Origin of the sequence: Methylobacterium gnaphalii, from assembly GCF_007992215.1 — a bacterium.
In the GTDB taxonomy this organism is placed as follows: Bacteria; Pseudomonadota; Alphaproteobacteria; order Rhizobiales; family Beijerinckiaceae; genus Methylobacterium; species Methylobacterium gnaphalii.
The window spans coordinates 1-54,569 of record NZ_BJZV01000015.1; the positions used below are offsets into that span (position 1 = coordinate 1).

The 54,569-nt window shown below is 67.0% G+C and carries 61 protein-coding genes and 1 tRNA gene (1 of these 62 running past the window's edge); 31 read left to right on the forward strand and 31 right to left on the reverse strand.

Translation table 11 applies throughout. From position 1 onward, the window contains the following. Positions 1–302: 302 nt before the first annotated feature. Positions 303–938, reverse strand: coding sequence for a pyroglutamyl-peptidase I family protein (locus MGN01_RS13930; RefSeq protein ID WP_147047301.1), 636 nt, complete (start codon positions 936–938; stop codon positions 303–305). Then, complete coding sequence (meaB, locus tag MGN01_RS13935; protein WP_147047561.1) at positions 935–1,924, reverse strand: methylmalonyl Co-A mutase-associated GTPase MeaB; 990 nt, start codon at positions 1,922–1,924, stop codon at positions 935–937. Before meaB ends, MGN01_RS13930 begins: the two co-directional genes overlap by 4 nt. A 191-nt stretch (positions 1,925–2,115) precedes the next feature. On the opposite strand from meaB, the gene MGN01_RS13940 reads away from it, so the two are divergent. Beyond that, the gene (locus MGN01_RS13940) at positions 2,116–3,177 is read left to right on the forward strand and encodes an alpha/beta hydrolase (protein ID WP_147047563.1); all 1,062 of its coding nucleotides are present in this window, start codon (positions 2,116–2,118) and stop codon (positions 3,175–3,177) included. Positions 3,178–3,300: 123 nt separating this feature from the next. After that, positions 3,301–3,669, forward strand: coding sequence for a hypothetical protein (locus MGN01_RS13945; protein WP_147047302.1), 369 nt, complete (start codon positions 3,301–3,303; stop codon positions 3,667–3,669). Between the two features lie 64 nt (positions 3,670–3,733). Here MGN01_RS13945 and MGN01_RS13950 read toward each other — a convergent pair whose 3' ends face one another. After that, complete coding sequence (locus MGN01_RS13950) at positions 3,734–4,699, reverse strand: L,D-transpeptidase (RefSeq protein ID WP_238258126.1); 966 nt, start codon at positions 4,697–4,699, stop codon at positions 3,734–3,736. 307 nt (positions 4,700–5,006) lie between these two features. Here MGN01_RS13950 and MGN01_RS13955 point away from each other — a divergent pair, with 307 nt between their 5' ends. After that, the gene (locus tag MGN01_RS13955) at positions 5,007–5,351 is read left to right on the forward strand and encodes a hypothetical protein (RefSeq protein ID WP_147047306.1); all 345 of its coding nucleotides are present in this window, start codon (positions 5,007–5,009) and stop codon (positions 5,349–5,351) included. Positions 5,352–5,384: 33 nt separating this feature from the next. On the opposite strand, the gene MGN01_RS13960 is transcribed toward MGN01_RS13955, so the two are convergent. Both MGN01_RS13960 and MGN01_RS13965 read right to left on the reverse strand, forming a co-directional pair. Beyond that, the gene (locus tag MGN01_RS13960) at positions 5,385–6,149 is read right to left on the reverse strand and encodes a ComF family protein (protein ID WP_147047308.1); all 765 of its coding nucleotides are present in this window, start codon (positions 6,147–6,149) and stop codon (positions 5,385–5,387) included. Then, a complete protein-coding gene (locus tag MGN01_RS13965; protein ID WP_147047310.1) occupies positions 6,150–6,374 on the reverse strand; it encodes a hypothetical protein in 225 nt (74 codons plus the stop codon). A 136-nt stretch (positions 6,375–6,510) separates the two neighbouring features. Here MGN01_RS13965 and MGN01_RS13970 point away from each other — a divergent pair, with 136 nt between their 5' ends. Further along, complete coding sequence (locus tag MGN01_RS13970; protein WP_147047312.1) at positions 6,511–7,413, forward strand: methyltransferase domain-containing protein; 903 nt, start codon at positions 6,511–6,513, stop codon at positions 7,411–7,413. Beyond that, positions 7,410–7,769 (forward strand): DUF427 domain-containing protein, encoded by a 360-nt coding sequence (locus tag MGN01_RS13975; RefSeq protein WP_147047313.1) that lies wholly within the window; start codon positions 7,410–7,412, stop codon positions 7,767–7,769. The genes MGN01_RS13970 and MGN01_RS13975 overlap by 4 nt, the downstream gene beginning before the upstream one ends. 86 nt (positions 7,770–7,855) lie before the next feature. On the opposite strand, the gene MGN01_RS13980 is transcribed toward MGN01_RS13975, so the two are convergent. The 3 genes from MGN01_RS13980 to argJ are packed head-to-tail and all read right to left on the reverse strand — an operon-like array spanning position 7,856 to position 10,250. Next, positions 7,856–8,278, reverse strand: a complete 423-nt coding sequence (locus tag MGN01_RS13980; RefSeq protein WP_147047315.1) for a (deoxy)nucleoside triphosphate pyrophosphohydrolase — start codon at positions 8,276–8,278, stop codon at positions 7,856–7,858. Then, a complete protein-coding gene (locus MGN01_RS13985; protein ID WP_147047317.1) occupies positions 8,275–8,997 on the reverse strand; it encodes an SIMPL domain-containing protein in 723 nt (240 codons plus the stop codon). The genes MGN01_RS13980 and MGN01_RS13985 overlap by 4 nt, the downstream gene beginning before the upstream one ends. Next, positions 8,994–10,250, reverse strand: coding sequence for a bifunctional glutamate N-acetyltransferase/amino-acid acetyltransferase ArgJ (gene argJ, locus MGN01_RS13990; RefSeq protein ID WP_147047319.1), 1,257 nt, complete (start codon positions 10,248–10,250; stop codon positions 8,994–8,996). The genes MGN01_RS13985 and argJ overlap by 4 nt, the downstream gene beginning before the upstream one ends. A gap of 227 nt (positions 10,251–10,477) precedes the next feature. Here argJ and MGN01_RS13995 point away from each other — a divergent pair, with 227 nt between their 5' ends. From MGN01_RS13995 to rpsU, 5 genes are all read left to right on the forward strand, one after another. Next, positions 10,478–10,885: a response regulator gene (locus MGN01_RS13995; RefSeq protein ID WP_147047321.1), complete on the forward strand. Its 408-nt coding sequence runs from the start codon at positions 10,478–10,480 to the stop codon at positions 10,883–10,885. Positions 10,886–10,961: 76 nt separating this feature from the next. Continuing rightward, the gene (locus tag MGN01_RS14000; RefSeq protein ID WP_147047323.1) at positions 10,962–11,522 is read left to right on the forward strand and encodes a glutathione peroxidase; all 561 of its coding nucleotides are present in this window, start codon (positions 10,962–10,964) and stop codon (positions 11,520–11,522) included. A gap of 454 nt (positions 11,523–11,976) precedes the next feature. After that, positions 11,977–12,204: a hypothetical protein gene (locus tag MGN01_RS14005; protein ID WP_147047325.1), complete on the forward strand. Its 228-nt coding sequence runs from the start codon at positions 11,977–11,979 to the stop codon at positions 12,202–12,204. 64 nt (positions 12,205–12,268) lie between these two features. After that, positions 12,269–12,508, forward strand: a complete 240-nt coding sequence (locus MGN01_RS14010; protein ID WP_147047326.1) for a DUF2188 domain-containing protein — start codon at positions 12,269–12,271, stop codon at positions 12,506–12,508. A gap of 254 nt (positions 12,509–12,762) precedes the next feature. Further along, positions 12,763–13,074: a 30S ribosomal protein S21 gene (gene rpsU, locus MGN01_RS14015; protein ID WP_147047328.1), complete on the forward strand. Its 312-nt coding sequence runs from the start codon at positions 12,763–12,765 to the stop codon at positions 13,072–13,074. An 88-nt stretch (positions 13,075–13,162) separates the two neighbouring features. Here the strand turns inward: rpsU and MGN01_RS14020 are convergent, their stop codons facing one another. Beyond that, complete coding sequence (locus MGN01_RS14020; RefSeq protein ID WP_147047330.1) at positions 13,163–13,558, reverse strand: response regulator; 396 nt, start codon at positions 13,556–13,558, stop codon at positions 13,163–13,165. A 383-nt stretch (positions 13,559–13,941) separates the two neighbouring features. On the opposite strand from MGN01_RS14020, the gene MGN01_RS14025 reads away from it, so the two are divergent. From MGN01_RS14025 to MGN01_RS14035, 3 genes are all read left to right on the forward strand, one after another. Continuing rightward, positions 13,942–14,730 carry a class II glutamine amidotransferase gene (locus MGN01_RS14025; protein WP_147047332.1) on the forward strand — a complete coding sequence of 263 codons (789 nt, stop codon included), beginning with the start codon at positions 13,942–13,944 and terminating at the stop codon, positions 14,728–14,730. Between the two features lie 72 nt (positions 14,731–14,802). Beyond that, positions 14,803–16,236, forward strand: a complete 1,434-nt coding sequence (locus tag MGN01_RS14030) for an NAD-dependent succinate-semialdehyde dehydrogenase (RefSeq protein ID WP_147047334.1) — start codon at positions 14,803–14,805, stop codon at positions 16,234–16,236. 397 nt (positions 16,237–16,633) lie between these two features. After that, positions 16,634–18,025 carry a polyhydroxyalkanoate depolymerase gene (locus tag MGN01_RS14035; protein ID WP_147047336.1) on the forward strand — a complete coding sequence of 464 codons (1,392 nt, stop codon included), beginning with the start codon at positions 16,634–16,636 and terminating at the stop codon, positions 18,023–18,025. A gap of 5 nt (positions 18,026–18,030) precedes the next feature. Here MGN01_RS14035 and MGN01_RS14040 read toward each other — a convergent pair whose 3' ends face one another. From MGN01_RS14040 to MGN01_RS14050, 3 genes are all read right to left on the reverse strand, one after another. Then, positions 18,031–18,591: a methylated-DNA--[protein]-cysteine S-methyltransferase gene (locus MGN01_RS14040; protein ID WP_238258666.1), complete on the reverse strand. Its 561-nt coding sequence runs from the start codon at positions 18,589–18,591 to the stop codon at positions 18,031–18,033. Positions 18,592–18,673: 82 nt separating this feature from the next. Next, positions 18,674–18,749 (reverse strand) — tRNA-Thr (locus tag MGN01_RS14045). A gap of 115 nt (positions 18,750–18,864) precedes the next feature. Then, positions 18,865–19,344 carry a PAS domain-containing protein gene (locus tag MGN01_RS14050; protein ID WP_147047338.1) on the reverse strand — a complete coding sequence of 160 codons (480 nt, stop codon included), beginning with the start codon at positions 19,342–19,344 and terminating at the stop codon, positions 18,865–18,867. A 449-nt stretch (positions 19,345–19,793) separates the two neighbouring features. Between MGN01_RS14050 and MGN01_RS14055 the strand changes: the two genes are divergently transcribed. Continuing rightward, positions 19,794–20,717, forward strand: coding sequence for a 3'-5' exonuclease (locus MGN01_RS14055; protein ID WP_147047340.1), 924 nt, complete (start codon positions 19,794–19,796; stop codon positions 20,715–20,717). A gap of 6 nt (positions 20,718–20,723) precedes the next feature. Here the strand turns inward: MGN01_RS14055 and MGN01_RS14060 are convergent, their stop codons facing one another. From MGN01_RS14060 to MGN01_RS14070, 3 genes are all read right to left on the reverse strand, one after another. Beyond that, entirely contained in the window at positions 20,724–20,975 is a 252-nt protein-coding gene (locus MGN01_RS14060) for a hypothetical protein (protein WP_174804592.1), read from the reverse strand. Positions 20,976–21,041: 66 nt separating this feature from the next. Beyond that, complete coding sequence (locus MGN01_RS14065; protein ID WP_147047342.1) at positions 21,042–21,644, reverse strand: ActR/PrrA/RegA family redox response regulator transcription factor; 603 nt, start codon at positions 21,642–21,644, stop codon at positions 21,042–21,044. A 36-nt stretch (positions 21,645–21,680) separates the two neighbouring features. Next, positions 21,681–23,054, reverse strand: coding sequence for an ActS/PrrB/RegB family redox-sensitive histidine kinase (locus MGN01_RS14070; RefSeq protein ID WP_147047568.1), 1,374 nt, complete (start codon positions 23,052–23,054; stop codon positions 21,681–21,683). 186 nt (positions 23,055–23,240) lie between these two features. Between MGN01_RS14070 and MGN01_RS14075 the strand changes: the two genes are divergently transcribed. Both MGN01_RS14075 and MGN01_RS14080 read left to right on the forward strand, forming a co-directional pair. Beyond that, positions 23,241–24,515, forward strand: coding sequence for a polyhydroxyalkanoate depolymerase (locus MGN01_RS14075; RefSeq protein ID WP_147047344.1), 1,275 nt, complete (start codon positions 23,241–23,243; stop codon positions 24,513–24,515). Between the two features lie 183 nt (positions 24,516–24,698). Then, the gene (locus tag MGN01_RS14080; protein WP_147047570.1) at positions 24,699–25,430 is read left to right on the forward strand and encodes a M48 family metallopeptidase; all 732 of its coding nucleotides are present in this window, start codon (positions 24,699–24,701) and stop codon (positions 25,428–25,430) included. Between the two features lie 7 nt (positions 25,431–25,437). Here the strand turns inward: MGN01_RS14080 and MGN01_RS14085 are convergent, their stop codons facing one another. Further along, positions 25,438–25,848 (reverse strand): hypothetical protein, encoded by a 411-nt coding sequence (locus MGN01_RS14085; protein WP_147047346.1) that lies wholly within the window; start codon positions 25,846–25,848, stop codon positions 25,438–25,440. Positions 25,849–26,091: 243 nt separating this feature from the next. Between MGN01_RS14085 and MGN01_RS14090 the strand changes: the two genes are divergently transcribed. After that, positions 26,092–26,868, forward strand: coding sequence for a creatininase family protein (locus MGN01_RS14090; RefSeq protein ID WP_147047347.1), 777 nt, complete (start codon positions 26,092–26,094; stop codon positions 26,866–26,868). A 9-nt stretch (positions 26,869–26,877) separates the two neighbouring features. Here MGN01_RS14090 and MGN01_RS14095 read toward each other — a convergent pair whose 3' ends face one another. The 7 genes from MGN01_RS14095 to MGN01_RS14125 form a co-directional block, all read right to left on the reverse strand. Further along, on the reverse strand, positions 26,878–27,615 hold the full coding sequence (locus MGN01_RS14095; RefSeq protein WP_147047349.1) for a pseudouridine synthase: 738 nt from the start codon (positions 27,613–27,615) through the stop codon (positions 26,878–26,880). Beyond that, on the reverse strand, positions 27,612–28,568 hold the full coding sequence (locus MGN01_RS14100) for a class I SAM-dependent methyltransferase (RefSeq protein WP_147047351.1): 957 nt from the start codon (positions 28,566–28,568) through the stop codon (positions 27,612–27,614). Before MGN01_RS14100 ends, MGN01_RS14095 begins: the two co-directional genes overlap by 4 nt. A gap of 312 nt (positions 28,569–28,880) precedes the next feature. Then, positions 28,881–29,825, reverse strand: coding sequence for a GTPase Era (gene era / locus MGN01_RS14105; RefSeq protein ID WP_147047353.1), 945 nt, complete (start codon positions 29,823–29,825; stop codon positions 28,881–28,883). Further along, positions 29,822–30,604, reverse strand: a complete 783-nt coding sequence (rnc, locus tag MGN01_RS14110; protein WP_147047355.1) for a ribonuclease III — start codon at positions 30,602–30,604, stop codon at positions 29,822–29,824. Before rnc ends, era begins: the two co-directional genes overlap by 4 nt. A gap of 1 nt (position 30,605) precedes the next feature. Further along, positions 30,606–31,412 carry a signal peptidase I gene (gene lepB / locus MGN01_RS14115; RefSeq protein ID WP_147047357.1) on the reverse strand — a complete coding sequence of 269 codons (807 nt, stop codon included), beginning with the start codon at positions 31,410–31,412 and terminating at the stop codon, positions 30,606–30,608. A gap of 122 nt (positions 31,413–31,534) precedes the next feature. Continuing rightward, entirely contained in the window at positions 31,535–31,948 is a 414-nt protein-coding gene (gene acpS / locus MGN01_RS14120) for a holo-ACP synthase (RefSeq protein ID WP_147047572.1), read from the reverse strand. 463 nt (positions 31,949–32,411) lie between these two features. Further along, positions 32,412–33,176 (reverse strand): pyridoxine 5'-phosphate synthase, encoded by a 765-nt coding sequence (locus MGN01_RS14125; RefSeq protein ID WP_174804593.1) that lies wholly within the window; start codon positions 33,174–33,176, stop codon positions 32,412–32,414. Positions 33,177–33,383: 207 nt separating this feature from the next. On the opposite strand from MGN01_RS14125, the gene nthA reads away from it, so the two are divergent. From nthA to MGN01_RS14165, 8 genes are all read left to right on the forward strand, one after another. Beyond that, a complete protein-coding gene (nthA, locus tag MGN01_RS14130; RefSeq protein WP_147047574.1) occupies positions 33,384–34,049 on the forward strand; it encodes a nitrile hydratase subunit alpha in 666 nt (221 codons plus the stop codon). Beyond that, positions 34,046–34,708, forward strand: coding sequence for a nitrile hydratase subunit beta (nthB, locus tag MGN01_RS14135; protein ID WP_147047359.1), 663 nt, complete (start codon positions 34,046–34,048; stop codon positions 34,706–34,708). The genes nthA and nthB overlap by 4 nt, the downstream gene beginning before the upstream one ends. Further along, positions 34,705–35,043 carry a nitrile hydratase accessory protein gene (locus MGN01_RS14140; RefSeq protein WP_147047360.1) on the forward strand — a complete coding sequence of 113 codons (339 nt, stop codon included), beginning with the start codon at positions 34,705–34,707 and terminating at the stop codon, positions 35,041–35,043. Before nthB ends, MGN01_RS14140 begins: the two co-directional genes overlap by 4 nt. 930 nt (positions 35,044–35,973) lie before the next feature. Further along, positions 35,974–36,408, forward strand: coding sequence for a 30S ribosomal protein S6 (gene rpsF / locus MGN01_RS14145; RefSeq protein ID WP_147047362.1), 435 nt, complete (start codon positions 35,974–35,976; stop codon positions 36,406–36,408). Between the two features lie 2 nt (positions 36,409–36,410). Then, entirely contained in the window at positions 36,411–36,674 is a 264-nt protein-coding gene (rpsR, locus tag MGN01_RS14150) for a 30S ribosomal protein S18 (RefSeq protein WP_147047364.1), read from the forward strand. Between the two features lie 144 nt (positions 36,675–36,818). Continuing rightward, on the forward strand, positions 36,819–37,847 hold the full coding sequence (locus MGN01_RS14155) for a DUF2232 domain-containing protein (RefSeq protein WP_147047366.1): 1,029 nt from the start codon (positions 36,819–36,821) through the stop codon (positions 37,845–37,847). Between the two features lie 29 nt (positions 37,848–37,876). Continuing rightward, the gene (gene rplI, locus MGN01_RS14160; protein ID WP_147047368.1) at positions 37,877–38,449 is read left to right on the forward strand and encodes a 50S ribosomal protein L9; all 573 of its coding nucleotides are present in this window, start codon (positions 37,877–37,879) and stop codon (positions 38,447–38,449) included. Between the two features lie 233 nt (positions 38,450–38,682). After that, on the forward strand, positions 38,683–40,170 hold the full coding sequence (locus MGN01_RS14165; RefSeq protein ID WP_147047370.1) for a replicative DNA helicase: 1,488 nt from the start codon (positions 38,683–38,685) through the stop codon (positions 40,168–40,170). A 75-nt stretch (positions 40,171–40,245) separates the two neighbouring features. On the opposite strand, the gene MGN01_RS14170 is transcribed toward MGN01_RS14165, so the two are convergent. Further along, positions 40,246–41,364, reverse strand: a complete 1,119-nt coding sequence (locus MGN01_RS14170) for a metallophosphoesterase (RefSeq protein ID WP_210246078.1) — start codon at positions 41,362–41,364, stop codon at positions 40,246–40,248. A gap of 245 nt (positions 41,365–41,609) precedes the next feature. Here MGN01_RS14170 and MGN01_RS14175 point away from each other — a divergent pair, with 245 nt between their 5' ends. Then, positions 41,610–42,509, forward strand: coding sequence for an MBL fold metallo-hydrolase (locus MGN01_RS14175; RefSeq protein ID WP_147047373.1), 900 nt, complete (start codon positions 41,610–41,612; stop codon positions 42,507–42,509). Positions 42,510–42,540: 31 nt separating this feature from the next. Further along, the gene (locus MGN01_RS14180; RefSeq protein WP_147047375.1) at positions 42,541–43,065 is read left to right on the forward strand and encodes a DUF2243 domain-containing protein; all 525 of its coding nucleotides are present in this window, start codon (positions 42,541–42,543) and stop codon (positions 43,063–43,065) included. 628 nt (positions 43,066–43,693) lie between these two features. On the opposite strand, the gene MGN01_RS14185 is transcribed toward MGN01_RS14180, so the two are convergent. After that, positions 43,694–44,647 (reverse strand): LysR family transcriptional regulator, encoded by a 954-nt coding sequence (locus tag MGN01_RS14185; RefSeq protein ID WP_147047377.1) that lies wholly within the window; start codon positions 44,645–44,647, stop codon positions 43,694–43,696. Between the two features lie 93 nt (positions 44,648–44,740). Between MGN01_RS14185 and MGN01_RS24145 the strand changes: the two genes are divergently transcribed. The 3 genes from MGN01_RS24145 to radA all read left to right on the forward strand — a co-directional run bounded on the left by MGN01_RS24145 (position 44,741) and on the right by radA (position 48,023). Beyond that, positions 44,741–45,103 carry a hypothetical protein gene (locus MGN01_RS24145; RefSeq protein ID WP_238258092.1) on the forward strand — a complete coding sequence of 121 codons (363 nt, stop codon included), beginning with the start codon at positions 44,741–44,743 and terminating at the stop codon, positions 45,101–45,103. 136 nt (positions 45,104–45,239) lie between these two features. Beyond that, positions 45,240–46,397, forward strand: a complete 1,158-nt coding sequence (alr, locus tag MGN01_RS14195) for an alanine racemase (protein WP_147047379.1) — start codon at positions 45,240–45,242, stop codon at positions 46,395–46,397. A 186-nt stretch (positions 46,398–46,583) separates the two neighbouring features. Beyond that, positions 46,584–48,023: a DNA repair protein RadA gene (radA, locus tag MGN01_RS14200; protein WP_147047381.1), complete on the forward strand. Its 1,440-nt coding sequence runs from the start codon at positions 46,584–46,586 to the stop codon at positions 48,021–48,023. A 78-nt stretch (positions 48,024–48,101) separates the two neighbouring features. Here the strand turns inward: radA and MGN01_RS14205 are convergent, their stop codons facing one another. The 6 genes from MGN01_RS14205 to MGN01_RS14230 all read right to left on the reverse strand — a co-directional run bounded on the left by MGN01_RS14205 (position 48,102) and on the right by MGN01_RS14230 (position 53,904). Continuing rightward, positions 48,102–49,022 carry an SGNH/GDSL hydrolase family protein gene (locus MGN01_RS14205; RefSeq protein WP_147047383.1) on the reverse strand — a complete coding sequence of 307 codons (921 nt, stop codon included), beginning with the start codon at positions 49,020–49,022 and terminating at the stop codon, positions 48,102–48,104. Then, positions 48,971–50,080, reverse strand: a complete 1,110-nt coding sequence (locus MGN01_RS14210; protein WP_147047385.1) for an OpgC family protein — start codon at positions 50,078–50,080, stop codon at positions 48,971–48,973. The genes MGN01_RS14205 and MGN01_RS14210 overlap by 52 nt, the downstream gene beginning before the upstream one ends. 307 nt (positions 50,081–50,387) lie before the next feature. After that, positions 50,388–51,152, reverse strand: a complete 765-nt coding sequence (locus MGN01_RS14215; RefSeq protein WP_147047386.1) for an HAD-IA family hydrolase — start codon at positions 51,150–51,152, stop codon at positions 50,388–50,390. Continuing rightward, complete coding sequence (gene rpe / locus MGN01_RS14220; protein WP_147047388.1) at positions 51,146–51,829, reverse strand: ribulose-phosphate 3-epimerase; 684 nt, start codon at positions 51,827–51,829, stop codon at positions 51,146–51,148. The genes MGN01_RS14215 and rpe overlap by 7 nt, the downstream gene beginning before the upstream one ends. 131 nt (positions 51,830–51,960) lie before the next feature. Beyond that, positions 51,961–52,821, reverse strand: a complete 861-nt coding sequence (locus MGN01_RS14225; protein WP_147047390.1) for a phosphoribulokinase — start codon at positions 52,819–52,821, stop codon at positions 51,961–51,963. A gap of 33 nt (positions 52,822–52,854) precedes the next feature. Next, complete coding sequence (locus MGN01_RS14230) at positions 52,855–53,904, reverse strand: class 1 fructose-bisphosphatase (protein ID WP_147047392.1); 1,050 nt, start codon at positions 53,902–53,904, stop codon at positions 52,855–52,857. A gap of 165 nt (positions 53,905–54,069) precedes the next feature. Between MGN01_RS14230 and MGN01_RS14235 the strand changes: the two genes are divergently transcribed. Beyond that, positions 54,070–54,569, forward strand: the 5' portion of a protein-coding gene (locus tag MGN01_RS14235; RefSeq protein WP_147047393.1) for a LysR family transcriptional regulator. Its footprint extends 454 nt past the window's final position; the window shows 500 of its 954 coding nt (coding positions 1–500); its start codon is at positions 54,070–54,072; its stop codon lies off the right edge, out of view.

Consider the following 54,569-nt stretch of genomic DNA (forward strand, 5'->3'; position numbering starts at 1 on the left):
TCCGCACCGCTGAAGAAAACAACAGAAGGCCGACCGGTTAGAACCGGATCGAACCATCCGCGACAGTCTCAGAAGACGCGTCGGCGCCCGTTCCGCTCTCGCGGCCGGCGCCGATGAACAGCCGTATAAGGATCGCCCCGTTCGAGGTCAACAAGAAAAATGCAGGCGAAGCGAAGAATGGCGTTTTGGGGCGACCGGGAGCGGTCTCAGAGGCCTTCCGAGAGCGGGGTGTACCCTCTCTGACGGTACCGCATCCGCCGGGACTTTCGTCTGCGTGACTCCCCTCCCCCTACCGAACAATTTTATTGATGGTGCTGTGTTCGTGCCTGGACGAGCAGCATCAGGGCAACGTCGGTGAAAGCCTGGGCCCAAACATCAAGCGGCCGGTTGCGACGGGACATCCGATGCTTGGTCGGCCGGCCGGCGTCGCGCAACCCGGGAATGTGCAGGAAGAGCGTCGGTCGACTCTCGGCCAGCGCACGATAGTAGGAAGCGTTGCAGAGGTAGGCGCCTGCATCGTGGGACAGGCCGGCGTCGAGTCCGCGCCGTCGCAAGGCAGCAAGCGCAGCCCGTGCGTGTCGGCTGGTTCGCTGCGTGGGACCCGTGCGGTGGAGAAAGAGGTGCGGAGGAAGCCGTCCGTCGGCGTCGGGAAAGAGCAGATGGGCTCGGTTGCGGGCTCTCGACTCGACGCGGATCCTCCGGGCGCGCATGGCAACACCGATCATCAGCACCGCATCCGGCGCCCCGGCGAGCGCCGGCTCAAGTTCCGTACCGACGGCTGCATAGGTCGTTCGCAGAACCCGACAATCCGGCCTCGCGCCGAGGAGCAGCTTCAGGCGCGCCGCGTTCGCGATGCGGCGGGCGAGCAGCCCGCTCGGGTTGATCGGCACCTTTGGAAAGGCGCCGAAGCCGACGATCAGGAGCTTTTGCGTGTTCAAAGACCGATCAGCTCGGAGATCGCCTGGGCGCCGGCTGCCGGCGAATGCTCGCCGGTCGCCACCGATTTCTCCGCCTCTGCCGTCGCCTTCCGCACCTCGGCGCTGCCGGTCAGTTTCTGGTGCAGTCGCTCATGGACCAGCGCCCACATCCACTTCACGTCCTGGCGCCTGCGCCGCTCGGCGATCTCGCCAGTCGCGGTGAGCCTGCGGCGATGGTCCTCGATCTTTGCCCAGAGGTCGTCGAGCCCTTTGCCGTGAAGGCCTGAGATCGTGATGACAGGCGGCGTCCAGGTGGCGGAAGCCGGCGTCAGGATGTGGAGAGCGGCGCGATAGTCGGACGCGGCGGCCCGCGCGCGCTTCTCGCCTTCCCCGTCATCGGCCTTGTTGACCGCTATCATGTCGGCGAGTTCGAGAATGCCCTTTTTAATGCCCTGCAACTCGTCGCCCGCGCCGGGCAGCATCAGGACGAGAAAGAAATCCGTGAGATCGGCCACCGCGGTCTCGGATTGGCCGACACCCACCGTCTCGACCAGAATGACGTCGAACCCGGCCGCCTCGCAGAGCAGCATGGTCTCGCGGGTCTTGGCAGCGACGCCACCCAGCGTGCCTGAAGATGGCGAGGGCCGGATGAAGGCGTTCCGGTCCTGTGCGAGCTGGGCCATTCGGGTCTTGTCGCCGAGGATCGACCCACCGGTGCGCGTCGATGACGGGTCGACCGCGAGGACGGCGACCTTGTGGCCGGCCCGGGTCAGCTGACTGCCGAGGGTATCGATCGTGGTCGACTTGCCGACGCCCGGCACTCCGGTGATGCCGACACGGATTGCTTTGCCTGTCTCGGGCAGGACCGCGTCGATCAGGTCACGCACCGCGGCACGATGATCGGCACGCCGTGACTCGGCCAGGGTGATCGCTCGGGCCAGGGCCGCACGGTCCCCGGCGAGGAGCCGCTCACGGAGCGCGTCGATGTCGGGAAGGGAAGGCACCATGGCAGGCTTCATGCCGGGCCGGCGCCCTTTCGTCGAGAGGGCATGCGCCGGCGATGCCACGGATCGATCCCGACACCTTCAGCCGAACGGGGAAAGCGGCGGATTGCCTCGCCATGGCCAAGATCATGCGTCAGACGCTGCGCGAGAAGCTGGGCGCAGTGGCGTCTACCCGGCAGAAGGGGCGTCGTACGATGAGGTGGCAAGACTTGCGCCCGAAGAACGCTGAGGCGGCCGAGCCGACTCGGCGCTCCATCGTCCAGATCGCCGCTTTGTTCGGTGCCGCAGCCGCTGCGCCCGGATTGTCCGGCTGCGTCGTCGATGGTCTCGCCACCGGCACGGTCGTGGGGGGCTCCAGCGAGCAATCCGCCCTCGACGTCAGCCCCGTCCTCCTCGTCGCAACCACCCGGAAGGCCGTGGGCGGCGGCTTGAAGTCACCGTATTTCGGCTCGGAGCGCGGACGTGGTCTGAGTTTCGCGGAGGTGCGGATGTCTGCACCGGACCGGTCGCTGATCGGCAAGGTCTCGTCGGTGGTCGGCGGCGACTGGGGAATCCGGTCGATCCAGCAGGTGGAGACGGGCGCCAATGCGGCCTCCGCCTTCTCGCAATCCGCCTTCGGTCGCGACGTGCTGATCTACGTCCACGGCTATCGCGAGAGCTTCGAATCGGCGGCGGTCAGCGCCGCGATGCTGTCAGACGGCATCCGATTCCGCGGCGCGTCGGGCCTGTTCACCTGGCCGTCCGCCGCCGCGACGCTCGACTACGGCTACGACCGTGAGAGTGCGTTGTGGTCGCGCGATGCCTTCGAGGATCTTTTGAAGGCGCTTGCGGCATCGCCCTCGGGCGGCCGCATCAACATCGTGGCGCACTCGATGGGCACGCTCCTCACCCTCGAGACCTTGCGGATGCTGCGCGCGGAGGCGGGCGAGGCCGCGATGGGACGGATCGGCGCGGTGGTGCTCGCCGCCCCCGACATCGACATCGACCTGTTCACCAACGGCGTCGAACGGTTAGGGCCGGACGTTCACAAGATCACTGTGATCTCGTCGACGAACGACCGTGCGCTGGAAATCTCCGGCGTGCTCGCCGGCGGGACACGGGCGGGCGCCGCCGACCGCGACCGTCTCGAAGCGCTCGGTGTGCGCGTCGCGGACGCCTCCGATTACGGCGGTGGCCTGATCAACCACGACCTGTTCCTCTCGAATCCCGAGGTGCAGGCCGTGGTGAAGCGGGCGATCTCGCGCGGCGGCGCCTAGAGCCGCGCGCTTTCTTTCGGGTAACCGGCGTCCTCTTCCTCGGAAAGCGCCCTGATCCGCCTCGACGTGGGATGGCCGAGCCTCTACAGGAGCGCTGCATTCCCTCGACAGGATCCGCGCGCGATGTTCACTCTTGAGATCGACGGCAAAGCCATTGCGGTCATCAACGCCGATGAGGAGACCGCCCGCGATCTCTTCACCTGCGATGGCTTCAAGGAAGACATCGGCACGATGACGAGTGAGGGCAAGCCGCTCTGGAATGGCACCTCCGAGTTGAAGATCCGCGCTTCGACCAAGGACGAGACCGACGAGTTCGAGCAGGCGCTGGCCGAGGACGACGGTGAGGGCGACTTCGAGGCCGATCCGCACCACGACAAGACGGCTGCGACATCCGGCGAGGCGGATCTCGACGAGGACGATGACGAGGAGGACGAGGCTGACATCGTCTTCCTGGTCGACCTCGACGACGAGCAGGAACACCTCGACGCCTGAAACGAAAACGGCCCCCGATCGGGGGCCGTTTTCTTTTCGACATCGTCGCAGCGAGCGTACTCGATTAGAGCACGACGACGCGGGTACCGACTTGAACACGGCTGAACAGGTCGATCGCATCCTGATTGATCATCCGGATGCAGCCGGATGACACGCTCTTGCCGATCGAGTGTGGCTCGGTCGTTCCATGGATGCGGAACAGCGTGTCCTTGTTGTTCTGCCAGAGATACATCGCGCGCGCGCCGAGCGGGTTGCGTGGGCCGCCGGGAACGCCAACGCCACTCTGCAGCTTTGAGACCTCCGCTTTCAGGTCCGGCCGGCGCTCGATCATCTCCTTCGGCGGATACCAATCGGGCCAAGCCTGCTTCGAGTTGATCGTCGCGGTGCCGTTCCATGAGAAGCCCTGCTTGCCCACGCCGACGCCGTAGCGGCGCGCCCGGCCATTCGGCAGAACGAGGTAGAGGTAATGGGCGCGCGGATCGACGACGATCGTGCCGACCGGCTCATTCGTGCGGTAGTCGACCTCGGCTCGTAGGAAAGCCTTGTTGAAGGTCTTGATATTGATCGCCGGCACGTTGAAGGGCTCGCCCTCAACCGGGCCGTAGGCGCGCGCGAAATCGATCGGACCGTTGTCGATCTCCCGCTGTGGCACGGGGTAACCGTCCTGCTTCGGCGCAGGTCTGGCGCCGGGCTGCCCCTCAGGCGGCAAATCGCCTGCATTCGCAGCGCCTTGAACGGCAGGCGTGTTGGCCGGAGGTTGTTCGCCGTAACGTGCAGCCCGGCGGCGAGCGTACCCGTCGGCGTCCATGGCGGCGTTCGGATCGTCGACCGGACGGCCGTTCACGACGGGGCCACTATAGGGAACGTATTCGCCACCCCGCTTCCGGTAGAGCTGCCCGTATTGATCCTTATACAGCCGGGCATCGTCGTAGCCGCCAGCACTCTGCGCGGAGACTGGGCCTGCGAGCCCGATCAGCGCGAGGCTCGATGCGGCGCCGGCCAGAAGCCGGCGCCGGTTCAGGGATGAGATCGCTTTGAACATCGGGTCGCTCGAAATTCACAGATGCGGTGCCGGCGGAACCTTCGCGAGTCCGTCAATGCTCGTGAGCGGAGCGGCCGGCACCTCGGCACGCCGATAGCAAGAAATCTTGTTTCCTGCCTGCAACATCATGGCTTTATCGACGCTCGACCGGCGAATGGCGGGATTGCGAAGACATCGACCGAAACCGGGATAGTGATGGTGCGGCGGCAGCACTCTTGTCGGTCTGCGGCGAAATTGTGGATCACTCTCCCGAATCGTCACGGAACATCATTGAAATTGATGCAGCTTCGACGACATGAAGCTCAGCCGTCTCGCCGACTGGAATCTCGCTGCCGTGGCCCATCGTGTCCGCCGTCTCCATGTGTTCGGCCTTGCGCTGGCCGTCGCCCTTTGCTGCGCAGCCGCGCCGGGAGATGCGGCGAGCCGCATTCCACAACCTCACGGCAAGCACCCTGCCAAGCCCAAGCCTGCCAAGGTGGTGAAGACCGAACCAACGACCCAGGACAAGGTGATGGAGCGCGTCGAACCGACCGGCGTATGGACATCCGGTGAGGGAGATCGCGCCTGCTACACGGGACGCCGCAAACTCTGGCAGGACGGTCAGGGCTGGTTGGTCAAACGGGTTGCCATCTGCCCCTGACGTCGGTGCTGCCGCCAGGGTGGCTGGGCGCTGTCAAGCCGTCTCGGCGGAGACCGTCGCGAAGGTCAGGAGATCGACCTGACGGGCACCGGCCCGCAGGAGCGCGCGGGCGGCCGCATTGCCGGTAGCACCTGTCGTTGTGACGTCGTCGATCAGCAATACGTGCCGTCCGGCAAGCCGCGGCTTGGCGGCTTCGGGCACGCGAAAGGCACCCTGCAGGTTGTCCGCCCGCTGGGCTCGCGTGAGGCCGACCTGGGGGCGTGTGCGCTTCACGCGGGCGAGCGCTCGGACATCGCAGGGAAGGTTCGAGGCTTTCGCCACGCTGCGCGCGAGTAGTGCCGCCTGGTTGAACCGCCGTCGCCATAGGCGAAGGGCGTGCAGCGGCACGGGCACCACGAGGTCGGCCTCGGCGATCAACTCGGCGCCGGCGGACGCCATCATCCGGGCCATGGCCCGGCCGAGATCGAGCCGGTCCCCGTACTTCAGGCGACGGACGAGATCCTGCGCCGTTCCGTCATACAGGGCGACGGCACGGGCCCTCTGAAACACCGGCGGCTCGGCAATGGCGCGCGGGCTGAGCAGTGTGCCGACCCCGAGGTCGAGCGCGAACGGCGTGCCTAACCGCTCGCAGTAAGGCCGTTCGATCAACCGTAGGCCCGACCAACAGGCCGGACAGAGCGCGTGCGGCTCCGCCGTCGCCTGCCCACAGGCGATGCAGGTCGGCGGATAGACCAGCCCGAGCACCGCGCCGAGCGCGGAGCGCAGGCCACCGGCGAATGCGCTCCGCAATGTAGCCAATCAGCGCGCGCCCTGCTGTTGTCCCTGCTGCTGAGCCCTGGCCTTCTTGTTCGCGTAGTGACGGCCGACCATACAGCCGCCGGCCGCACCGATGACGCCGTGCCCGGCCGCATGTCCGGCAAGACCACCGACGAGCGCGCCCTTCAGGCATCCCTTGGCATCCGCCGCAGTGCCGATTCCTGCGAGCGCAAGGGCAAGCGCGGTGACGGTGAGAAAGCGTGACATGGACATCTCCCAGCTCAAAAGCGCAGCTGTAACGGTGGCGCCGGCATCCCGTTCCCGTTGTCTCGCGATCTTGATGACGTCCGCGCGCCAGGGGCACTCTGGCGTCGAGGCCGGTTCTGCCCCATCTCCCGCGACGATGAGCCAGCCCCCTCCCCTCTTCGATACCGCCCTCGTAAGGCAGCGCCTCGCTCGGGCACACCGCGCGGGCTACGCCGACTTTCTGCTGGCGCGCGCCGTCGAGGACCTCGACGAACGCCTAGCAGCGGTCCTGCGCCGGTTTCCGCTCGCGCTCGATCTCGGCACTCCGTCGCCTTCGGCAGTCCGGTGGCTACGTGCGAGCGGACGCACCGACGCTGTCGTGCGCATGAGCCCAGTTCCTGAGCCGGGCGAACGGTTCGGCATCGTCGGCGATCCGGAGGCATTACCCTTCGGCAGCGATGGGCAGTTCGATCTCGCGGTCTCGTTGCTGGCATTGCACGCGGCCAACGATCTGCCTGGAACGCTCGTGCAGTTGCGCCGGGCGTTGAAGGCCGACGGTTTGTTTGTCGGATGTCTGCTCGGCGGCGCGACATTGACGGAGCTACGCCAGGCTTTCCAGTTTGCCGAGAGCGAAGTCGAGGGCGGAATCAGCCCGCGCGTGGCACCGTTCGCGGAGGTGCGCGACCTCGGCGGATTGCTGCAGCGGGCCGGGTTCAGCCTGCCGGTGACCGATTCCGAGCGCATCACCGTGCGCTATGCCGATCCGTTCGCGCTGATGCGCGACCTGCGCGCCATGGGGTTGACCAATGCCCTGACCGAGCGCCGCCGCACTCCGCTGCGGCGTGCGACGCTGCTGCGGGCTGCCGAGATTTATGCCGAGCGCTTCGCTGATCCCGACGGACGCCTGCGCGCGACCTTCGAGCTGATCTGGCTCTCCGGCTGGGTGCCGCATGAGAGTCAGCAGAAGCCCTTGAAGCCCGGCAGCGCCCAGGCCCGCCTCGCCGATGCACTCGGGACACCGGAACACGTCGTCGATCCCTCCGGAGGAACCACCCGATGAAGGAACCCGGCCCTGACCATCCAATCACCATTGCCCCGCATGCCGGCCGCATCCGCGTGATCGCGAACGGGATCACCGTCGCCGATACCACGCGCGCACTAGCGTTGAAGGAGGCGTCCTATCCGGAGGTCCTCTACATCCCGCGGGAAGACGCTCTGTGGGATCATTTCGCCCGAAACGCCCGGACTACGCATTGCCCCTACAAAGGTGAGGCGAACTATTTCGACCTCGACGTCGGCGGGCCGCCACGACAGGCTGCGGTCTGTAGCTACGAGAAGCCGTTCCCGGCAGTGGCGCGGATCAAGGAGTACCTCGCCTTCTATCCCGACAAGGTCGACGCGATCGAGGAAGGTTGAGGGTTCATCCTGCCGACGGGTTCGTCTCGGCCGCAGATGCGCCACGGCTTCTAAGAAAACGAAGGAGCCTTTCCCGTCTCCCCTGATCAGGCCCCGAGCAGATCGACCAGGAACGGGATTAGCGGCGCGTCTGCCGGCGGCATCGGCATGTCGCGTAAGCCGCCCGGCCGCACCCATTTCAGAGCCTGCCCCTCCATCGAGCGCGGCGTGCCCTCCCAGCGTCGACAGATATAGAGCGGCATCAAGAGGTGAAAGTCGGGATAGGCATGGCTCGCAAAGGTCAGGGGCGCGAGGCACGGCTCCTCGACGACGATGCCGAGTTCCTCTGCAAGTTCGCGGATCAGCGTTGCCTCGGGACGTTCGCCGGGCTCGACCTTGCCGCCGGGAAATTCCCAGAGGCCAGCCAGTTGCTTGCCCGGCGGCCGCTGCGCGAGCAACACCCGCCCGTCCGTATCGACGAGCGCCACCGCAACGACGAGGAGCAGCCGCAACGGCGTCGCCTCGCTCACGGCACGATCGCGAAGACGGCTTCGACCTCGGCGCCCGTCGCGATCGTGCCAGCCTCGACCGGCACGGCGACACGATCCTTGGCGACGGATCGCGCCATTGCAGCGTAAGGCGCCGGCCGCGGGTGCTCGGCGCGCGGCGGCGAAGCGATGGAGAGCGCTGGGCCGAGCTTCAGCCCTGCGGCCTCGGCGAGCCGCTCGGCCTGGGCGCGGGCATCCTTCATTGCAGCGACCTGGACCTCAGCCTGCACCCGGCCCGGATCGCGCAGGCCGAAGCTCACGCCGTCGATCCGATTGGAGCCGGCATCGAGCGCGCGGCGCATCAATTCGCCGAGCTTAGGCATGTCGCCGAGCCGTACCATGACTCGGTTTGAGGCTGCGTAGCCGTCGGCCTGCTCGCGGAACGATCCGTCAGGCTGGCGGATCTGGCGGCTCACTGGCTGGAGGGTAACCGATGAGGTGCCGATGTCTGCATCGGGGACGCCCAGCTCCTTCGCCGTGGCGATGATACCCTTGGCGGCGCTGCTGGCGGCGTCGAGAGCGGCAGCGGGTGTCTGACCCTTGGTTTGCACGCCGATCTCAACGGAGGCGAAGTCCGGCGGCGTCTCGATCTGAGCGCGGCCGATTACGCCGATGCGGCCGGCGCGATCGTCATCACCTGCGAAAGCAGGACCGCAGAGAGCGAGGACGACGCCGAGCAGAGCGGCAGCAGACGCCCTCACGAGCGGTAATCTCCGTTGATGGCGACGTATTCCTTGGTGAGATCGCAGGTCCAGACCCGCGCCCTCCCCTGCCCCAGGCCGATCTCGACCTTCACCGTGATCTCCGGCTCGCGCATCACGGCGCTGGCCGCCTCCTCGCTGTAATCGGGATCGCGGGCACCCTCGTGAGCGACGCGCACGTCGCCGAAGGAAATGGTGAGCCGATCACGGTCGGCCGGCTCGCCGGCCTTGCCAACGGCCATGACCACACGGCCCCAATTCGCGTCCTCGCCGGCAATGGCCGTCTTCACCAGCGGCGAGTTGGCGATCGACATCGCGATGCGATGGGCCGAGGCATCGCTCTCCGCACCCTCGACCTCGACCGTTACGAGCTTGCGCGCGCCCTCTCCGTCCCGCGCGACGAGCTGGGCCAGCTCGATCAGCAGATCGTCGAGGGCAGTGCGGAAGCCTGCCAACCGGGCGTCGTCGGCGCGCTCGACGGCGGCGTTGCCGGCTTTGCCGGTCGCAAAGAGCAGCAGCGTGTCGGAGGTCGAGGTGTCACCGTCGATGGTGACGCAATTGAAGCTCTTGCCCGTGCCCTCGGTCAGCAGTTCGCCGAGGACACCCTGAGGCAGAGCGGCGTCGGTGAAGACGAAGGACAGCATCGTCGCCATGTCTGGCGCGATCATGCCGGCACCCTTGGCCATGCCGTTGATCGTGACCGTCTTGCCGTCGATCTCGGCCGTCCGCGTGGCGAGCTTCGGAAAGGTGTCAGTGGTCATGATCGCGCGGGCGGCGGCGTCCCAGGCGCGAGGGCCATCCTCAGCGCGAGCCGCGCAATCGGCGAGCACGCCGTCGAACTTGTTGGCGTCCAGCGGCTCGCCGATGACCCCGGTCGAGGCGATGAAGACCTCCTCACGTCCGCAGGGCGCGGCCTTCGCCGCGATGTCGGCGGTCAGCGAGACGGCCTCGCGGCCCTTGAGCCCGGTGAAGGCATTGGCGTTACCGGAATTGACGACGAGTGCGCGGGCCGTGCCGTTGCCGGCAGCCAGGGCTTCCCGGCACCAGTCCACGGCGGCCGAGGGGCAGCGCGAGCGCGTGAACACACCGGCCACCGTCGTGCCCTCATCGAGCGCGACCCAGAGAACGTCGGTGCGGCCCGTGTAGCGGATACCGGCCTGGGCCGTGGCCAGCCGGATTCCTGCAATGGCCGGAAGCTCTGGCGAGTGGCCCGGCGCGAGCGGAGATACGGGCGTTGCCGCTTGAGAAGCCATCGATCCGCGCCTCGTCGTTCACAACCGCAGAAAACATCCGCAGCGGCGCCCTGTTGCCCTGGCTCAGCGGCGGGCGTCAACCGCAGCGATCAGGGCTGTTTCGCTGCGGCAATGGGGCAGTGCAGTGCAAAACAAAGCCCTCGATCGAGCCGAAACTTGAATAATCCAAATCCCATGTCTAGCCTGTTGCGATGCAACCTAATCCGGCGACTGCGCGACAGGACGGAATGAGGAATGCCTCGGCTCTGGCAGAGTGCGAGGTTCAAGGCGGCTGCTACGGCGTACAGGTTCTTGTCGCCGGCCGCCGTAAGCGTTGGCGCGACGAAGTCAGCACCGAAATCAAGCGGGCCGGTTACAACGCCACCACCGTCGATAGCGGCGTCGACGCGCTGACTATCCTCGCGCTCGGCGTGCCGATGGACGTCCTCGTCACCGACGCGGAATTACACGGCGATCTTCGCTGCTCCCGGTTGGCGGTCGAAGCGAGAGCGCTCCGGCCGAACCTCGCCATCATCTTCGCGAGCCACGCGAAAGAGGTAGTGGATTGCGTGCCTGATGCGCTCGTCGTTTCCCCGGATGCCAAGGACGGCACTCTTACCGGCACTGTCCGCGAGGCACTCCAGGCAAGGGCCTGAGAGCCCAGAGCGACGGCGGCAGCATCGCTTTTCCTAGACGACACGGTATGTTGAGCCATCGATCTCGGAGTTGGCCATGTCCCTGCTGCGTCGCGATTGCCTCGTCCTGCTCGGTGCACTCGCCGCGAACGGGGCGCGAGCCGGCGAAGACAGGAATTCGAACGCCCACAATTTCTCGTTCGCGAAGCCGGGCGGCGGCCTGCTTCCCCTTGCCGAGTATTCTGGCAAGCCACTTCTCGTCGTGAACACGGCGACAGCCTGCGGTTACGCGGGGCAGCTCACCGGGCTGCAAGGCCTCTGGACGCGCTTCGGCGAACGCGGGCTCACCGTGATCGCGGTGCCCTCACCGGATTTCGGCAACCAGGAGCCGCTTGACGGCGTGGCCATCGCCGATGCCGTTCGTAAGAGCCACGGCGTGACCTTCCCGGTGGCGGATAAGACCCATGTGCGCGGCGCGACGGCCCACCCGTTCTACCGTTGGGCCGCGGCCGAGATGCCCGGGCAGACGCCGCAGTGGAACTTTCACAAATACCTGGTCAGCCGCGACGGCAGCCTGCGCGCGGCCTTCGCCTCGCAGGTCGAACCGAGCGACCCGCGGATCATCAGCGCCATCGTCGCCGAGCTCGGCTCAGCCTAAGCCGTCATCACGATCGGTCCGAGGATGAGGCCGGCCGCCAGCAGGACGGCGAAGGGGCCGAAGCCATGGCCCCAGTCGACCGTGCTTATCGCATGCGCTCTGCCCGCGGAATGTCAGCGGGTGGCCGCAATCGGCCTGCGGAATGCGGTGCGCTCCTGCCATGCCGAGCGTCGCCCCGCCCGCGTGATCGTCCGATCGCGACTGGTGGCGGCTCGGACGGATAATTCGAGGCGAATGGGTTCGATGGCACTCCGGCGGCGCCGAGACCGACCGTGCTGCCGGGAAAGCCTTGCGCCGACGCAGGCCATGCCGCGGTGGCCGCAAGAAGGATCAGGCCGAGTCTCACCGCGCGCATCACGTTCCATCTCATGGGGGCAGGGTCTCCCGCGATGGTAGGGCGGCACCCCATATGGCGACAGTACGGCCCGATACTGGCCGCATGGAGAAGCGAAGAATGGACCCGCATCGGTTCGAGCATGACGGCAACAGCTACGAGGTCCTGTTCGAGCGGACGCCGGAGGGATGGGTTGCCCGTATCCGCTGCGAAGACGACGACACAGTCCAGGTCATGGCGTTCCCGAACGGTGTCGGCTTCGACCCGGAAAACGCGCGAGGATCGCTCATCGCGGGTTGCCAGGCGGCCGTCGCCCGACATGCAGGCGCGCCTGCGACGCGGCACTGAAACAGCGAACCGGAACCGCTACGAACGACGGCCGTTCGCTGGTGAGAACGACAGGGAGTACGGGATGAGCAACGTCACCTATCACGTCATCGAGCATGACGGCGGATATGCCTACAAGGTTGGGGACACGATCTCGGAGACCTTCCCAAGCCATGACGACGCCCTGCGTGCTGCCCGGATTGCGGCGTCGGAGCAGCGCATACCCGACGAGGACCGGACCATCGAGTATCAGGACGCCCGCGGCTCCCGCCGCCTGGAGACGTCCCAGGGCAACGACCGGCCGGAGACGGACGTCGACGGCTGAGGCAGAAGTCCTCGGCTCCCTGAAACACGAGTGCGCGGTGTTGCCCGCGCGCGTCGCTCGGCGTCTTCCAAGTCGCGTTGGCTTGGTGTAAGGCGACCCGCAAGGCGAATTGACCACGCCGAATCGCTTGCCGTCAGGACGTTCCACTCGGGAAGATCCCCGGGGCTTGGAACGCTTGGCGGTTTTGCCCGTCGAGCATGGCGATCCGGCGCGGTCCGCAGATCAAACAGATTAAACCCGAAGGATGACGACAGTTGCAGGTACTTGTTCGCGACAACAACGTTGATCAGGCGCTTCGCGTCCTCAAGAAGAAGATGCAGCGCGAGGGCATCTTCCGCGAGATGAAGCAGCGCAAGGCCTACGAGAAGCCCTCCGTCCGCAAGGCTCGTGAGAAGGCCGAGGCCGTCCGCCGCGCGCGCAAGCAGGCTCGCAAGACTGCGATCCGCGAGGGCTTGATCGCCGCTCCGAAGCCGAAGCCCCGTACCGGCGGCCCGCGTCGTCCCGGCGGTTTCCCGTCAGCCGCTCCGTCGGCCAGCGCCGCTCCCGCGACCAACGTCGCTTCGTAAGTCGATTGTGGCCGGGTTATTCAGCCCGGCCGATCTGGACCAACGAAAACAGGCCCGGCCCTCTGCGGCGCGGGCCTGTTTTCGTTGGTCACGCTGCGCGGTTGGCGATCGTCGCCCGATCGGCTTGAACGAGCACGTCGAAGGCGCGCCAGGGCTTCTGCATAAAGACGGCACGGCGCGGCAGGGACTCGCTGCGATCGCCGGCGTTGCCCGACGTGACCACCATTCGCACCTTCGGCCAGCGCTTCTCGACCGTCCGAGCCAGTGCGAGCCCGTCCATTTTTCCTTCGAGGCCAATATCGGCGAATAGCAGCGCCACGTTCACGTCTGGCCGCTCAAGCACGGAGATCGCCGCTTCTGCGCTTGAGCAGGCGATTACGTCGAGATCGGTCTCTTCGAGGACGGCGGAGGCGAGGTCGCGGATCGCGGCATCATCCTCGACCACGAGCGCGACGGGACAGTCCGCGGGGTCATGCTGGGCCATGGAATCTCCTCGGGGCTGGGGGCGTTCGGGCATAGTCTCACCGCATCGCGACCAAGCGGAGCGGCCTCCGATACACACGGGTGCGGCCTTGCGCGGCGATGCGGTCTGCGAATCAGTCGAAAACCCATCGTCGAACGCGGTGTGGCCTTTCGTCAACAAGCAAGGTTATTTTCCATCCTAGCCAATGCTTGGACACGACGTATGGCGAAGGATCGTCACGCGCTAACGTTCGATCATGGTTAACGGTTCGTTCACTGCCCTTGCCAGATGATAAATCTTCGTCGGCAAAAGCGTAGCCATTCGGCCCGTATCTTGCAGACCGAGAAGTCTGGATGTCCGCTGGCGGATCTTGGACCCGCGCAGCAACAGGGTGTGCGTGAGCCATGTGCCGCTTCCTCGCCTATCTCGGTGAGCCGGTCTTCCTCAACGAACTCGTCTGCGCGCCGACGCACTCGCTCGTGCACCAGTCGCTACACGCGACGGAGGCGAAGACCGAGACCAACGGCGATGGATTCGGAATCGGCTGGTATGGTGAGCGGCAGGAGCCCGGCGTCTACCGCGACGTCTGCCCAGCTTGGTCGGACGAAAACCTCGTCAATCTCTGCTCGCAGGTACGCGCCAGCGCCTTCTTCGGCCATGTCCGTGCCTCGACCGGCACCGCGACGACGCGTGCCAACTGTCACCCCTTCGCGCATGGTCGGCACCTGTTCATGCACAACGGCCAGATTGGCGGCTACCACCGTATCAAGCGTGGGCTTGAAGCGCTGATCCCGGACGACCTTTACGACCACCGCCGGGGCACCACCGACTCCGAGGCGATCTTCCTGCTCGCGCTCGCCAATGGCCTCGCCGAAGATCCGATCGGTGCGATGGAAACGACCTTCGCTACCGTCCGAGACCTGATGCAGGCCGCCAAGATCACCGAGCCGTTGCGCTTCACGGCTTTGCTTACGGACGGCGTCACGCTCACGGCCTACCGCTGGGCCTGCGACGGGCGCCCGCCGAGCCTGTACTTCCGCGAATCGGAGGCCGGCATCGTCGTCGTGTCTGAGCCGATCGACGGGTGCCGCGAGGGTTGGCAGGTGGTGCCGAAGGGCGCGACGCTCCAGGCGACGCGTGGCCATCCCGCGATCGTCCGAAAAGGCGGAGACGTGTGCCGGATCGCTGCCTGACCTGCACTGGAGCCGACGGCCTCGATCCCTATCTGGAGGGCATTGCATCACGATGCTCGAAGGCCCTCCAGGATGAACCACTCCGTTCAGCTCCACATCGCAGGTACTTGGCGCGATGGTAGCGAGCGCGCGACGCTGCCGAACCTGAACCCCGCCACCGGGGAAACCCTCGGCCAGATTGCCGTCGCCACGCGGGCCGATCTCGACGAGGCGCTGGAGGCGGCCGAGCGCGGTTTCGCGGCCTGGCGCAAGGTCTCGGCCTTCGAGCGCGGCAAGGTGTTGCGCAGGGCTGCAGCGCTGATGCGCGAGCGCACCGAGGACATCGCCCGGCTGCTCACCGTCGAGCAGGGCAAGCCCCTTGCGGAAGCCCGCATTGAGTGCGGCGTCGCTGCCGACGTGATGGAGTGGTTCGCCGAAGAGGGCCGCCGCGCCTATGGTCGTGTGATCCCGGCGCTGGCCGATGGCGTACTGCAGATCGTGGTACGCGAGCCGATCGGCCCTGTTGCTGCCTTCACTCCCTGGAACTTTCCCCTGAACCAGGCTGTGCGGAAGATCTCGGCCGCGCTGTGCACGGGCTGCTCGGTGATCCTGAAAGCCCCGGAGGACACGCCGGCAAGCTGCCGGGAGCTCGTCCATGTCTACCTCGACGCCGGCGTGCCCGGCGATGTGCTGGGACTGGTCTTTGGCGACCCCGCCGAAATCTCCAGTTACCTGATCCCGCATCCGGTCATCCGCAAGATCTCGTTCACGGGTTCAGTCCCGGTTGGCAAGCAGCTCGCGGCACTGGCCGGTCAGCACATGAAGCGGGCCACGATGGAACTCGGCGGCCACGCCCCGGCAATCGTGTTCGACGACGCCGATGTCGAGAAGGCGGTGACTGTGCTGAGCGCGAATAAGTTCCGCAATGCCGGCCAGGTCTGTGTCTCGCCGACCCGTTTCCTCGTGCAGGAGCGGGTCTACGATCGCTTCGTCGACGGATTCACAGAGGCGGCGCGGAAGATCCGCGTCGGCAACGGGCTGGAGGACGGGACCACCATGGGCCCGCTCATTCATAGCCGCCGCCTGGAGGCGGTCGAGGGGCTCGTCGCCGATGCGGTGGCAAAGGGCGCGCAGTTGCGCACTGGCGGCAAGCGCATCGGCAACCGGGGAAACTTCTTCGAGCCGACCGTCCTGACCGACGTGCCGCGCGATGCCCGTGCCATGAACGAGGAACCCTTCGGGCCGGTCGCCCTGATCAACCGCTTCCAGGATGACGAGGAGGCCCTGCGCGAGGCCAACCGCCTACCCTTCGGCCTTGCTTCCTACGCCTATACGCGCTCGGCAGAGCGGGCGACGCGGGTCTCGTCCAGCATCGAGGCCGGTATGGTCTCGATCAACCACCACGGCATCGCCCTCCCCGAGACGCCTTTCGGTGGCGTCAGGGATTCCGGCTACGGCAGCGAGGGCGGATCAGAGGCAATCGAGGCTTACCTCACGACGAAGTTCGTCACGCAGGCGAATTTTTGAGGTTGAAAACCTGCTAGGCGCGGTGCGCATCTGAACTGGCGAGAGACCATCCGGCCTCTCGCTGCGGCCATGCGAACCAATCCAGAACCACATCCGCGACGTCAGCGTTAGCCTTGGATTGCTTCGCTGCGCTCGCACTGACGACGCCGCCCTCATTGCCCGACGTTCCTACCTAGACATTTTCACCGTTTGGCAATGAGAGTCTCGTGACGGCACAAGTCTCCCTAAGACAAGTTTGCAGCCACCAGGCTTGAGCGTGAATCGACGCCAAATCCTGTTTGATAACGGAATGAACTTCCGTTCACGCAACTTTCTCGCAACTCCTCGCGTTGCCGTCCGCAATTTCTAGACGCGAAGGACAGCTTGGTCCGCGAGCTGCTCCGAGGGAGTACTCGCGATGCTTTACCTCATGCATGAGGCACGTAATCTCATGCTCACTCCGATGCGAATGGCAGCGGAGGCGACCAAGCTGGCCTGCGAGAATCCGTTCCATCCGCTCTCATATGCGCCGAACCACAACGTCATCTCGGCGGGCTGCGAGATGTTCGAGCGGACGACCCGCTCCTACCCGAAGCCTGCCTTCGATCTGCCGACACCGGAGCGCGTCGTCTGGGAGAAACCGTTCTGTCGCGTGCTCGCCTTCGGTGAAGACACCACCAAGCCGAAGATGCTGCTCGTCGCGCCGATGTCGGGCCACTACGCCACGCTTCTCCGCGGCACGGTCGCCGCCTTCGTCGAGACCCACCAGGTCTTCATCACCGACTGGACGAATGCCCGCGAGGTGCCGCTGTCCGAGGGCGCCTTCGGCATGTCGGACTATATCGATTACTGCATCGAAATCTTCGAGGCACTCGGGCCGGATCTCAACGTAATGGCTGTGTGCCAGCCCTCGGTGCCGGTCATTGCCGCCATCGCGCGGATGGAGGAGGACGGCAATCCGCTCGCGCCGCGCTCGGCCGTCTTGATCGGCGGACCGATCGACACCCGCCGCTCGCCGACCGCCGTGAACGCCATGGCGCAGGAGAAGGGCATTCGCTGGTTCGAGCAGAATTGCATCCAGAGTGTGCCGCACGGCTATCGCGGCACAGGCCGGGCCGTCTATCCGGGCTTCATGCAGCTCGTCGGATTCATGAGCATGAACCCTGAGCGCCATGCAGGCTCCCATTGGGACATGTTCGACCACCTCGTCGCGGGCGACGGCGAATCCGCCGAGAAGCACCGGCGGTTCTACGACGAGTATCTGGCCGTGATGGACCTCACGGCCGAGTTCTATATCGAGACCGTCGAGAAGGTGTTCATCGAGCATTCCCTGCCCAAGGGCGAGCTGATGCATCGTGGACGGGTGATCGATCTCGGCGCCATTCGTCAGTGCCGCCTCATGGCCGTCGAGGGCGAGAAGGACGACATCACCGGAATCGGCCAGACGCAGGCAGTCCTGGAGCTCGCCGCGAACCTTCCGGCGGAGGCGAAGGCCTACCATCTCCAATCGGAGGCCGGGCATTACGGCATCTTCAACGGATCGCGCTTCCGCGCCGAGATTGTGCCGAAGATCATCGTCTTCACGCAGGACGACGCCGATCGGCCAATCGTCGTCAGCAGACGCCGCGGCAGCCACGCCATGTCTCACGTGATCCGCAGCGATCGGCATTCGCATGCCGGGCACGCCGACCATCGCCCGAGCGAGCACCATTGGCACCGGGGCATGACGGCCAATCGCAGTGGTCGATCGATCAATGATACCGGCGGCGAAATGCGCCTGCTGGTTGGAAAAGGGGCTCGGGCGCGCTGAGTCGATCAGGCGTTGGGGAGACCGTCCAAGTCGAGCAGGTCTCGTCGCCCCTCCAGCCTGAGCAGGAAGCTCTTCGTCCCCAGACCTCCCGCGAAGCCAGTCAGCTTTCCCGACGCGCCGATGACCCGGTGGCAGGGTGCGATGATCGAGATTGGATTCTTTCCGTTCGCCGCGCCAACCGCCCGCACCGCTTTGGGCTGACCGATCTGAACGGCGATCTGCCCATAGGACCGCGTCTCGCCGAAGGGGATCGTCAGGAGTGCCTGCCAGACCTGCTGCTGAGAGGGCGTGCCCTGGAAATCGAGAGCGAGCGAGAATTTGCGGAGCCGCCCCGCGAAATACTCTGTCAGCTGCCGTTGGGCTTCGGCCAGCACCGGATGCCCTGCATCCTCACGGCTCGTGCTGACACGGACCCGCAACGGATCGTCGCCCTCCCACAGCACTGCCGCGAAGCCACGTTCGCTGGCTACAAGCGTGAGCGCGCCAACCGGCGACGGCATGGTCGTATGAACGCAGGCCGTCAGAGGGGTTTCGAGGGGCGTGGATGTGCCGACTGGGATTGGCATGAACTGATCTCCCCGCACGTCGACTGTCCCATCCGCCAAGGCGCAGGAAAGCTCATTCGGTTCGAAGATCATGGGGATCAGGTGGTGCCGCTTGAGGGATTCGAACCCCCGACCCCCTCATTACGAATGAGGTGCTCTACCAGCTGAGCTAAAGCGGCTGAACCGACTCGGATCAATGGCCGAGCCGTCCCGTTGGGCACAGGCTCTTAGAGACCGTACCGCGCCTTGGCAAGGCTGGCGCGAGCACGGTGTCAACTTCTCCGCAGCCTGCAATCACCACATCCCGCGCGCGCCAAACCCGGCCCAGCTCGATGCGGCAACGGCGCTACAGATCGAGCGATCGATCTTGAGCAGAATGTTCGAGCCTGCCGTAACCCGGCCGGAGGCGTCGCGCAGAGGCGTCGGGTAAGGCATGAAGCAGATCTTGCGGCCATCCGGTCGCTCAAGGATGTGCTGGATTCCGCGAACGGCGCGGCCTTCCCTCAACGAAACGGCCATAGAGCACTCGTCGTGAGCCAGCTCGGATCCGTCGGCCTCGAAGAGCCGCCAGGCGCCGCACCAGCGAGCCTTACCCAGCACGGGGCGGAAGCCCCACAGCTTGGCCGCCGCATCGTTGTAATAGGTGAGCCAGCCCTCGGCATCGGTCGTGTAAAGGGCTGCAGGAATCTGCCGGAACAGTTCGGCCCGCGAGGGCTCGTAATTCCAGTCGGAATCCGGTGCGTCGAAATCGTAGTCGATGCCTTCGAGGTCCATAGTGCCTCCCGCAACAGACGAGCCGAAGCCCAGGGCGAAGACCGCGGCCGGTCTCCGTTTGCCCCCATCTGTCGCGTGTACCTGTGAGCCTCCCGGCTGCTTTTCGCAGGCCGCCCGAGGCTCGTCGGTGAGCGCCGGCGGGCGCGCACTCCAGATCGTCCAACCCAACAGGATTGTGCCTGAACAGCTTCCGGGGGCGGTTGCTGCTCCGACGCCATGACCGGGATGACCAGTCTGGGCTCTCATGCTGAGCCGTGTACGGACGCAATGGTCAAAACATGAAAAAAACTTCGATGCAAGTAGGCTCAACCATTGGTGCAATGCGATATTTTGCCTTTCGCTGATCAGCCCTTCGGGTCGCGGCTGGGTCGTCAGTATCTCCCCCCAGTGCAGCGTGTCGCAGTCTGGGTGATTGATGCCGGACTCGCGCTTCCCCTATGGTCGGCCGCATGGACGCGATCGCGATCGATTTCGAGACGGCCAACGAGCGCCGGGACAGCGCCTGCGCAGTCGGGCTCGCCTGGATCGAAGGCGGTCGCGTCGTGCGGCGCGAAACCCGGCTGATCCGACCGCCGGAGCTGCGCTTCTCGCCGGGTAACATCCGCATCCACGGCATCCTGCCCGCCGATGTACGCGATCAGTCGAACCTGCCCGAAGCCATGGCGGAGTTCCTGCCGGACCTCACGGACAGGCTGGTGCTCGCGCACAATGCGGGCTTCGATATGGGTGTGCTTTCGGCCTCGCTCGCCGCCTGGGGCCGGCCGGTGCCGCCTCTGCGATACCTCTGCACGCTGCGGATCGCGCGGCAGGTTTTTCCCGATCCTGCCGGGTGCGGGCTAGCCAAGGTCGCCGCGCGCCTCGGTATCCGCTTCGAGCACCATGATGCGGGCGAGGATGCCTATGCCTGTGCTGAGATCGCCCTGGCGGCAATGCGCGAGACCGGCTCCGACAGCGTCTCGGATCTACCGCGGGCCCTGAGGCTTCCAGCGGTCGTCATCCCTGGCGGTTACGTCCCTGATTCCGAGGCCTCGAACTCGACAGCCTCGCGCGCGCTGCTCGCCGGGCGGAGACAGCCCAAGGCTGCGCCAGCCCTGCGGTTCTCGGTCCGTGGCAGCAAGGGAAACCGTTACGACGTGGTGCTGGAGGAGCGCAGCTTCGGGCTCTATCTGCGCTGCGACTGTACAGCTGGCCGACACCGTCGGCGCTGCCGCCATGTCGATGCGATGATCGACGGAGACGTCACCGATCTGATGTCCGGCAATCTCGGCGATGTCGAGCGCTTGCGTCTCCGCATTCTGGCGTCTGGTGCGCCTGTCGAGCCGAGCCGCGACAGAGCGCCAGTCGAGCTACGCAGGCAGGCTGACTTCGCCTGACCCGCCTCAGCGGCGCCGAGCGGGCGTGCGCAACGGCTCGATGCTGACGGCGCGGCGCCAGAGCTGCAGCATGATCCAGGCCGCGCCGAGGCTGAACAACGCCATCAGGACGTGGCCGATCGTATCGCCGAGCTCGAACAAACCGGCCAGCGCCCAGCCGGCCGCGACTGCTGCAGCGAAGACCTCGGTCCCGACCAGCACCATCAGGCTGACGATCGTGATCAGGTTACGGGTGTTCACGGGCTGAGACCCTGTCATCCAATTCGGCGTTCACGCGCAGTAGCGCGAGAGCACCCGCGCGTGCAACCGATGCTCGCTTGCAGGTCAGCGCGGGGCGCGCTTGGCGAGGATCCGCTGCAGCGTACGCCGATGCATGTTCAGACGGCGCGCGGTCTCGGACACGTTGCGCTGACACAGCTCGTAGACGCGCTGGATGTGCTCCCAGCGTACGCGGTCCGCCGACATCGGATTCTCCGGCGGATCGGCTCGCTCGCCCGGTTGCGCCATGAGCGTACCGTGGATCTCGTCGGCATCGGCTGGCTTGGCGAGATAGTCGAAGGCGCCGAGCTTCACGGCCGTAACGGCCGTCGCGATGTTGCCGTAACCGGTGAGCACCACGCCGCGCGCCTCCGGCCGGCGCTCCTTGAGCCGGGCAATGACGTCGAGGCCATTCCCGTCGCCGAGCCGCATGTCGATGACGGCGAAGGCAGGCGGCTCGCGGTCGACCGCGGCGACGCCCTCGGCCACGCTCTCAGCGACCTGGACCTGATAGCCGCGCGCCTCCATGGCCCGCGCGAGCCGGGTCGAGAACGGACGGTCGTCGTCGAGGATCAGCAGGCTGCGGTCGCTGAACGCGGCGAGCGGATCGGAATCAGACAGCACCCCCGCATCGTTTCCGTGGGTCGGCGCGCCGCTGTGACTGAGCATGCGACTATCCTCTTGGTCGGTCACCTAATCTTCGACTTATATGGGTGCGGCGACGCGTTCCGGCAGGGGTCGAACCGAATTGTGCGCGATAAATTCGCCGGCGACCGATCCACGCTCGAAGATGTGCCGCGCCCAGGAAATTCGGGCCACGGCGCCGCGCATGTCGGGGCCTGTGTCATTCGATAGCGCGAGCTGCGCGCCCGATCGCTCGATCAGGGTTTTGGCGATGAACAATCCGAGGCCGAGCCCCGACCCGACGGAGTCGGGCGCCGTCGAGGGGGCCGGGCTGCGGGTGGTAACGTAGGGCTCGCCGGCACGCAGCAGCACCTCACTCGGGAAGCCGGGGCCGTCGTCCCGGACTTCGAGAGAGACCCGGTCGAGCGTCCATCGCGCCTGGATCACCACGCGTGATTCGGCGAAGTCGACGGCGTTATCGAGGATGTTCGCGAGGCCGAACATCACGCCAGGGTTCCGCCGACAGGACGGTTCCGGCCCCTCCCCGCCCTTGACGACCTCGACGACGATGCCAAGAGCCCGTTGCGGTGCGACCAGCTCCTCGATCAGGTGGCCGAAAGTCAGCGTCTGCAGGAAGCCTTCGTCCTCGTCGAGGGAGGTGAGCTTTGAGAGGATCCCGCGGCAGCGATCCACCTGGTCGCGCAGCAATTTGAGGTCGTCGGCAATCGCCAGCGTCGCGCTGGGACCGAGCTGCCGGTCGAGCTCCTTTGCTACGACCATGATGGTGCCCAACGGTGTGCCGAGTTCGTGCGCCGCCGCGGCCGCCAGCCCGTCGAGCTGCGAGAGGTGCTGCTCGCGCGCCAGCACCAGCTCGGTCGCCGCAAGCGCCTGGGCCAGCTGTCTCGCCTCTTCGGCGACGCGCCAGGCATAGACACCAGTGAACGCGGTGCCGAGCAGGATCGCCGTCCAGACGCCGGACACGTAGAGAAACGGCAGTTCGATGCGCCCGTCGGCGAACCAGGGCAGCGGTTGGTGCACCAGCGCCAGCAACGTCGCCAGCCCGATCGCGAGCATGCCGAGCGCCAGGGTCCGCTCGGGCGGCAGGGCAGTGGCAGAGATAAGCACGGGCGCGAGGAACAGCAGCGAGAACGGGTTCTGCAATCCCCCGGTGAGGAACAGCAGCGCCGCGAGCTGCACGATGTCGAACGCGAGCAGCAGCGCGGCGGAATCGTCGCTGAGCCGGTAGCTTGCGGGAAAGCGGATCCGAAGCGCCAGGTTCAACCACGACGAGATCGCGATCACCAGGAAGCACCAGCCGAAGGGCAGGCGCAGGCCAAGCCCGAACTGCGCGCCGAGCACCGCAGCGCTCTGCCCGGTCAGGGCGAGCCAGCGCAGGCGCACGAAGGTGTCGAGCCGGAGATGCCGCGCGTCGTTCACGACGGATCCGCTGCCCATCTCACTCACGATTGTTCAGATCCCATCGCGCAGCAACCGACCCGTCAACGCCGGTGCAGATCAATCCGGGAAGAGGATGGTACACCGATTGGTTCCCGGGACAGGAGTTTGCCGAAAAGATCAATTCTGCCGGGCGCCGTCGATTGTTAAGACGCGTCGGTACACGTGCGCACAAGGGAAGTCGTCATGGACCTCGCCTACGCTTGGTACGAAGCGATGAGGGCGATGCTGGCGCCGGCTCGCGTTGCCGCGGACATGACGCGGCACGGATTGGAAAACCCAGCCAACCCTCTGGCCTACTCGCAGTATTTCCGGCCGGTCGCCGCTGCCTGCGAGATGTTCGAGCGCGCAACGCGCCGCTACGGCAAGCCCGCCTTCGATCTCAAGAGCGCGGTGATCGACGGCAACGTCGTACCGGTTTCCGAGCGCGTCGTCTGGTCCCGGTCCTTCTGCCAAGTCATCACCTTTGACCGCGGCTTCGTACGTGGGCCGGCCGAGCCCGATCCGAAGCTTCTCATCGTCGCGCCAATGTCCGGCCACTACGCCACGCTGCTGCGTGGCACGGTCGAGGCCATGCTGCCCAACCATCAGGTGTTCATCACCGATTGGACCGATGCCCGTATGGTGCCGCTGCTCGACGGCGTGTTCGACCTCGACGCCTATATCGACTACCTGCGCGACATCTTCCGGGATCTTGGGCCAGACCTGCACGTCATGGCGGTCTGCCAGCCGGCGGTACCGGTGATCGCAGCCATCGCCCTGATGGAGGCAGAGAATTCGCCGAACATCCCGGTCTCGATGACACTGATGGGCGGACCGGTCGACACACGCCGGTCGCCTACCGCCGTCAACTGCCTGGCGCAGGAGCGCGGCATGAGGTGGTTCGAGCAGAACTGCATCACGGTGGTGCCGCCGATCTATCCGGGCGTGTTCCGGCGTGTGTATCCGGGCTTCCTGCAGCTCTCGGGCTTCATGGCGATGAACCTCGACCGCCACGTCACGGCGCATAGCGACATGTTCCATCACCTTGTCACCGGCGACGGCGAATCGGCGGAGAAGCACCGCGACTTCTACGACGAATACCTCGCCGTGATGGACCTGACGGCGGAGTTCTATCTGCAGACGGTGCAGACCGTGTTCGTGGATCATGCTCTACCGAAGGGCGAGATGATGCACGGCGATACGCCGGTCGACCTCAGCGCCATTCGCCGCTGTGCGATTCTCGCCGTCGAGGGTGAGAACGACGACATCTCAGGCGTCGGCCAGACCAAGGCGGCCCTCGACCTGACGCCGAACCTGCCTGCGGAGCGCAAGGCGTACCACCTCCAGGAGAGGGTCGGCCATTACGGTGTGTTCAACGGCTCGCGCTTCCGCTCGGTGATCGCGCCGCGCATTGCGCGCTTCATCCGCGCCATGGAAGGCAGACAGTCCTCGGGCCGCCACCTGCGGGAGGTCGGCTGATCGTATGGCGTAGCCTGGCTGGAGGATGGCAAGCGCGTGGATGCGCCGCTATGACCAGGCCGGCATCACCCTCTCGGCAATGCGGCTGTCGCTCACGCTTTCGCCCCAGTGTGATGGCCAGCTTTGTACGAAGTTTCGAACGCGGCGAACGGGAGGCCGCAAAGCGACACCATGGCCATCGCGCTGAGATCCATGCTGCTGCGTACGCCCGATCCGGATTTTCTGGAGATCCGGCACGAGGGCGTCGACCTGCACATCGTCCTGCGGCGGCGCCCGACCGCGCGGCGGCTCACGCTGCGGGTCTCGAACGCCACGGGCGAGGTCATCATGACCTTGCCGAGCCGCACTTCCCTGGCGGTCGCTCAGAAATTCGCCGTCAGCCACGGCGGTTGGATCGTGGCACGGCTGGCAAAGGTCCCGGCGCGCGTCACCTTCGAGTCCGGTGCCGACATCCCGTTGCGCGGAGAGGTGCACCGGATCGTCCATCGCACGGGGCGCGCTGCCTGCACCGTCGAGCGGGCCGGCGAGGAGGCGATGATCGTGGTCTCCGGCGACGCCGCCCACCTATCACGCCGGGTCCGCGACTTCCTGCAGCGCGAGGCGCGGCGCGACCTCACCTCCGCCGCCGAGGTCTACGCAGCGCGCCTCGGCGAGCGCCCCAGGCGCATTACGGTGCGGGACACGCGCAGCCGCTGGGGTTCCTGCACGGCGAGCGGCGAGTTGAACTTCTCGTGGCGGCTGATCCTCGCGCCCCCCATGGTGCTCGACTATCTGGTTGCGCACGAGATGGCGCATATGCGCGAGATGAATCACTCGGTTCGGTTCTGGAACCTCGTCGAGTCCGTCTGCCCGAATGTCGACGAGGCCGAGCGCTGGCTGAAACGGTACGGCTCGGAACTGCACCGCTACGGCTGAGGGCCGCTCAGCCCCGGCTGCGCAGCGTCGCCCGGTCGATGATGCGAGGCGCCGGCCAGGCCGGACGCGGGTCCGTGTGACCGGGCCAGAGGTTGCGGGGCGCCACGTTATCGCAGACCTCGCGCTGCCGGAGTACGGGCTGGCCGAGCGAGTCGCGGCGCGTGATCGTCCCGCCCTCGTGACAGAACCCCGCGATCGCCGCCGAGCGACGGCCCCGACGGCCGCTGGACGCAACAGGCGGGTGCTCGATGGTGAGCGGCGCCTGATGGTTCAGCGAGCGCTCGACATAGGTCGTCGTCTCCTCGGGAGGCAGGTATTCCGATTCCTCGAAAGGCAGAGACAGAGCCGACGCACCGCCCGTGCTCGCGAGAAGCAGCGGTGCGAAGATGGCGAGGCTACGGAGCGCTTTGCGGTTCATGGGCGGTTCCGATCGAAGCTTTCGGTCAGGCTTAGATCGTGAAACGGCCAAGCGATAGTCCGGTTCGGCCACACTCGCCGCTGTCGCCGTTTCGGAACGATGGTCTTCGTCCGCGAAAGCCGAAACCGCGCACAGTCTGACGGGTTGGATGCATCCACCGATCTCCGGACCGCTTGACGCTCGTCTCGGCGTCCCGCTTCCATAATTGGGCCGCCAGCCTGGGCGGTGCTCGACGAGGAAGTCATGCCCGCACGCCTCTGGCGCGATTTGAGCACCGTAGATGTGGCTGCGCGCGATATGGCGAGCGCGGTCGCCGTCCTGCCGGTCGCGGCCATCGAGCAGCACGGACCGCACCTGCCGCTCGGCACCGATGAGCTCATCGCCGAGGGCTATCTTGCCCGAGCAGCCGCACTGGTGCCGGATGCTCTCGACATACTGACCCTGCCCGTTCAAGCGGTCGGCAAATCGGATGAGCACGACAGCTTTCCCGGAACACTGACGCTCACCGCCTCAACGGCGCTCTCCGCCTGGGTCGAGATCGGCTCCGGCGTGCACCGGGCGGGCTGCCGCAGGCTCGTGATCGTCTCCTCGCATGGCGGCAACAGCGCCCTGATCGATCTCGTCGCCGGAGAGCTCCGTGGGCGTCTGGGTATGGTCGTCGTGACGACCTCCTGGAACCGGCTCGGCTATCCGGACGGGCTGATCCCCGAGGACGAAATCCGGCACGGCATCCATGGCGGCGCCATCGAGACGGCGCTGATGCTCGCGCTGAGGCCAGACCTCGTCCGCCACGAGCAGGCCGGCAATTTCGAGCCTCGCACGGTCGCGATGGAGCGTGAGTACCGGCTGCTGCGCGCCGGACGCCCCGCGGCCTTCGCCTGGAAGGCCGAGGATCTGCACGCTTCCGGGGCTATCGGCCACGCCGCTCTCGGAACGGCCGAGATCGGCGAGGCGCTCCTCGACCATGGCGCGCGACGTTTCGTGGAGTTGCTGAGCGAGGTCGCCCGCTTCGAACTCTAGGCGGCGTTTTCAGCCGGCGAACACCGCATCGATCTCGCTCTGCCCCATGATCCGATAGCCGCCGGCCTCGAGATCCTGGGGCAGTTCGAGGCCTCCGACCTTGTCCCGGTGCAGGGCCGCGACGTGGTTGCCGATGGCAGCGAACATCCGCCGGACCTGATGGTAGCGGCCTTCGGTCAACGTGAGCGCCGCATGCGTGGCGTCATGCACCTCAAGACGAGCAGGGAGCAACGGACGCTCCTCGCCCTCGAGCATCAACGTACCAGAGGAGAAGATCGTCTCCTCGTCACCCTTCAGGGGACGTTCGAGCGTCACCTGATAGCGCTTCGGTACATGCGCCTTGGGCGAGATGATCCGGTGGAGGAGCGCGCCGTCGTCAGTGAGAAGCAGCAGGCCGGAGGTCTCCTTGTCCAGCCGGCCGACAGTGGAGAGCGCGGGGTCGCGCCTGCGCCAGCGCTCGGGCAGCAAGCTATAGACGAGCGGGCCGGCCTCCTTGTGCGAACAGGTCACCCCGAGCGGCTTGTGCAGGAGGAGCGCGAGGCCCGGCAGCGGGTCCAGGGGCTCGCCGTCGATCGACATCCGCGCCGGCAAGCCGGGTTCGAGGGCAATGCGCCCGGCCGCGTCTCCGACCGGCCTGCCATCGAGGAGCACGGCGCCCGCACGGGCCAGCCCCTGGATCTCGCGCCGGGAACCGTATCCGAGATTCGCCAGCAGCTTGTCGAGGCGAACCGACTTGCCGCTGCTCACTTGCGTGCCTCGTAGACCTTGTAGCCTCCTTCGGAGGCGATCGGGGTCACGCTGCGGAGGGCAGCGCGCAGGGGCGCTTCATAGGGCAGATGCGCGTTGGCCGTGATCCAAAGCGTGCCGCCGGGCCGCAGCGCCTCGGCTGCGCGGGCGATGAAGGCTTTGCCGAGCGCCTGATCCTCGGCGCCGCCGTCGTGGAAGGGCGGGTTCATCACCACGAAGTCGAGCCGCGCGAGGGCGGGCTCGCGCTGGCGCAAGTCCGCCCAAACGATGCTGGCGCGTGGGTCTTCGACGTTGCGGCGCGCCATCTCGACCGCACGCCGGTCGATGTCGATCATCGTCAGGCTCGACACGGTCTCCGAATGCAGCACGGCGCGCGCCAGCACGCCGAGGCCGCAGCCGAAATCGGCTCCCTGTCCGGAGAACTTGGGCAGATGCCGGAGCAGCAGGTCGCTGCCGGGGTCGATCCGGTTCCAGGAGAAGATCCCGGGTTGCGTGCAAAGCCCGATATTGTCGATGTGACGCGATCGGCCCTCCTCGATCGCGTCGTGCAGGCCGTCGAGCGAGTCGGGCCGCGAGACCGTGCAGATGCGATGGTGGCGCCGTGCCTCTTCCGAGACGCCGCAGCCGAAGCCGGCGAGTTCCTTGGCCAGCCGGCTGCCGCCCTTGTCCTTCGGCGCGAGCGCGACCAGCGTCTCGCCGGGAGCGAGGGCGCGCAGGGCCAGAGCCAGGGCGTATCGGCGCTCCGCCGTTCCCGGAGGCGCGAGCACGATCGCGGGCCCCCGCGCCGCGGCGGGACGATGATCCTCAAGGCGGGCCGAACCGGGGATCAATGGCGAGACTTGGAGAGCGTTGTCGGGAATGTCGATCAACTCGCCCGACGGTAGGCCATAGAGGACGGGCCGCGCCGTCTCGGCGCCGGCCGCCTGGTGCTTCGTGGAAGGGTCCGGGTTCATCGTGTCTGCTGATCGGTGTTGGCGAAAGGGAGTTGCCTTGATGTGCGCGCGTACCCGGTTGCCTCAACTCATCGCTGCGTCTCGCTCTTTGCCGGCGTGCCATACACACCGTCATCCGCGCTGTTCCCAGCACGGTTCCCGATCCTTCGGGGATAACCTGCCTTGTGCACGGAAGAATCGGGGCGGACGCCACCCCTTATAGCCGATGCGCGATGGCGGGCATGAGATCGCGGTGGTCGGCCGACATTCGGGTCGCGATGGCACGACAAGCCATGCGCCGACGCCACAACCGGCCTTCTCGGCCGAGGGGCGTCAGCCTCGGGGGAATTCCAATCCCATCTCGCGGTAGCGCGCAGGGTCGTCAGCCCAGTTCTCACGCACCTTTACGTGCAGGAAGAGGTGGACCTTGGTTTCGGCCACCTCGGCGATCTCTCGCCGTGCTGCCTGCCCGATTGCCTTGATCGTCTGGCCGTCCTTGCCGAGGACGATCGAGCGCTGGCTCTCGCGCTCGACGAAGATCGTCTGCTCAATACGCACAGACCCATCGGTCTTGATCTGCCACTGATCGGTCTCGACGGTGGAGCGGTAGGGCAGCTCCTCGTGCAGACGGTCGTAGATCTTTTCCCGCGTGATCTCGGCAGCGAGCATGCGGAGCGGCGCGTCGGAGACCTGGTCCTCCGGGTACAGCCACGGGCTCGGCGGCATCCTGGCGGCGAGCGCCCTGCGCAGGTCCGAGACGCCGTCGCCCTTGAGCGCCGAGATCATGAAGGTGTCCTCGAAGGGCGCCTTCGCGTTCACGGCCTGGGCCAGTTCGAGCAGCTTCTCGCGGGCGATCAGATCGATCTTGTTGAGAACGAGCAGCTTCGGCCTCTTCACCTCAGGCAGACGTGCCAGGATCGCCTCGACCTCCTCGTCGATGCCCTTCCGCGCGTCGATCAGCAGGCAGAGCGCATCGGCATCGGCCGCGCCACTCCAGGCCGAGTGCACCATTGCGCGGTCGAGACGCCGCTTGGGCGCGAAGATACCGGGGGTGTCGACCAGGATGAGCTGAGCGCTGCCCTCCATGGAGATGCCGCGCACCAGTGTCCGCGTCGTCTGCACCTTGCGTGAGACGATCGTGACTTTGGCGCCGACGATGGCGTTGACCAGCGTCGACTTGCCGGCATTTGGCACGCCGATGAGGGCGACGAAGCCAGCGCGGGTGTCCATCGGGACCAGCGCCGGCGCGTCGGGCTCATGGTCGTCGTTTGCCGTCATTCCTGTCCGTCCTGCGCGGCGTCCGAGGCGCCAATGCCCTCGCGATCGAGGATGCTCTGGGCCGCCTCTTGTTCCGCGAGCCGTTTCGAGCCGCCGCGTCCGAAGCCCGGCTCGATGCCCGACACCCGCACGGCGATGGTGAAGACCGGAGCGTGGTCCGGGCCGGAGCGCTCTGCAACCTCATAGACCGGAATCGGCAGGCTTCGCGCCATGGCCCATTCCTGCAGGGCTGACTTCGCGTCGCGCCCGCGCGGCGCCGCAGTGTCCTGCTCGGGCCGGAACGCAGCCTGCACGATCGCCTTGGCCGGAGCGTAGCCTGCGTCGAGAAAGACCGCGCCAAGGATCGCCTCGCACACATCGGCCAGGATGGTCTGGTTGCGACGGCCGCCGCCCTGGATCTCGCCTGGGCCAAGATTGAGATGCGGGCCGACCTCCCAGGCCTCCGCGACGGAGGCGCAGGTTTCGCGGCGCACGAGGCCGGCGAGCCGGCGCGACAGCTCGCCCTCGTCGGCCTGCGGGAAGGCCTCGTAGAGCAGTTCGGCCACGGAAAGGCCGAGGACCCGGTCACCCAGGAATTCGAGGCGCTGGTAGCTGCCGACGCGGTCGCCGCCGGCCTTGCTCACATGGGTCAGCGCCCGCGGCAGCAGATCGCGATCGGCGAAGCGGTGGCCGATTGCGGCTTCGAGGACATCGATTGCAGGTTTCGGGCGGTGCGCACGTCTGGAACGGCTCGACGCCCGCCCGTCTCCGCTCGCCGTGGGTTTGGTCTCGGCGGTCACATCAATGAATCGCGGAGAAGATGCGCTTCCAGCGAACGTCTGCCGGCCAGCGCCAAACCTGCCAGGCCGGCGTACCCTCGTCGATCGAGAAGAAGATCATCTCGGCGCGGCCGACGAAGTTCTCGAAAGGCACGTAGCCGACGCTCGACAGATCGCGCGAGTCGGTGGAGTTGTCGCGATTGTCGCCCATCATGAAGAAATGGCCGGCCGGTACCGTGTACAGCTCGGTATTGTCCCAGAAACCGTGGTCGCCATCACGCTCGACCACGCGGTGCTCCACACCGCCCGGAAGCGTCTCCATGTATTGCGGCACCTTGGTCGGCTGGCCGAAGGCGTCGGTGGTTTCGTAATCGGCGATCTGCTCGCGCTTGACCGGCTTACCGTTGATGTTGAGCACGCCCGCGATCACCTGGATCTTGTCGCCGGGCAGGCCGATGACGCGCTTGATGTAGTCGGTGGAGTTGTCCTTCGGCAGCTTGAAGACGGCGATGTCGCCGCGCTTCGGCTCGGCGCCCCAGACGCGGGCATGGTACTCGCCGGGCAGGTACTCGGAGAGCGGCAGCGAGTATTTCGAGTAGCCGTAGGAGTATTTCGATACGAACAGATAGTCGCCGATCAGCAGTGTCGGCACCAGCGAGCCCGAGGGGATGTTGAACGGCTGGAACAGCAAGGTGCGCACGACGAGGGCAATGAGCAGAGCCTGAATGCCGACCTTCAGCGTTTCGCGGATGCTCGTCCAGGTTCCGGCTTCGGGTTCGGACACCCGCGCCTGCTGCTTCGTGTCGTGATCCACGCGCGCCTGTTCCATGTCGTTGGTTCTGAGGCTCCCGGCCGGTCTCCGCAACGGCCGCGCCTGCGGCCGGCGCTGTGGCGGCGGTGTGCGGCGGTCTAGACCAAGCCGAGCCCCCCGGCAACGCAGGGTCGTGCCAGCTACGGACGCGGTGTGCCGGAGGGCACCGCTTCGATGATCACAAAGGCTTGTGCGAGGGGCGGATCGTCGGTCAACGAGATGTGGACCCGCGGCTCGTAGCCCTCGGGCATCATCTCGCTCAACCGCTCGCTCGCGCCGCCGGTGAGGCGGAGAGTCGGCTTGCCGCCCGGGAGGTTCACGACCTCCATGTCGCGCCAGAAGACGCCGTGGCTCATACCGGTGCCGAGCGCCTTGGCGCAGGCCTCCTTTGCAGCGAACCGGCGCGCATAGCTCGGCGCGCGAGCAGCACGCGCATCGCATTTGGCCCGCTCACCGTCGGTGAAGACGCGCTGGGTGAAGCGATCTCCGAAGCGATCAAGGGAGGACTGTATGCGCCGGATGTCGCAGAGATCCGAGCCGATGCCGAGGATCATGGGAGGCGCCTCTGCCGGAGCGGTGGCGATCACCGCGGAAACGGTACCGTCCATGGCCCAACCCACACCCGCCGTCGAGTTCGACGAGACCGAGGGAAGCAGGGCATGTCGATGAACCGTCAGCTTAAGGTGATCCGCTGAGCCAGGAGGGCAACAGTCTCGGATCAGGCACGTGCTAAAAAGCGGAGCCGGCGGAGAGCATTCCCGATCGCTCCGAGCCGGCACCTCAGGCCCCACAGCCTCGCGCTTGCGGGGCTTTTTTCGGCCCTAACTACCGCGCTCGCCGATCGCCACTGGGGAATGATCGGTACCGACGAGCGCGGCAGGCCAGCGTTCATTCGAGACCGGCAGCTGCATCCTACCGTACGGCTCGACCGCGTCCAGCACGCGGCCGCCGCCACCCCGCCAATGACCACGGCTTTTTTGCTTCGCCTCCCCTTGCTGGCGTCGCCAGCTGGGCCGTTCAGTGCGGGCGGGCTCGATCCATCGCCGCGCGCATGTCACGAACGGCTCGCTGCAACCCGACGAAGATGGCCTCGGCGATCAGGGCATGGCCGATGTTCAGCTCCCGCAGTTCCGCCAGACCAGCAACCGGACCGACGCTGTCCAGCGTCAGCCCGTGGCCGGCATGGACCTCGAGGCCGAGGGTCATGCCGTAACGTGCGGCCCTAGCGATCCGCTCGAACTCCATCCGGAGCCGTGCCTCGTCACCGGCAATATGGGCCTCGCAATAGCTGCCGGTATGCAGTTCGACGACGGGCGCGCCGAGCGCGAGGGCGGCCTCCATCACGGCCTCGTCCGGCTCGACGAAGAGGGAGACGCGGATCCCAGCCTGCCCCAGCGTGGCGATGCGCGGCGCGAGATGCGCGCGGCCACCGATGATATCGAGGCCGCCCTCGGTCGTGCGCTCCTCGCGCTTCTCGGGAACGAGACAGGCGGCGTGCGGGCGGTTGGCGAGCGCGATGGCGACCATCTCGTCGGTTGCCGCCATCTCCAGGTTCAGCGGGACCGGCAGGTCCCTCAGCGCGGTGATGTCAGCGTCGCGGATATGGCGCCGATCCTCGCGCAGATGCGCGGTGATCCCATCGGCGCCGGCCGCCACGGCCTCGCGGGCTGCCCGAACCGGATCCGGATAGGCTCCGCCGCGCGCGTTGCGCACGGTCGCGACGTGATCGATGTTGACGCCGAGCCGCAGCGGCTTCGGCGAAGTGGACGGAGACGCGGACACGGGACACCTCTGCCGGCAATCGACGGCCGTCCATGACAGCCGCCGCCGAAATGGACCGGGAATCGCGCGCTGGCAACGGAGGGCTCGTGAGACCTGATCCGCATGGCTCGCACCGCGATACCATGCTCGCGACCTATCATCGGGACCGAACCTCAGCGGCCGCCTGACAGTGCGGCCCGTCGCTGGTATGCGAGCATGGCCGCGTCGATGCCGGCCGAGCCTGATCAGGACAGCATAGTGGGTCACGATCACGATCACGACGGCCACGACCACGATCACGGCAGCACGCTGTCGCCGATCGAGGCCCGCGTCCGCGCCCTGGAATCGCTGCTGATCGAGAAGGGCTATGTCCAGCCGGCCGCGTTGGACGCGCTGATCGAGCGCTATGAGCACCAGGTCGGCCCCCATAACGGTGCCCGTGTCGTCGCTCGCGCCTGGGTCGACCCGAGCTTCCGCGCCCGACTCCTGGCGGACGGCACGCCGGCCATCGCCGAGCTTGGCATCGGCGGGCGCGGCGGCGAGCACATGGTGGTGGTCGAGAACACGCCGGAGACGCACAACCTCGTCGTCTGCACCCTGTGCTCCTGCTATCCCTGGCCGGTGCTCGGGCTGCCGCCGGTCTGGTACAAGGCGCCGGCCTACCGCGCCCGCGCCGTGCTCGACCCGCGCGGGGTGCTCGCCGATTTCGGCCTGCGCTTGCCGGACACCACCCGCATCACCGTCTGGGATTCCACCGCCGAGACGCGCTTCATGGTCCTGCCGATGCGACCCGCGGGCACCGACGGCCTCGACGAGGCGGCCCTGGCCGCCCTGGTCACGCGAGATTCGATGATCGGCACCGGCCTGCCGCTGTCGCCGGGGGACGCGGCGTGAACGGCGCGCAGGATCTCGGCGGAGCGCACGGCTTCGGCCCCGTTGAGGCGGAAGCCAACGAGCCGGTCTTCCACGCCGAGTGGGAGCGGCGGGTCTTCGCACTCGCCATGGCGATGGGCTTCACCAAGACCTGGACACTGGATGCCAGCCGCGCCGCGCGGGAGTCGCTGCCGCCCGTCGAGTACCTGTCCTCGAGCTATTACGAGATCTGGCTGAGAGCGCTCGAGACCCAGCTTGCCGAGCACGGCCTCGCCAGCCCCGAGGAGATGCGGTCCGGCACGAGCCGGGTACCCCCGGGCCCGGTCGCCCGCGTGCTGCAGGGCGACGAGGTCGCGCCGCTCTTCGATCGCGGCTTCCCGAGTGACCGCCCGCCCGCCGCCCCGGCGCGCTTCGCTGTCGGCGACCGGATCATCGCCCGCAATCGCCATCCCCTCGGGCATACCCGGCTGCCGCGCTTCGTCCGTGGGCGGCCCGGGATCATCGAGCGCGTGCACGGCGCCTTCGTGTTCCCGGAGGCGGCCGCCGAGGGCCGCGACGCCCCTCCGCAGTGGCTCTACACGGCGGCTTTCGCGGCCGAGGATCTCTGGGGCGAGAGCGCCGATCCGGGTGGCCGCGTGACGATCGCGGCTTTCGAGAGCTATCTGGAGCCGAGCCGGTGAGCGCGACGTCCTGCGACGCCCCCCGCCCCTTCGCCGAGCCCTGGGAGGCGCAGGTCTTCGCCATCGTGGTCGCGCTTCAGGATGCGGGCATCGTCGGCACGGCCGAATGGGCAGAGGTTTTGGGCGCCGCCATCCGCCCCACGGCGGCCCCGGAGGCGCCGGCCGACTACGCCCATTGGCTCGCCGCCCTGGAAGTGATTCTCGACCGCCACCGCATCGCCGACCGCGCCGCCATCGACGGGCGCCGCGACGCCTTCCTGCGCGCGGCCGAGGCAACGCCGCACGGCCAGCCGATCCTGCTGGAGAACGGTCCGGGACCCGCCGACCACCTCTAGGGCGTCATCGGGTTGCACGGATCGGGCGGCAACCACGCCACGCCCGCCTGAGCCTTCATCCCCGCGAGCGTCGCGCTCCGGGGGGATCCGATAGAAGGGGTGACGCGGGACGCCGCGGAACCACTCATATGCTGCGCGCGAGGAAAACAACGGTTCCCCGGCGTCCCGCGGTCTCATGAGGCTGTCCTCGCAACCTCGCGGACCGATTTGACGTCACGATGTCGTCGGGTGGCTTCGACCTGTCGCTCAACCCATCCGGGTGCCGGGCCCTCTCACGAGAATCCCCCCATCCCCGGACCGTTGCGTGGCTACCTCCTTCCGTGCGCGCCGCCCCGTAGTGGACGACGCCGACAGCATCTCGGTGTCGCCCAGGCAGGGTCGGCCAAAGCCCGGCGCATTTCCTCGCCGAACCCCGCCACAGCCCGGGCAGACCTTGCGTCGACCCTTCCCGCCCGGGGCGGCGATGGGTGAGACCACCGACGCGGGCATCGCCCCGCCTCCCAAAGCACCGCCCTCGACCCCGCGGCGCTCCCCCGACAGGCGGGAAGCGAGTTCGGGTTTAAGATCATAAAATAGGAACTTTGTCAATAGGTCTGCCGGGGTGATGGCTTCGCGAACCAATGCCGGGACAGACAAATCTCCTCGCTCAATGCGAATCCGCAGCGCTCGCCCCGCCTTGCCATCCCCCACAAACCCGTCTACACGCCGCGCTTCGCGTTCGCTCCGGCCGGGGGCTGAACGGGCGGTGCCGTTCGCGGCATAGGGTTCCTCTCTTCGAAAACCCGTCGTCCGGTGTTCCCGCCTTCGACACTCCGCTCGGGCCATCAAACGGCTCGAAGGGCTTGGCGCCGAGAGAACAGCGAGACGAACCGGCCCGAGACACCCGCTATCGACGCGGTCGGGCTCCTTTTTGTGATGAAAGGCCCGAGAATGCCTCTCTACGAACACGTCTTCCTGGCGCGCCAGGACGTGACGGCCCAGCAGGTCGAGACCATGGTCGAGACCTACAAGGGCGTCATCGAAGCCAATGGCGGCACGATCGAGAAGATCGAGCCCTGGGGCATCAAGTCCCTCGCCTACCGGATCAAGAAGAACCGCAAGGCACATTTCACGCTCCTCAACATCTCCGCCCCCCCGGCCGCCGTGGCCGAGATGGAGCGCCAGATGCAGATCTCCGAGGACGTGCTGCGCTTCATGACCATCCGCGTCGAGCAGCTCGAGGCCGAGCCGTCGGCCATGATGCAGAAGCGCGACCGCGACGACCGCAAGGATCGCGACCGCGGCGACCGTCCGCGTCGTCGTGACGACGATTTCGGCGGTTTCGGCGGCGATCGTGGTGACCGTAGCTTCGGCGGGGAGAACTGATCATGGCTTTCGGTGCAAGCGCAGGAGCCGGTGGCGGCGGTGGCCGTCGTCCCTTCTTTCGTCGTCGCAAGACCTGCCCGTTCTCCGGCCCCAACGCGCCGAAGATCGACTACAAGGACGTGAAGCTGCTCTCTCGCTACGTCTCGGAGCGCGGCAAGATCGTTCCCAGCCGCATCACCGCGGTCTCGGCCAAGAAGCAGCGTGAGCTCGCCCAGGCGATCAAGCGCTCGCGCTTCCTCGGCCTGCTCCCCTACGTCATCAAGTAGTGTCTTGAGACTCTGCCGGCCCGGCATCGCTGGGCCGGCTCTCCGTCGCGGATGAGGCCCGGTCGGGCACTCGTCCCATCGCTGGGGCATCATGGGACGCCTCTAACCCTGCCCTCCTCGGGACAGCGGGACAGCGCAAGGTCAATGGTACAGAATCTCGGCATCGGCGTGCTCGCCGGCCTCGTCTCGGCGCTCCTCTTCGGGATGCTGATCAAGGCGACGCCCCTCGCCATCATCCTCTATCTGCTCGCCCCGCTGCCGATTCTCATCGTCGGGTTGGGCTGGAGCCACAAGGCCGGGCTCGCCGCCGTCGCGGCCGGCAGCCTCGCGCTCGCCCTCGCCTTCTCCCCGTTCCTCGGCATCGGCTTCGCCGCCTATCTCGCCGTTCCGGCCTGGTGGCTCGGCTATCTCGCGCTGCTCGGCCGGCCGAATGCCGACGGCAGCCTCGAATGGTACCCGGTCGGCCGCCTGCTCGCCTGGGTCGCCGGAACCGCGGCGCTCGCCTTCGTCGCCATCGCGGTGATCGCCGCGCCGAACTACGAGACCTTCCGCAGCCAGATCGGCTCCATGGCCAAGCGGGTCGTCCAAACGCAGATGCAGGGGCGCGGCCTGCCGACGCCGCCGGCCAAGCAGACCCCGCAATCCTCCGGCGAGACCCCTGCCCCGGCCCAGGAACCCTCGCCGGACGCCAAGCCGCAGGATATGCAGGAGGAGGTCTCCGATGCCCTCGCCACCGTCGCCCCCGGCCTCGCCGCGCAGGGCCTGACGATCCTGCTCGCGCTCTATCTCTGGCTCGCCGCGCGCATCGTGAAGATCTCCGGGCGCCTGATCCGGCCCTGGCCCGACATCCCCTCGACCCAGATGCCGCGCAACGCCCTGATCGTGCTGGCGGCGGCCTTCGCCCTTGCCATGGTGCCGGGCTATGCGGGCGTTCTCGGCGTCGCGCTGATCGGCGCGCTGAGCGCAGCCTTCGCCCTGCAGGGCCTCGCCGCCTTCCACGACCGCAGCCGCGGCCGGCCCGCCCGCGGCGCGCTCCTCTTCGGCCTCTACATGGTTCTCTTCATTACCCAGGGCCTCGCCTTCGTCGCCCTGACCCTGTTCGGCATCGCCGATACCGCGCTCGCCCGGCGCGTGCCCGCCACGGGGCATCCCGGCGGCCCCCGCCCTCACTGAAAACCAAGACCCAAACAAGGATCTACATCATGGACGTCATCCTCCTCGAACGCGTCGCCAAGCTCGGCCAGATGGGCGAGACCGTGAGCGTGCGCCCTGGCTACGCCCGCAACTTCCTCCTCGCCCGCGGCAAGGCCCTGCGCGCCACCGAGGCCAACAAGAAGCACTTCGAGGCCCAGCGCGCCCAGCTCGAGGCCCGCAACCTCGACCGTCGCAAGGAAGCCGAGGCCGTCTCCGAGAAGCTCGACGGCCAGAGCTTCGTGCTGATCCGCCAGTCGGGCGAGTCCGGCGTGCTCTACGGTTCGGTCTCGACCCGCGACCTCGCCGAGGTGGTGACCAAGGAAGGCTTCAGCGTCGGCCGCGAGCAGTTCGTGCTGCATCAGCCGATCAAGACGCTCGGCCTGCACAATGTGCCGGTGACGCTGCACCCCGAGGTCGAGGTCACCGTGACCGTCAACGTCGCCCGTTCGCCGGAAGAGGCCGAGCGCCAGGCCCGCGGTGAGTCCGTGACCGAGCGCGAGACCTTCAACCTCGACGACCTCGGCCTCGAAGTCGGTCAGGCGCTGGCCGATGCCGGCGAAGGCGCTGACGACCGCGGCTGAGCCGCCCGGAGCATGGGGACAGCGGGGAGCATGCCTGCCCGCTGTTGACTCGTTCGCAGTTTGTTCGACCATGGGCGCCCGCATTCCTGCCAGGGAATCGCGGGCGTTCGCGTTCTGTGTCGCGGGCGTTGCAGCCACGCGGTCCATGCGCGGCTAAGGTTCGGTTCACCCTGTCGAGGCATGGTGGAAGGATGATGGGCCCGTGCGGGGCCATCGCTTGAGGAGCGACTGCCATGGCCCTGCCGAACGCCCTCGTGGCGAAGCTGGAAACGGTCCAGACCGAGTATCGCGTCGCGCCCCACAACATCGATGCGGAGCAGGCGCTGCTCGGCGCAATGCTCGTGAACAACGATGCCTATTACCGCGTCTCGGATTTCCTGCTGCCCGAGCACTTCATGGAGGAGGTGCATCGCCGGATCTTCGAGACCGCCGCCTCGCTGATCAAGTCCGGCAAGCTCGCCACGCCGATCACCCTGAAGACCTATCTCGGCGACGCCGATCTCGGCGGCATCACGGTGATGGCCTATCTCGCCCGGCTCGCGGCCGAGGCGACCACCGTGTACAACGCGGCCGATTACGGCCGCACCATCTACGATCTCGCCATCCGGCGCCGGCTGATCACCATCGGCGAGGACCTCGTCAACGGCGCCTACGAGGCCCCGGTCGAATCGGCCCCGCGCGACCAGATCGAGGAGACCGAACGCAGGCTCTACGAGCTGGCGGAAGCCGGCAGATACGACGGCGGCTTCCAGAAGTTTTCCGACGCGCTCACCGCCGCCGTCGACATGGCGGCCAAGGCCTACCAGCGCGAGGGCAAGCTCTCGGGCATCGCCACCGGCCTGTCGGATCTCGACGCCAAGATGGGTGGCCTGCAGCCCTCCGACTTGATCATCCTCGCCGGCCGCCCGGCCATGGGCAAGACCTCGCTCGTCACCAATATCGGCTTCAACATCGCCAAGGCCTATCAGGGCGAGAAGCAGGCCGACGGCACGATCAAGACCAAGAACGGGGGCATCGTCGGGTTCTTCTCGCTCGAAATGTCGGCCGAGCAGCTCGCGACCCGTATCATCGCCGAGCAATCCGGTGTGCCTTCCTACAAGATCCGCCGCGGCGACATCCGTCCGGAAGACTTCTACAAGATCACCGACGCCGCCCGGGACATGCAGACGATCCCGTTCTACATCGACCAGTCCGGCGGCATCTCGATCGCGCAGCTTGCCGCCCGCGCCCGCCGCCTGAAGCGCCAGAAGGGGCTCGACGTGCTGATCGTCGACTACCTCCAGCTCCTGGCCGGCTCCGGCAAGCGCAGCGACAACCGCGTGCAGGAGATGACCGAGATCACCACCGGCATGAAGGCGCTGGCCAAGGAGCTCTCGGTTCCGATCATCGCCCTCTCGCAGCTCTCCCGTCAGGTCGAGAACCGCGACGACAAGCGCCCGCAGCTCTCGGACCTGCGCGAATCCGGCTCGATCGAGCAGGACGCCGACGTGGTGATGTTCGTGTTCCGCGAAGAGTACTACGTGAACAACAAGAAGCCCCGCGAGGGCACTGAGGAGTTCTTCGCCTGGGAGGCGGAGATGAACCGCGTCCACGGCAAGGCCGAGGTCATCCTGGGCAAGCAGCGCCACGGCCCGACCGGCACGGTGGAGCTGGCCTTCGACGCGAACATCACCCGGTTCTCGAACCTGGCGAGCGATGAGCGGATGCCGGAACGGATGTAGCCGTCACCCGCGGCGCCTCTTCCTCGCACCCACTCCCTCGTCCTGAGGGGATGGGTTTTCGGCGTCGATCACGCCTCAGCCCGCTCTGCGCAACGTAATCCGCGTCATCTCCGAGGGCCGCCCGAACCGCAGCGCAAAGCCCGGCCACAGCGCCGTGCCGTTGCTGACGTAGAGCGTCATCCCGCCGACCGCGTAGCGCCCGGACACGAACCCGCCATTGCCGTTCGCCACGAGGCGGTCGAGCCCTACGCTCATGCCGCCATGGGTGTGACCGGAGAGTTGGAGCGAGACGCCGCGCAGGGCGGCCTTTGGCGCTCCGCCCGGTTGATGGTCGAGCAGGAGGATGGGTGCGCCGTCCGGCGCGCCGGCCAGGGCCGCACCAAGGCTCGGGCCGGGCTGCCCGTGCCCGAGCGCGGACCGATCCGTGACGCCGGCCAGCACGATCTGGGCGTCGCCCCGCCGGAGCACCGCGTGCGCGTTCTCGAGCATGCGGATGCCCATGCCGCCGAGGTGGCGCATCCAGCCGGCGTAGTCGAAGAAATACTCGTGGTTGCCGGGGATCGCGTAGACGCCGTCCGGTGCCTGGAGATCGTGCAGAGGCTCGACATCGGCGCGGCGCATGTCGAGCGAGCCGTCGATGAAGTCGCCCGTCACCACGATCAGGTCCACGCCGGAGTCGTTCGCCCGCTGCACCATGGCCCTCGCCCAGCGCGCCGGAAACAGCCGGCTGATGTGCAGGTCCGTGAGGTGCAGCAGCCGGTAGCCCTCGAATTCCGGCGGAAGGTCGCGGATCGCGACCTCGACGTCGTTGAGGGGCGGCACGCGCAGGGCGCCCGCGACGCCGTAGGCGGCAAGCAGCGCGACCAGCCCCCCGGCGGCGCAGCGTAGGCCGTTCGGGATGTGGACGGGACCCTGCCGAACCAATGTCGCCGCCAGGGCACCGACATCGAGCATCAGCTGTAGCAGGGCCAGCAGCACGATCGCGCCAAAGGCCCAGTTGAACAGGATGACGATGAATCGCGGGAATTCGGGTGCGAAGACCGAGCCGGACGAGAGCCGGCTCCAGACATGGTACTGCGACACGAAGAGCATGATCCCAGCGATGCCAGCGCTGCCCCAGAGCGGCAGCGACAGCGGCCAGAGCCAACGCAGGATAACGACCAGGCTCGGGGCCGCGAGGATCAGGTGAAAGATGGCCGGTCTCCTCCGCATGCCGGGCTGCCCGGCTTAGCTAAGCGTGGCATCGCGCCGTTGCCAGTTGCGCTCCACGCAATACGTGGCGTCATCCAGCGCCGAGCATCGCTCGTCGGCCCCAGCTGCCCTTCGCGACGGGCGACCTTTCATGGCCCGTGGCCACAGCCTGGGAACAAAGCGATTCGAGCGGCCTTCCCCGTGCCGGAGACGCCCGTTCCGCGCTCGCGCCAAACTTCGGAAGCGCCATGGCCCAACAGATCCCGGTCGATCCTCGCGCCCGTGCCGACGACCCGAGCAGCGATGCCGCCCGCGACGACGGCACCCACGAAGTCGCAGCCGATCTCGCCTATCGCCGGCTGCTCCTGGTCAACGTGGTGTTCATTGGCCCGCCGAATGCCGGGGATCGCGGCTGGGTCCTCGTGGATGCCGGCGTTCCGGGCTCGAAAAAGACCATTCGCGAGACCGCGCAGACCCGCTTCGGTGCCGGCGCGCGGCCAGCCGCGATCCTGCTGACCCACGGCCATTTCGACCATGTCGGCGTGCTGGAGGATCTCGCGCAGGAATGGGATGCGCCCGTCTACGCCCACGCCCTGGAGCGCCCCTATCTCGACGGCAGCGCCGCTTATCCGACTCCGGACCCCAGCGTCGGCGGCGGCCTGATGGCGCGCATCTCGCCGCTCTATCCGACCAATCCGGTCGACGTCTCGGCGCGCCTGCACACCCTACCCGAGGATGGCAGCGTGCCTCATCTCGACGGCTGGCGCTGGATCCATACCCCGGGCCATTCGACCGGACATGTCTCGTTCTGGCGGGAGGCCGACGGCTCGCTCGTCGTCGGTGATGCCTTCGTGACGACGGCGCAGGAATCCGCCTATGCGGTCGCCACTCAGGCTCCCGAGTTGCATGGGCCGCCGCTCTACCTGACGATCGACTGGCCGGCGGCGGCGGAGTCGGTGCGGCGGCTCGCAGCGTTGAAGCCGGAACGCGCGATCACAGGGCATGGGCGGCCACTGTCGGGGCCGGAACTGAGACGCGGGCTCGATGCGCTGGCCCAGGATTTCGAGCGGATCGCGGTGCCCGAGCAGGGCCGCTACGTCGCTGCCCCGGCGCGCGCGGAGGATGGCTCCGCCTATCGCGCCCCGTGAGCCCCGCTCTCGCTGCAATGGGACGTTGAGAATGCCCTCAGCTGCAACGGCAGTGACGCGACGGGAACCGGATCGTGCGAGCTTTCCGGTCGGGGCCGGCATCCTGTTCGGGCTCGGACTCGGCGGCTTCTTCGACGGCATCGTGCTCCATCAGGTGCTGCAATGGCACCATATGCTGAGTTCCTGGTACCCCATTACCTCTCTCGAAAACCTCGAACTCAACACGCTGTGGGACGGCATCTTCCACAGCACCACCTACGTATTCGTGGTGCTCGGCCTGTTCGTCCTCTGGCGGCACGCGCATCGCCGTCACCTGTTTTGGTCGAACAGGAGCCTCATCGGCAGCCTTCTCGTCGGTTGGGGCAGCTTCAACTTGGTCGAGGGACTCGTCGATCACGCCTGGCTCGGCGTACACCACGTCAACGAGCAGGCCGAGCGACAGCACTGGATTTATTGGGATGCCGGTTTCCTGGCCTGGGGCCTCGCCATGGTGCTGATCGGATGGTGGCTACTGCGCACGGGGCAGGCCCTGTCGCACCGACCGGCCTCCGGATGATACCTCGTCAGCCAGAACCGAGTGCTGGCGCCGGCCCAGTCCGGCGGGCCTTGCCCTATCTGGCTCTGTTCGCGGGGCTGATCCTGGCGACGGCGCCAGCTTGGCGGCACTGGCTGCTCGATCTCCGCCCGACACTGGAGGATCTCCTGCAGATACGCTGCGGTCCGAGGTAATCGGCCGACTCCTGCACCATACTTCGCGCGACGGCGGATGCCGCCCGATCATCCCGCTAAATGTGCTCCACCATCGAGCTATGGTGCGGTTGCGCACCTCACAGATAGACTAGGCGTACTTATGCGCCAAAAGCGAAGCTCCGGCGCTTGAAGAACGGCGCAGGTCGCCCAAATTCGGTCGCGACGGGATCGCGATGGCGTCGCGGTTCCTGCAGCCCCTTCAGGCTGCGTTTCCTCCCAAGGACTTCGGGCCGCCCCTCAACGGGCGGCCCTTTTTTCTGCGGGAGTGGCCGCCCTCAGGCGACGACGATTGCCGAGCCGGCCTTCACGCGGTTCAGCGCGACCAGAGGCATACCGCACACTCGAAGTGACCGCCTTCGATCTCACCGATCTCAGCGTCGTTGCCTGCCTCGCGGTATTCCGAATGCCTACACGGTCCCCGGATTTCGTGGCGGTCACAGCGTAACGTCGGCACCGGGCAGCGGTCGGCGATCCTCCCGCTGCAGTCGCATGATCGTCTCCCGCAGCCATCGTTGCGCCGGCACCTCGTCGTTCGAGGCGTGCCAGATCATCGAGATGGCCATGTCAGGCAGTGCGATGGGCGCCGGGCTGACGGTGAGGCCCATCGACTCTCCGAAGAAGCGTGCGAGCTGTGAGAGCATCGTGGCAATGACGGGCGCCTGCTGCAGCACGAAGGGCATCACGGTAAAGCGCGGCGAGGTCATCGCGATCACGCGCGTACGGCCGATCTTGGCGAGCGCGTCGTCCACCACGCCATGGGACGTCTCGACGAGGCTGGTGAGCAGGTGCGGCAGCCGGACGTAGTCCTCGAGCGAGATCGGCGGCGTGACGCCGACGAGATCGGCGTTGAACACGCAGAGATAGTTCTCCCGGTAGAGCACGCGCCTCTTGTGGTGCGTCTGACCCTGCTCGAACACGCCGATTCCGAGATCGACGCGGCCAGTATCGAGGTCGTCCAGGATACGCAGCCGGTCGACGGTATGGAGCAGCAGCTTCACCCCTGGTGCCACGGCCTGCAGATGCGCCACGAGTTGCGGCATCAGCAGCACCTCGGTCGAGTCCGGGATGCCGAGCGTGAAGGTGACGTCGGCGGTTGCCGGGTCGAAGGCCTGAGGCGGCGCGACGATCGCCTCGATCTGCGCCAGGGCAGCCCGCACGGGTTGGACCAGCGCCAATGAGCGCGGCGTCGGCCGCATGCCCTCCGGCGCCCGGGTCAGGATCTCATCGCGAAAGACAGTGCGCAGCCGGCCGAGAGCGTGGCTCATCGCCGATTGGCCAATCCCCACCCGCGCTGCGGCGCGCGTTACGCTGCGCTCCGTGAGCAGGGCGTCGAGTGCCACGAGCAGATTCAGATCGAGACTAGCTAAATGAATGTGATCGATACTCATTATGCACGCAATCTGTTTGATTAATTGGTGCGGTGCAAACAGATTGTGCTCACGAAACGGCGGTTGGCCCGCCGGCACGTTGAGGATCACATCATGTCCAACCGTATCACTCGCACCACCACCGCTATCGCCCTCGGTCTCGCCGCGCTCGCGACCCCGGCCCTGGCCGACGAGACTGCCGGCGCCAAGACTGTCGGCGCGATGACCTTCGAGACCCGCGGCATCGCGGTCAACGCCATGCAGGTCGGTCGCCAGGGTGGCTTCGCCACTGCCGGTGTCGCCCAGTGGATCAAGACACCGGCCGAGCAGTCCGATGCCGCCTTCCACAACGCCGGTAGCGTCGGTGCCCTGACGCTCGAAACCCTTGGCCTCGCAACCAATGCTGGAGACGTGCGCAGCCAGGGCGGCGCCAGGACGGCAGCGGCCGTCCGCTGGACTTCGGCGCCGGCCGAATAACGAAGAGGCGGGCGGAGGCACCCCTCCGTCCGCTTCTGCGCCCAATTCCATTCATCCCTTCTTCCTGAAATCTGCAGCGAAGCCTCGCGATGGGGGGATGGGTGAAATCGCCTGCCGGGAGCCATCCGGCTCACGGATGACATCGCACAGCAACGGCGATACCTCCGGGGCGACGCCTTTACCTGCGGGGAGTTTAGCGATCCCGTCCCAAAGCCCCGCCGTCGCGCACGGCGCATGTCTCACCATCGATCTCGACGCGATCGTCGCAAATTGGCGCCGGCTCGCGGCCGAGGCGCCGGGCGCCGAATGCTCCGCAGTCGTGAAGGCCGACGCCTATGGGTGCGGCCTCGCCGTCGTCGCGCCGGCCCTGGCGCGGGCGGGCTGCGGCAGCTTCTTCGTCGCACATCTCGAAGAGGGCATCGCGGCACGCGCCTGCCTGCCCGAGTCTGACATCTACATCCTGAACGGCCTCGCGCCCGGCAGCGCTCCAGCCTTTGCCGAGCATCGGCTGATACCGGTCCTCGGTTCGCACGAGGAGTTGGCCGAATGGGCTGCCCTATCCGAGGGCCAGTGGCCGGCGGCGCTCCATGTCGATACCGGCATGAACAGGCTCGGTCTGCGCGTGCCGGAGGCCCTGGCGCTCGCGGGCGATCCGCTTCTCGCCCGCGCCGGCATCCGCCTGCTGATGAGCCATCTCGTCAGTGCCGAGAAGCCGGACGAGCCGGTCAATGCCCGCCAGATCGAGGCCTTCGCCGCTCTCCGCCAGGCTCTACCGGGCATCCCGGCTTCGCTCGCCAATTCGTCCGGGGTTTTTCTCGGTGCTGCGGCCCGGCACGACCTGCTCCGTCCCGGCTACGCGCTCTACGGCGGCAACCCGACGCCGTACCGCACGGAGAATCCCATGCGTCCGGTGGTGCGGCTCGATTCGCCGATCCTCCAGATCCGCGACGTCGAGGCCGGCGACACGGCCGGATATAACGCCCGCTGGCAGGCCCCCTCCCCCCGCCGCCTGGCGACGCTCTCCATCGGCTACGCTGACGGCTATCCCCGCTCGGCGAGCAATGCCGGCCGAGCCTTGGTCGAGGGTGTGGCCTGCCCCATCCTCGGCCTGATCTCGATGGACCTGATCATCCTCGACGTTACGAACGTGCCAGGTGCCCGCCGCGGCACGATGGCGACCTTGATCGGCGATGGGCTCGACATCGACGCGGTTGGCCAAGCGGCCGGGACGATCGGTTACGAGATTCTGACGGGGCTAGGTTCCCGTTATGTTCGCAGCTATACTGGCGGCTGACTGATTGCGCTCCTCCAACCCACCATCCCCTTCCTGAGGTGCTGACGCGAAGCGGCGGCCTCGCAGGAGAGTTCCAGGCGCCGCAGCGATCCCTGAGGCCCTCCTTCGAGGCTCGGCTGCGGCTCACGCCCCGGGATGAGTGTGGGATTGGAAGGGGCGCCCGCCGACACCATACATCCCGAGCCCATGGCCAAAATTCACCAGACCTTCGTCTGCCAGTCCTGTGGGGCGGTCTATAATCGCTGGCGCGGACGCTGCGAGGCCTGCAACGGCTGGAACACGATCGTCGAGGAGACCGGCACGGCGGGCCCGGCATCCGGCCCCGTCGCGACGCGGCCGTCGCGAGCGCGAGGCCGCGTGTTCCCGCTGGAGGGCCTGACCGGCGAGGCCAAGGAGGCGCCGCGCACGCCCTCCGGCATCGCCGAACTCGACCGTGTCACCGGCGGCGGCTTCGTGCGCGGCTCGGTGATCCTCATCGGCGGTGATCCCGGCATCGGCAAGTCGACTCTGCTGATGCAGGCGGGCGCCGCCATGGCCTGGCGCAAGGAGCGCGTCGTCTACATCTCGGGCGAGGAGGCGGTCGGGCAGGTGCGCCTGCGCGCCGAGCGCCTCGGCCTCGCCGACCGGAACGTCGAGCTCGCGGCCGAGACCAATGTCGAGGACATCGTCGAGACGCTCTCGCAGGGCCGTCCGCCAGCTCTCGCCATCATCGACTCGATCCAGACCATGTGGACCGAGACGGTCGAATCGGCGCCCGGCACAGTGACCCAGGTGCGGTCCTCTGCCCAGGCCCTGATCCGCTTCGCCAAGACAACAGGCACGGCCGTGATCCTCGTTGGCCACGTCACCAAGGATGGCCAGATCGCGGGCCCGCGCGTCGTCGAGCACATGGTCGATGCCGTGGCGTCGTTCGAGGGCGACCAGGGCCATCACTTCCGGATCTTGCGCGCCGTCAAAAACCGCTTCGGCCCAACCGACGAGATCGGTGTCTTCGAGATGACCGATGGCGGGCTCGCCGAGGTGCCGAACCCCTCGGCCCTGTTCCTCGCCGGCCGCGACCACGCCGCGCCGGGCACCGCGGTCTTCGCCGGGATGGAGGGCACGCGCCCGCTGCTCGTCGAGATCCAGGCGCTGGTGGCACCCTCGTCGCTCGGCATGCCGCGCCGCGCGGTCGTGGGCTGGGACCCGAACCGGCTCTCGATGGTGCTCGCCGTGCTGGAGGCCCATGGCGGCATCCGGCTCGGCGCGCACGACGTCTATCTCAACGTCGCGGGCGGCCTCCGCATCACCGAACCCGCCGCCGATCTCGCGGTCGCAGCGGCTCTCGTTTCCTCTATGTCCGGCGCGCCCCTGCCGGCGGAGACGGTGTATTTCGGTGAGCTCGGCCTCTCCGGCGCGGTACGACCGGTTTCGCAGGCGGTGGCGCGCCTGAAAGAGGCGGAGAAACTCGGCTTCTCGAAGGCCGTCATGCCGCAGGCCCGCAGCGAGGTCGGCGAGCGCGCGATGCAAACGGAGGCTCTGCGCCACATCGCCGATCTCGTCGCCGGCATTGCCTCGGGCGCGCCGCGCGGCGGCGGACGGCGCCGGGCCGCACGTGACTGGCCGAGTGACGATGAGGACGTGTGACGGCTCCCCTTTCCCCGTGTGGAGGGAGAGGGAAAATGCGCACGATCGGACAGAGCGATAGGAAAACGAGGCCGCTGCCTACGGACCGGCCGGCTTCTCGGGCTCGGCCTTCTTTGCCTGCGACCCGGCCGTCGGAGTCGCGGCTAGATCGGGCTGCAGCAGCGACAGGGTGATGGCGCGGGTGACGTGCTCGGCCATGCAACGCAGGCCGAGATCGTTCAGCCGGAAATGGCGGCCGAGCATATGCGTCTCGCTGCCCTTGTCGGAACTGGCCGAGAGGAAGCGCATCGCCTCGTAGCGCCGGACCAGCGGAACGCCCTGGGCCACGGCCACGTCCTGCACCTTGTGCACGAGCTCGTTATACGATTCGTCGTCGGCGACGCTCTGGGTAAAGAGCGGGTCGATCAGCACCACGTCGATATGGTGCGACTTGATCCACTCCACCGTGTCCTTGAGCGCGTCGGCGAAAGCAGTGGCATCGACCCGCGCCAGCGCATCGTTGGTGCCGACCTGCCAGACCACGAGGTCCGGCTCGACCTCGGCAACGATGGTGCGCAGGCGCTCGCCGGCTCCGCTGGCCACCTCGCCCGAGAGGGCACGCGACTCGATCTGGACATCGACGTTTGGCAGCGAGCGCTCGAGGGCGTTCTCGAGTCGCACGGGATAGGATGTCGAGGCGCCGAGCCCCGAAGAGGACGAGCCCACCGAGAGCACGTGCACTGGGCGTTGCTCCTTGAGGGCGTGCTTCACAGAGCTCAGTCTGGCGAGCGTGTAGAGCTTGGAGCCCGGCACGCGGCATTCCGGCGAAAGGCTGAGGTCGACCCCCTCCTTCGGCGCCGAGCCAGGCGCGGAGGCTGGCGGATGCGGCGGCGAGACCACGGTCGCGACGCCTTCCGCGAGCGCGGAGACGGCAGAAACCGTGAGGCACAGGCCGAGGGCTGCGGCGCCTACGAGGCTGCAGGTGCGTCGGCCGCCTTCTTTGGCCGGCGGGAACGCCATTCGACGAACCATGCGGTGAAACCCAGAGCAAACAGGCCGAAGCCTACGACCGAAATATCTACGACTATACCACCGCCATACTGAAACCTCACGAATTGCGCCGCGAGGCTTATGAGCGATCCCATCGAGAAGACCGCGAGAGAGTTTCGACCCAATCCAGCCAGGAAACCTGTGAGCCAGCCGGCTTTCGGCGCGATCCAATCGTAGACGAGCTGAAAGGCCAGCAGGACTCCACAGAAGTGGATCAGGCGAGCGGGCGAAAGGTAGGTCTTGTCGAAGGTGAAGATAAGACGTGGCTCGGGAACCATCAGTGGATCGGGCCGCAGTTCGAATACCGAGAGCACGACTCCGACGATGACGATCGCGACGCCCGGCAGCAGCAACCGTCGACACCATGCTCGGAAGCGCGGCTCGTCACGGCTCCAGTTCTGCAGGGTGAACCCGAGCACGAGCAGGAGTTGCCAGCAGAACGGGTTGAAGAACCAGTCGCCGTCGCCGGGCCAGGAGGGAAAGTCCCACTCGAAGACGAGGCTCGTTGCATAGATGCAGAAGGACAAAGCCAGCGCGCCGGCCCGGCTGATCCGCGACAGCAGCACGAAGACCGGCGCCACCGCGATCAGGACGACGTAGAGCGGCAGGATGTTGAAAAAGCCGAGCTGGTAGGTCAGCAGCACCAGCCCGCACAGGGACTGGATCGGGTCGGCGAAGAAGCCGCCGGCATTGTGCCACTCGAGGATCAGCGGGTTGTCGAGCAGCAGGGCCGTGCCCGCGATCATCGCGAGCGCCAGGACCATGATGATGACCTGCGCGCGGTAGACTTCGACGGTGCGCGATAGCAGTCGGACGACCGAGGTCAGGGCAGGCTCAGGCCGCCCATCGCGGTCGCGCGTCGCCAGCCCGATCGACCAGCCGGCCAGGAACACGAACAGCTCGGCTGCGTCCGAGATCCCGTATTGCGAGTAGGTCCAGCGCTCGAAGGTGTTGCCGGGGATATGGTTGATGAAGATCGTGATGAGGGCGAAGCCGCGCCAGAAATCGATCGCGTTCGGTCCACGCATCGGGCTCCCGTCTCCGGCGAGGGTTGGATTGACACGCCCATTGGCGAGCGTAGGCAGACGTCACGCGACGAGGGCGCGCCCTGATAAGGCGCCCGTGCCGTTCTGGAAAGCGGAACCAGGGGCGCCGGCCGCTTGCCGGGAGATCGGACACCCGGTCATGCTGTCACATGTTAAGATGTACCGTTGCGCAAAAGTGACTGTATTTTGCATACATGCCTGCTAGATAGGCAACGTCCGTTCCAGAGACCACGGACTACCTCAGCCAGCGCGTCCGCTTCGGGCGCGCTGTTTGTTTTTCGGGATCTGCTCACGCATCGGCGCCAATTTGGCGAGCTGCGTGCCAGCTCTGAAGCCCGGCCAGCGTCACGACGCCATCGGGCCAGGTCACGCCTGAAAGATGCTGGTGCGGCCGTCCGGGCTCACCAAGATCCGACACTGCCGAGAAGGCGCCGTCGAGGCGATGGCTCCGCGTATATCGGCTGCGGGTTGCGAGCACCGACAGGCCCGCATCGAGCGCCGAGCGGATGCCAGCCGCCGAGTCCTCGAAGGCGATGCCGTCCGCCGGATCGATCCCGAGCCGTTCCACCGCGATGTCGAAGATGTCGGGCGCCGGCTTCTTATTGGCTGCCTCGTCCCCCGCGGCGATGACATCGAAGGGTTTGTCGCCGTCCGGAAAATTGATTGCCACGAGCCGGTCGAGATTCAGCCGCGTCGTCGTTGTCGCGACGCCGAGCCGGACGCCGGCGGCCCGCGCCTCCGCGATGATCCGGGCAACGCCGGGCCGGAGTTTGAGATGGCCGGTCTCGATCAACTCACCGTAGATTTGCGTCTTCAGATCGTGGATCTCAGGCATGCGCGCGGCGAGCGCCTGCTCGTTATCGGGATGCGTCTGCGCAATATAATGCAGCAATCGCTCCTTGCCGCCCATGACCTTCAGCAGCTCGGCATACTGCTCCGGGCTCCAGTGCCAGGACAGGCCGAGCTGATCGAAGGCACGGTTGAAGGCCTGCCTGTGCAGGTCCTCGGTCTCAGCCAGCGTGCCGTCGACGTCGAAGATCAGGGCCTTCAGCATCGCAGGCCGTCTCGGCCGGTGGCCATGTTCGCGCCCTCGCGGATGGCGGAGACGTTACTGGCATAGGCCTCCGGCCCGCCGCTGAAGACGCCCGAGCCGGCGACGAAGACGTTGGCGCCGGCTCGCGCGGCGTCGCCGACGGTCGCCGGGGTAATGCCGCCATCGACCTCGATGTCGATCGGACGCCCGGCAACCATCGCGCGGACGCGTGAGACCGTCTCCAGCGCCGACGGCAGGAAGCTCTGGCCGCCGAAACCGGGATTGACCGTCATGCAGACGACGAGGTCGACCATGTCGAGCAGCGGCTCGACCATCGTGGCCGGTGTGCCGGGGTTCAGCGCGATGCCGGCACGCTTGCCGAGCGCGCGGATGGTCTGCAGCGAGCGGTGGATGTGCGGTCCCGCCTCGACATGCACGGAGATCGTGTCGGCGCCCGCATCGGCGAAGGCGGCGAGATAGGGATCGGCCGGCGCGATCATGAGGTGCACATCGAAGTGCTTCCGGCTGTGCGGGCGCAGCGCCTTCACCAGCGCGGGCCCGAAGGTGATGTTGGGGACGAAATGCCCGTCCATCACGTCGAGATGGATCCAGTCGCCGCCGGCCTCGTCGACGGCGCGAACCTCCTCACCGAGCCGGGAGAAGTCGGCCGACAGAATGGAGGGGGCGATGATGGTCATGATGTCCTCGACGGGGAACGCATACGGCGCGCGGCCCGGCCCGTTGATGCGGACCATGGGAAACTAAGGCGGGGGTTGCCGCCGATGTAGTGGTCTTTCGTCCGGGCATGTATTCCGAAACGAGGGATTGTTCACCCCAGCCGGCGCTTGCGCTCGACAAGCTGCATGATCATGGGCGTCAGGATGAGCTGCATGGCGATGTCGAGCTTGGAGCCGGGGATCACGATGGAGTTCGCCCGGCTCATGAACGAGTCGTGGATCATCGAGACGAGATACGAGAAGTCGATCCCGTGCGGATCGCGGAAGCGGATCACCACGAGCGATTCATCGGCGGTCGGAATCCAGCGGGCGATGAACGGGTTCGAGGTGTCGACCGTCGGGACCCGCTGGAAATTGATGTCCGTCCAGGAAAATTGCGGGCAGATCGTCTGCACGTAATCCGGCATCCGGCGCAGGATCACGTCGGTGACGGCCTCGGTGGAGTAGCCGCGGATCGAGCGATCCCGGTGCAGCTTCTGGATCCATTCGAGGTTGATCACCGGCACGACGCCGATCTTCAGGTCCGGGTAGCGAGCGAGATCGATGGTGTTGTCGACGACGCAGCCGTGCAGGCCCTCGTAGAACAGCAGGTCCGAGCCCGGAGAGAACTCCTGCCACTCGGTAAACGTGCCGATCGGCACGCCGAGCCGGGCCGCGTCTGCCTCGTCATGGGCGTAGGCGCGCGTGCGGCCCTCGCCGGATTCGCTGTAGCGGCGGAAAGTCTCTTCGAGTTCCGGCAGCAGGTTGGCGCGCGGAGCGAAATGGCTGAGGTTCGGCTCCTCCGCCATTTTCGCGCGCATCGTATCGCGGTCGAAGGCATGGAAGCCGTCGCCCTCGATATAGACCGCACTCACGTCCTCGCGTCGAAAGATCTGCTCGAAGGTGTTGCGCACGGAGGTCGTGCCGGCACCCGAGGAGCCCGTGACCGAGATGATGGGATGACGCGCCGACATGATGCTGCGTGACCTGGGAAGTCGTGACGGCGCTCAGTTTCGCATCAATCCGCGCTGGCCGAAGAGCGGCGAGCGGCCGGCGGCAGGCTGGCGGCCCTCGTAGTAGGCCGCGACGCTGGCGACCTCCTCCGCCGAGCCGAAGACCAGCGGCGAGCGCTCGTGGATCTTCTTGGCGACGACGTCGAGGATACGGCCCTGCCCGTCGGTCGCCGCCGCGCCAGCCTGTTCCATGATGAAGGCGATCGGCGCGGTTTCGTAGAGCAGGCGCAGGCGGCCCTGCTCGTAGCCCTTGCGGCTGTCGCCCGGGTAAAGGAACACGCCGCCGCGGATCAGGACGCGCTGGGCATCCGCCACCAGGGCCGCCGTCCAGCGCATGTTGAAGTTGCGGTCGCGCGGGCCCTCTTCGCCGCGCATGCAATCATCGATGAAGGCACGCACCGGCGCGTCCCAATGGCGGCCATTGGACGAATTGATCGCGTACTCGTTCGCGCTCGCCACCACCTTGAGTCTGTCGTGGGTCAGGCGGAACTCCCCGGCCGCACGGTCGAGGGTGAAGATGCGCGTGCCGTCGCCGAGGGTGATCACGAAGGTCGTGGCCGGGCCATAGACGGTGAAGCCGGCGGCGAGCTGGGTGGTGCCCGGCGTCTTGAACGAGGCGTTCGGATCATTCGGGTCGGACACGACGGGACGGATGCCGAAGATCGTGCCCACCACCATGCCGACGGCGATGTTCGAGGAGCCGTCGAGCGGGTCGATCGCGACGGCAAGCGGCGCGCCGGGATTGAGGACCATGACGTCCTCGGCCTCTTCCGAACAGACCTCGGCCACCGGCGCCGATTTCAAGGCCTCGGTGAAGCGCTTATGCGCGATCACGTCCAGCGCCTTCTGCACGTCGCCGTCGCTGTTCGTCTCGCCCTGAGCACCGAGATCGCCGGCCAGCGCGCCGCGCCCGCAGACCTCGCTCACGTCGATGGAGGCGGCGGCGAGCGCCAGGACGGTCTTGGCGGTGTCGGCAAGGCGAGAATCGCGCGCCACTTCCGCGTCGAGATATTCGGAGAGCGTGGAGCCGATCGTGATCGCCATGTCCTGAACCCGCGTCCCCATCCCGTCGCCGGACACGACCTGAGCCGCCGGCCTTTGCTACCGATGATATCCCGCAGCCCGTCGCCAGTACCAGATCCGGTGCAAGAGGCTGCCAAAGATTCTGACGAAACTTGTGGTGCCGCGCAAAAAAACTAAAAGCGGACCATGCGCAACCTCTCGCTCAAGCAGTTGCAGGCCGTCGCGGCCGTTGCCCGCCTCGGAACGATGACACGTGCGGCGCAGGAGCTGAACGTCACCTCCGCCGCGCTCTACGCCCGCATTCGCCAATTGGAGGACGAAGCAGGCCTCCTGCTGTTCGACCGCACGCCCACCGGCCTCAAGCCGACCGATGCGGGCCGCGAGATGCTCTGGGCGATCAACAGCATCAACACGGTGCTGGAGACCTGCACCGAGCGGCTGCGCACCCTGAAGGGCGCGGGCGGCGGGCGCGTGGCGCTCGGCGTGGTCTCAACGGCGAAGTACTTCGCCCCCGCTGTAATCGCCGGGTTCATGGAATCGCATCCGCAGGTCGAGATCAGTCTGACGGTGGGTAACCGCACGAGCACAGTCGATGCGCTGCGCAACTACGAGATCGACTTCGCGATCATGGGCCGGCCGCCGCGCGATTTCGCGATCGAGGCAGAGAAGTTCGGCCCGCACCCGCT

Coding starts and splice junctions, on each gene's coding strand:
- meaB (WP_147047561.1), bottom strand. CDS start 1,924: ATGGTGCCTTCCCTTCCCGACATCGACGCGCTCCGTGAGCGGCTCCTC.
- MGN01_RS13940 (WP_147047563.1), top strand. CDS start 2,116: ATGAGGTGGCAAGACTTGCGCCCGAAGAACGCTGAGGCGGCCGAGCCG.
- MGN01_RS13945 (WP_147047302.1), top strand. CDS start 3,301: ATGTTCACTCTTGAGATCGACGGCAAAGCCATTGCGGTCATCAACGCC.
- MGN01_RS13955 (WP_147047306.1), top strand. CDS start 5,007: ATGAAGCTCAGCCGTCTCGCCGACTGGAATCTCGCTGCCGTGGCCCAT.
- MGN01_RS13965 (WP_147047310.1), bottom strand. CDS start 6,374: ATGTCACGCTTTCTCACCGTCACCGCGCTTGCCCTTGCGCTCGCAGGA.
- MGN01_RS13970 (WP_147047312.1), top strand. CDS start 6,511: ATGAGCCAGCCCCCTCCCCTCTTCGATACCGCCCTCGTAAGGCAGCGC.
- MGN01_RS13975 (WP_147047313.1), top strand. CDS start 7,410: ATGAAGGAACCCGGCCCTGACCATCCAATCACCATTGCCCCGCATGCC.
- argJ (WP_147047319.1), bottom strand. CDS start 10,250: ATGGCTTCTCAAGCGGCAACGCCCGTATCTCCGCTCGCGCCGGGCCAC.
- MGN01_RS13995 (WP_147047321.1), top strand. CDS start 10,478: ATGAGGAATGCCTCGGCTCTGGCAGAGTGCGAGGTTCAAGGCGGCTGC.
- MGN01_RS14000 (WP_147047323.1), top strand. CDS start 10,962: ATGTCCCTGCTGCGTCGCGATTGCCTCGTCCTGCTCGGTGCACTCGCC.
- MGN01_RS14005 (WP_147047325.1), top strand. CDS start 11,977: ATGGACCCGCATCGGTTCGAGCATGACGGCAACAGCTACGAGGTCCTG.
- MGN01_RS14010 (WP_147047326.1), top strand. CDS start 12,269: ATGAGCAACGTCACCTATCACGTCATCGAGCATGACGGCGGATATGCC.
- MGN01_RS14020 (WP_147047330.1), bottom strand. CDS start 13,558: ATGGCCCAGCATGACCCCGCGGACTGTCCCGTCGCGCTCGTGGTCGAG.
- MGN01_RS14025 (WP_147047332.1), top strand. CDS start 13,942: ATGTGCCGCTTCCTCGCCTATCTCGGTGAGCCGGTCTTCCTCAACGAA.
- MGN01_RS14030 (WP_147047334.1), top strand. CDS start 14,803: ATGAACCACTCCGTTCAGCTCCACATCGCAGGTACTTGGCGCGATGGT.
- MGN01_RS14035 (WP_147047336.1), top strand. CDS start 16,634: ATGCTTTACCTCATGCATGAGGCACGTAATCTCATGCTCACTCCGATG.
- MGN01_RS14040 (WP_238258666.1), bottom strand. CDS start 18,591: ATGCCAATCCCAGTCGGCACATCCACGCCCCTCGAAACCCCTCTGACG.
- MGN01_RS14050 (WP_147047338.1), bottom strand. CDS start 19,344: ATGGACCTCGAAGGCATCGACTACGATTTCGACGCACCGGATTCCGAC.
- MGN01_RS14055 (WP_147047340.1), top strand. CDS start 19,794: ATGGACGCGATCGCGATCGATTTCGAGACGGCCAACGAGCGCCGGGAC.
- MGN01_RS14060 (WP_174804592.1), bottom strand. CDS start 20,975: ATGACAGGGTCTCAGCCCGTGAACACCCGTAACCTGATCACGATCGTC.
- MGN01_RS14065 (WP_147047342.1), bottom strand. CDS start 21,644: ATGCTCAGTCACAGCGGCGCGCCGACCCACGGAAACGATGCGGGGGTG.
- MGN01_RS14070 (WP_147047568.1), bottom strand. CDS start 23,054: ATGGGCAGCGGATCCGTCGTGAACGACGCGCGGCATCTCCGGCTCGAC.
- MGN01_RS14075 (WP_147047344.1), top strand. CDS start 23,241: ATGGACCTCGCCTACGCTTGGTACGAAGCGATGAGGGCGATGCTGGCG.
- MGN01_RS14085 (WP_147047346.1), bottom strand. CDS start 25,848: ATGAACCGCAAAGCGCTCCGTAGCCTCGCCATCTTCGCACCGCTGCTT.
- MGN01_RS14090 (WP_147047347.1), top strand. CDS start 26,092: ATGCCCGCACGCCTCTGGCGCGATTTGAGCACCGTAGATGTGGCTGCG.
- MGN01_RS14100 (WP_147047351.1), bottom strand. CDS start 28,568: ATGAACCCGGACCCTTCCACGAAGCACCAGGCGGCCGGCGCCGAGACG.
- era (WP_147047353.1), bottom strand. CDS start 29,825: ATGACGGCAAACGACGACCATGAGCCCGACGCGCCGGCGCTGGTCCCG.
- lepB (WP_147047357.1), bottom strand. CDS start 31,412: ATGGAACAGGCGCGCGTGGATCACGACACGAAGCAGCAGGCGCGGGTG.
- acpS (WP_147047572.1), bottom strand. CDS start 31,948: ATGATCCTCGGCATCGGCTCGGATCTCTGCGACATCCGGCGCATACAG.
- nthA (WP_147047574.1), top strand. CDS start 33,384: ATGCCGGCCGAGCCTGATCAGGACAGCATAGTGGGTCACGATCACGAT.
- rpsF (WP_147047362.1), top strand. CDS start 35,974: ATGCCTCTCTACGAACACGTCTTCCTGGCGCGCCAGGACGTGACGGCC.
- rpsR (WP_147047364.1), top strand. CDS start 36,411: ATGGCTTTCGGTGCAAGCGCAGGAGCCGGTGGCGGCGGTGGCCGTCGT.
- MGN01_RS14155 (WP_147047366.1), top strand. CDS start 36,819: ATGGTACAGAATCTCGGCATCGGCGTGCTCGCCGGCCTCGTCTCGGCG.
- rplI (WP_147047368.1), top strand. CDS start 37,877: ATGGACGTCATCCTCCTCGAACGCGTCGCCAAGCTCGGCCAGATGGGC.
- MGN01_RS14165 (WP_147047370.1), top strand. CDS start 38,683: ATGGCCCTGCCGAACGCCCTCGTGGCGAAGCTGGAAACGGTCCAGACC.
- MGN01_RS14175 (WP_147047373.1), top strand. CDS start 41,610: ATGGCCCAACAGATCCCGGTCGATCCTCGCGCCCGTGCCGACGACCCG.
- MGN01_RS14180 (WP_147047375.1), top strand. CDS start 42,541: ATGCCCTCAGCTGCAACGGCAGTGACGCGACGGGAACCGGATCGTGCG.
- MGN01_RS14185 (WP_147047377.1), bottom strand. CDS start 44,647: ATGAGTATCGATCACATTCATTTAGCTAGTCTCGATCTGAATCTGCTC.
- MGN01_RS24145 (WP_238258092.1), top strand. CDS start 44,741: ATGTCCAACCGTATCACTCGCACCACCACCGCTATCGCCCTCGGTCTC.
- alr (WP_147047379.1), top strand. CDS start 45,240: ATGACATCGCACAGCAACGGCGATACCTCCGGGGCGACGCCTTTACCT.
- radA (WP_147047381.1), top strand. CDS start 46,584: ATGGCCAAAATTCACCAGACCTTCGTCTGCCAGTCCTGTGGGGCGGTC.
- MGN01_RS14205 (WP_147047383.1), bottom strand. CDS start 49,022: ATGGCGTTCCCGCCGGCCAAAGAAGGCGGCCGACGCACCTGCAGCCTC.
- MGN01_RS14210 (WP_147047385.1), bottom strand. CDS start 50,080: ATGCGTGGACCGAACGCGATCGATTTCTGGCGCGGCTTCGCCCTCATC.
- MGN01_RS14215 (WP_147047386.1), bottom strand. CDS start 51,152: ATGCTGAAGGCCCTGATCTTCGACGTCGACGGCACGCTGGCTGAGACC.
- rpe (WP_147047388.1), bottom strand. CDS start 51,829: ATGACCATCATCGCCCCCTCCATTCTGTCGGCCGACTTCTCCCGGCTC.
- MGN01_RS14225 (WP_147047390.1), bottom strand. CDS start 52,821: ATGTCGGCGCGTCATCCCATCATCTCGGTCACGGGCTCCTCGGGTGCC.
- MGN01_RS14230 (WP_147047392.1), bottom strand. CDS start 53,904: ATGGCGATCACGATCGGCTCCACGCTCTCCGAATATCTCGACGCGGAA.